This window comes from Brevundimonas sp. ZS04, assembly GCF_001956865.1.
GTDB classification, from domain to species: Bacteria; Pseudomonadota; Alphaproteobacteria; order Caulobacterales; family Caulobacteraceae; genus Brevundimonas; species Brevundimonas diminuta.
Map to the genome: position 1 here is coordinate 275789 of NZ_MTHE01000002.1, position 54864 is coordinate 330652.

Sequence of the window (54864 nt, forward strand, 5' to 3'; positions counted from 1 at the left end):
GGCGTAGAGAGCGACCATGACGGCGCCGGTCTCGGCCCCCGTCTCGAAGGTGAAGGTCAGGCGGCTGTCGGCGGATTGGGCGGCGGCTGGAACGGCCACGGGCAGAGGGGCGGCGGCGAGGGCGGCGGCGATAACGACAAGGCGGATCATGGGGGACGTCCTTATGGGCGGGGCGAAAAGTCATCGCCTTCCTTCCTCGCCCCGCCGAACCCCGCCAGCGGCCTTGCGTCCGCGACCGCCGCGTCTTCGCCAACGACCACCGCCCGCCGTTCACGAAGCGCCAATGAACAGCTTGTCGTCGCCAGGATGCGGCCTGCGGCAGCGGCCCGGCTTGCTCCCCGCGCCGAGGGGCCCTAAGTCGCAGAACCATGACCCAGACGCCCGCGACCGCCGCCCCGCTGATCTGCCCCTCCATCCTGGCCAGCGACTTCTCCAAGCTGGGCGAGGAGATTCGCGTCCTGGAGGCCGCCGGAGCCGACTGGATCCATGTCGACGTCATGGACGGCCACTTCGTGCCCAATCTGACCATCGGCCCGGACGTGGTGAAGGCCCTGCGCCCGCACACCAGCCTGCCGTTCGACGTGCACCTGATGGTCGCCCCGGTCGACAACTGGCTGGAGGCCTTCCGCGCGGCGGGCGCCGACGTCATGAGCGTCCACCCTGAAAGCGGTCCGCACGTCCACCGCACGCTCGGCCAGATCCGCCAGCTGGGCGCCAAGGCCGGCTTGGTGTTCAACCCGGCCACGCCGCTGAGCGTGCTGGAGGAAGCCGTCGAACTGGTCGACCTGGTGCTGATCATGTCGGTGAACCCCGGCTTCGGCGGTCAGAAATTCATCGAGACCTCGCTGAAGAAGATCGAGCGCGCCCGCGCCATCCTCGACCGCGCCGGGTCCAAGGCCCACCTGCAGGTCGACGGCGGCGTCGTGGCCGCCAACGCCGGGGCCTGCGTCGCCGCCGGGGCCGACGCCCTGGTCGCCGGCTCCTTCGTCTTCAAGGGCGGACCGGACGCCTACGCCGCCAACATCCAAGCCCTGAAGGCCGCCGCCGCGTGAGCCCTCTCGGCCCCTTCGCTCCGCGCGACAGCGACGTCCCCCTGGCCGAGGGGCACATCCCCGGCCTGAAGGGCGCGCCCATGCGCACCCCCGTGCGCGCCGCTTCCGGCGCCCGGCCCGACCCGCGCCTGTGGGCCTCGGTCGCCAAGGGGCTGGCCGCGCGCCAGCTGTGGGTCGAGCTGTACGGCCTGCCCGGCTACGGCCTGACGCTGGGCGGACCGACCGCCGAGGGCTTCGCCGTCAGTCCGCGCGATTTCCGCCCCCTGCCCGAAGAGGCCCCGCGCCCCCTGCTGTCGGGCAAGCTGACGCTGGCGGGCCTGAGCCTGGACGCCGACAGCCCGGTGGCGCTGTGGAACAGCCCCACCCCCAGCCGCGCCTTCGCGGTCGAGCTGCACAGCTTCAACTGGATGCCCGCCATGATGGCCCAGGGCGATCGCGGCGCGCGCGAGGCCCTGGCCATGACCTTGGCCTGGCGCGAGGTGTTCAGCCGCTGGTCGCCCTTTTCCTGGGATCCCGACATCCTGGCCCGCCGCGTCTATCACCTGGCCTGCGCCGGACGGCGGCTGGCGGGCGCAGCGACCGAGGTCGAGCGGCTGCAGCTGACCGACATCCTGGCCCATCAGGCGCGCCAGCTGCTGCGGCCGCCTGGCGGGATCATGGGCCGGGCCGAGCGTCTGACGGCCGCCGCTGTCGCCGGCTGCGCCCTGACCGGCAAGGCCGGCGCCGCCATCCGCAATAAGGCGCTGAAACGCCTGCCCGGCGCCCTGGCCGCCACGGTCGCCGCCGACGGCGCCCACGCTTCGCGCGCGCCGGAGATGGGGCTGGAGCTGCTGCTCGACCTGCTGACGCTGGACGACGCCCTGGCCCAGCTGTCGGAGGTGACGCCCGAGCCGGTGGCCGAGGCCATCTCGCGCCTGACCCTGGCCCTGCGCGTCCAAACCCTGCCCGATCGACGCCTGGCCGTGTTCCAGGGCGGCGGCCCCTCGACGCCTGAACGCATCGCCGCCGCCCGCGCCCATGACGATGCGCCCGCCGCGCCGGCCAGCGGCGCCGTCGGCGGCCTGCTGCGCGTCTCCAGCCCGCTGCTGACCGTCATGATCGATGTCGAGGCCCCGGCCCGCAACGCCTGGTCGGCCGCCGCCTGCGGCCAGCCCGCCGCGCTGGAGGTCGTCTGCGGCCGCGACCGCCTGTTCACCTCGGCCGGATGGACGCCGCGCGCGCTGGACCGCCAGGCCCTGCGCCTGACGCCCGGCGCCTCGACCCTGACGCTGGGCGAACAACCGCTGGGCGAACCCCTGTCCGGCTGGAAGAGCGAACTGCTGGGCCCGCGCCTGGTCGGCCCCGCCCTGCACGTCACGCGCCAGCATCAGGAAGGCGACGGCGCCGTCTGGCTGGAGGTCGAGCACGACGGCTGGATGCCGCTCTATGGTCTGATGCACCAGCGCCGCCTCTACATCGATCAGCGGCTGGACGAACTGCGCGCCGAAGAGCGGCTGCATCCGCCCGAAGGCCGCCCAGAAGCGACACGCGCCATCGCCGCCCCCTACGCCCTGCGCTTCCAGCTTGAGCCCGGCGTCCAGGCCTCCCTGGCTCGCGACCGTCGCTCCATCCTGCTGCGCGGCCCGTCTGGGCGCGGCTGGTGGTTCCGCAGCGACGGCCCCGACGTGGCCATCGAGCCCGCCGTCCACATCGACGAGGGCCTGACCCGTCGTTCCTTGCAGATCGTCGTGCGCGGCTCGGCCCGCACCGACGCCGAGACCAAGGTGCGCTGGAAGCTGAGCCCGGCGGGCGCGAGCGGCGACCCGACATGACCGACGCCGGTCGTCTGGCGATGGTGCGAGCTGTTCATACGCTCATCTATGTCGTCATGTCGGCCGCTTGCTTCGCCGTTCTGTATACTGGCCTGACCGGCGCCCGCGGGCCCTGGCTGTGGATCGCGCTGACGCTAGTGGTGCTGGAGACGATCATCTTCGTCGGTTGCGGCATGAAATGTCCGCTGACCGCCGTCGCTGTCCGCTACGGCGCCAGGATCGACGGGCCCTACGACACCTATTTCCCGGAACGCTGCACCCGGCACACGCTGACGGTGTTCGGGCCGCTGATCCTGACGGGGCTGGCGCTGAACCTGCTGCGCGCGTTCGGCCTGATCTGAAGACGCCAGGTCGTGACCCCGCGCCCCGTTGGTGCTAGAGGCCCCGCCATCTCCCCGCCCCAGCCGTAAACGGACGCCGCCTATGCCCGCCGCTCCCGACTTTCCGCCCGCCCCGGACGCGATCAAACCCGTCCGCGCCCTGATCTCCCTGTCGGACAAGGCGGGGCTGGAAGACGCCGCGCGCACCCTGGCCGGCCTGGGCGTCGAACTGGTCTCGACCGGCGGCACCAAGGCGGCGATCGCGGGCTTCGGCCTGCCGGTCAAGGACGTGGCCGATCTGACCGGCTTCCCGGAAATGATGGACGGCCGGGTCAAGACGCTGCATCCCGTGGTGCACGGCGGCCTGCTGGGCGTTCGCAACGCCCCGGCCCACGCCGCCGCCATGACCGAGCACGGCATCGGCCCGATCGACATCGTCTGGATCGACCTCTACCCCTTCGAGAAGACTGTCGAGAGCGGCGGCGGCTTTGAAGCGGCCATCGAGAACATCGACATCGGCGGCCCGGCCATGATCCGCTCAGGCTCGAAGAACCACGGCCACGTCGCCGTCGCCGTGGACGCCGAGAGCATCGGCCTGATCGTCGAGGCGCTGAAGGCTGACGGTTCGACCACCCTGGCCCTGCGCAAGCAGTTGGCCGCCCGCGCCTTCGCCCGCACCGCCGCCTATGACGCCGCCGTCTCGTGCTGGTTCGCCGGCCAGTTGAACGACGCCGCCCCGGCCCGCAAGTCGATCGCCGGAACCCTGGCCCAGACGCTGCGCTATGGCGAGAACCCGCACCAGACCGGCGCCTTCTACCGCACCGGCGAGAAACGCCCGGGCGTGGCCTACGCCACCCAGATCCAGGGCAAGGAGCTGGGCTACAACAACATCGCTGACGCCGACGCCGCCTATGAGCTGGTGGCCGAGTTCGAGGCCCCGGCCTGCGTCATCGTCAAGCACGCCAACCCCTGCGGCGTGGCCGTCGGAAACACCCTGTCGGAAGCCTACGCCCGCGCGCTGGAATGCGACGCGGTGTCGGCCTTCGGCGGCGTCATCGCCGTCAACCGCCCGCTGAACGGCGACGACGCGCGCGCCATCACCGACATCTTCACCGAGGTGGTCATCGCGCCGGGCGCCGACGACGAAGCCAAGGCCGTCTTCGCCGCCAAGAAGAACCTGCGCCTGCTGATCACCGACGGCCTGCCCGACCCGCACGGCGCCGGCGAGGTGTTCCGCTCGGTGGCCGGCGGCTTCCTGGTCCAGTCGCGCGATCGCTCGCTGATCAAGCCTTCCGATCTGAAGATCGTCACGCGCCGCCAGCCGACGCCGACCGAGATCCAGGACATGCTGTTCGCCTTCACCGTGGCCAAGCACGTCAAGTCCAACGCCATCGTCTACGCCAAGGACGGCCAGACGGCGGGCATCGGCGCCGGCCAGATGAACCGTCGCGACAGCGCCCGCATCGCCGCCATCCGCGCCAAGGAAGCAGGTGAAGCCAAGGGTCTGGCTCACTCGCTGGCCGAGGGTTCGGCCTGTGCGTCGGAAGCCTTCTTCCCCTTCGCCGACGGCCTGCTGGAAGCCGTCGCCGCCGGGGCCACGGCGGTGATCCAGCCGGGCGGTTCGATCCGCGACGAGGAGGTCATCGCCGCCGCCGACGAACGCGGCATCGCCATGGCCTTCACCGGCGTGCGCGTCTTCCGGCACTAAGCTGGAAGGGCGCTAACGTGAGCCGCGCGGCGGCTCGCTACATGAGCGCAAGAAGAAGGGCGCTGCCGTCGTCGGCAGCGCCCTTTTCTTTGGCCAAGGCCCGGTCGGGCCTCAGTCCTCGATCACCTCGTGCGAGCCGGTGCGGCCCAGGCGCCAGTAGCCGGCGACCTTCATCCATTTCTGGTTGAACGGCCGAGCCGCCAGCAACGCCGCCCGCATTGAGCGGGCGGCCGAGGACTCGCAGGCGACCCAGACATAGGCGTCGGCCGGGTCGATCCGTTTCGCCGCCGCGACCGCCGCCGCCATCAGCGCCTCAGGGCGACCGCGCGGGCCGCCGTTGCGATGCACCCAGACGATCTCGACGTTCGCAGGACTGGGCAGGTCCAGCTCTCCGCCGGCGTCGTTCACCTCGATGCAGGCGATGGCGCGCGCGGTCGCGGGCAGCTCCTCCAGCCGACGGGCTATGGCGGGGATGGCCGCCTCGTCGCCGACGAGCAGGTGCTCGGCGAAGCTGGTCGGGATCAGGAAGGAGCCGCGCGGCCCGCCCAAACCCAGTTCGTCCCCCGGCCGCGCATCCTCGGCCCAGGCCGTCGCCGGACCGCCATGACCGACGGCGAAGTCGATGGTCAGCCGCCGGTTCGCGGCGTCGAATGCGCGCGGCGTATAGTCCCGCGCCACCGGCCGGGGCTCGGGAAACACAGGCCCGTCCGGCCCGAGCGTCGGCAACACCAGAGGCTCGCCGCGCGGCGTGGGGAAGATCTTCACATGGTCGTCGAAGCCGGGGCTGAAGAAGCCCTCCAGCTCATCACCGGTCAGAACAATCCGTTTCAAAACGGGGGTCAACTGCTCCACCGCCTCCACGCGGGCGCGGCGGAACTTGAGCTCATGTCTCACGCGGCGCGGCTGTCTCAACAGGGCGTCGGTCATGCCTGTCTCACCTTTTCAGCTGCGGCTTCGATCAGATCAGCGATGGCCTCGACCTGGGCTTCGCTCAGCGGCGGCTCCTGCGTCAGGCGCTCATGGGCCGCCGCGCGGAAGGTCTCTATGGCCTGGGCGATGCGGGTCGGACGGTCAGCCCGGCCGCGCAGAACCTTCATCTTGCGCTCGGCATGGGCCAGGGCCTCGGCGTTCTCGACCAGCAGGCGGCGCCCCTCGTCGGTGATCGCATAGCGTTTCTTTCCGCCCTCGGCGACGACGCTGACGGCGCCCATGTCCTCCAGCAGGGTCAGGCTGGGGTAGATGACGCCGGGACTGGGCGTATAGGCGCCGCCCATGCGCGCCTCGATGGCCTTGATCAGCTCATAGCCGTGGCTGGGCTTGTCCGCGATCAGCGACAGCAGCACCCAGCGCAGGGCGCCGTGTTCGAACATGCGGCCGCCGCCGCGTCGGCCGTGGCCCTCGCCGCGCATCCGGCCCTCGCCCAGGCGACGCCCTTCCGGCCGCATCGACCGAAACGGGCCGCCGTGGCCGCGCATGACGCCATGCTTCATGCCGCAGCCGCGCTTTCCGATCCCCTTGGATCCTCTCATTTCATCTCTCACTTCGATATATCTAACTTGCAAACAGATATATCGATATATCGAAAGCGCAAGACCCCTTTCTTCGGCGACGGGACGGACTAAGCTGCGCCGATGGACACCGTCGTCGCCCGCTGGGCCCAACTAGAGCCCCATGTTCACGTCGTCGGACCGGATGACGACAGGCGCCGCCCGGCGGTTCTGCTGTTCCACGGCTGCGGCGGGCTGCGGGCCCACTTGCCGCGCTACGCCGAGGCGGCGAAGGCGGCGGGCTGGCGCGCCGTCATCGTCGATTCCTACGGACCGCGCGGCTGGGGGCGGCCCTTCACCCTGACCACCGTCTGCACCGGTCTGCTGTTCCGGGGCTATGAGCGGGCGGGCGACGTGCTGGCGGCCATCCACGGGATTTCGCAGCGGCCCGACGTGGACTCCGCACAACTGGCGCTGGGCGGCTGGAGCCACGGCGGCTGGGCCGTCATGGAGATGATGAGCGAGACGCCCGAGCCCGGTCGCATGGGGGTCGCCGACCCGGCCAGCGTCGACCTGTCCGGCGTCAAGGCCGTCTGGCTGGCCTATTCCTATATCGGCCCCTGGGCCTTCAACCGGATGAAGCCCTGGCGGCACTGCCCGCGCGTCCTGGCTTTGACGGCCAAACGCGACCACCTGACCACCGTGCGCAACGCCGAACGGGTCAACGCCATGATCCGCGATTGCGGCTCGGAGGTCGAAAGCTGGGTCGCCGACGGCACCCACGCCTTTGACGAACCGACCAACAACGGCCCCATGCGCCACCACCCCGAACTGACCGAAGAGGCGCTGCGCCGCTTCACCGCCTTCCTCAAGGACAGCGCGCCTCACGCCTGAAAATAATCACGCGGCCGCGCCTTGACGCACGCCCCGTCACGTAACAATTGAAGTTACATGAAACGAGACTCCCGCCTCTCCAACATTCTTCACGCCCTGCTGCACATGGCCGAGCACGAACAGCGCTGCGGCCGGCCGATGACCTCGGACATGCTGGCGGCCTGCCTGTCGACCAATCCGGTCGTGGTCCGCCGGACCATGGCGGGCCTGCGCGAACAGGGACTGGTCGTGTCCGAGAAAGGCCACGGCGGCGGCTGGCGGCTGGCGCGCCCGCTGGAGGCCGTCACCCTGGGCCAGGTCCACGCCGCCCTGGGCGAGCCCGGCCTGCTGCCGGAGGCGCCGCCGATCGAGGCCGAAGGCTGCCTGATCGAGGCGGCCGTCAACGACGCCCTGTCCGACACCTACGCCGCCGCGCGCGCCCTTCTGGCGGCGCGGCTGGACTCCATCACCCTGGCCGATCTGGCGGCGGACTTCTCGCGCCGGCTGGCCGCCCATCCCAAGCGAGACCTGCTCCATGCACACGCGCGAAAATCCGATGCCCCATGACGCCGTCGTCATCGGCGGCTCCTACGCGGGCCTGTCCGCCGCCCTGCAGTTGGTAAGGGCGCGCCGCCGCGTCCTGGTCATCGACGACGGCCGCCCCCGGAACCGCTTCGCCGCTCGCGCGCACGGCGTGCTGAGCAACGACGGCCGCCCGGGGTTTGAGATCGCCGCCGCCGCCCGCGCCCAGGTCGCGGCCTATCCCACCGCCGCCTTCCGCATGGCCGAGGCGGTGGACGCGACGCGCATCGACGACGGCTTCTCGGTCGCCTTCGCCGACGGCAGCCGCACCATGGGCCGCCGCCTGATCCTGGCCCACGGGGTCGAGGACGTCCTGCCGGACCTGCCCGGCGTGAAGGAGCGCTGGGGTCGAACCGCCCTGCACTGTCCGTGGTGCCACGGCTATGAGGTCGGCGGCGGGCCGATCGGCGTCCTGGGGCGCGGCGACCATGCGGTCCAATATGCCAGCGTCGTCGCCGAATGGGGCCAAGCCGTGCTGTTCATCGACCCGGCGCGCCTGAGCGAAGACGAGGCGCGCATGCTGGCCCGACGCCGCGTGACCATCGAACCGACGCCCGTCGAGCGGCTGGAAGGCGAGGCGCCGACCCTGACCGGCGCGCGGCTGGTCGACGGCGCCCATGTGCGGCAGTCCGGCGGCTTCGCCGAGCGCCTGGGCTGCGAGATGACCGACACCCCCATGGGCCGCATCGTCAAGGTCGACGCCCAGCAGCAGACCAGTCAGCCGGGCGTCTTCGCCGCCGGCGACCTGGCGCGGCCAGCGGGCAACATCACCCTGGCGACGACGGACGGCATGACCGCCGCCCACGCCGCCTTCCGCTCCCTGATCGAAGAGGAAACAGCCTAGGGTTTCAGCGCGGTTCGACCTTCACCTCGGCGCGGACCGAGTTGGCGATGTAGCAGACGTCATGGGCGCGGTGATGCAGGTCGGCGATGGCCGCCGCATCCGGCAGCTTGTCGCCTGACCAGGTCACGGCCGGGCGCAGAACGATCTCGGTGATCGACATCTTGCCGCGCTCATCCTTGCCCAGCGTCCCTTCCGCATCGTCGCGATAGGAATCGACCACGAAACCGTCCTTGCGGGCGTAGGCCAGGAAGAACAGCATGTGGCAGCTGGACAGGGCGGCGACCAGGGCCTCCTCCGGGTCCACCGCCGCCTCTTCCGACAGGGGCGGCGGGATCATGGGCGAGGGCGCCGACGAACCGCGCACCACCGCGCCGCCGTCGAAGCGCCAGTCATGGCCGCGTCCATATTTATTGTCGCTGAAGGGCTGATCGCCCCGGTTCCATTCGACGACGGCGACGTGCTGGCTCATGACAGGCTCCGAAACAAAGGGTCGAAGCTTTAGCTAGGCGCCCGGTTCGGCTTTCGCCAGATCACCCTGGGCCAGCATCCGCATCTGCATCTGCGCGCGGATGGTGAAGCCCAACGCATGATACAGGGCGATGGCCCCGGCGTTGTCGGCGTAGGAATGCAGGAAGGCCGTCTCGCCGCGCGCCAGGATGCGCGCGATCACCGCCCGCATCAGCGCCCCGGCGTAGCCCCGCCCGCGCGCATCAGGATGGGCGCAGACGCCCGAAACCTCGGTGAAGCCGTCGGGCTTCAGCCGCTCGCCCGCCATGGCCAGCAGCCGCCCGTCCTGCTTGACCCCGAAGAAGTCGCCCAGCCGGTGCGTCTTGTCGAAGAACGGCCCCGGCTCGGTCAGGGTCGCCAGGGCCAGCATGGCGGGCGCGTCGGCCTCAGTCAGGGGCTCGATGGCGATGTCGCGCGCCTTGGCCGGGGTCAGATCGACCAGCACCATCTGCGTCAGCACCGCCTCCTTCAGCACCGTCAGGCCAGGCGGAACGGGCGTGCGCTCCGCCTCGACCGTGGCCAGCAGGCCCTCGGGCTGCTCCAGCGCCGAAATGGCCGCCAGGCTATCCGGCGACTGATCGACGCTGGCGACGAAGACGCCGTAACCCGGCGCCAGCCGCAGCGCCCCGTCCGCGCCCACGGCCAGGGACGCCTGACGCGCCGACGTCAGGGCGTTCCAGACCGGACGGTCGAGCGGGTGCGCCATTCGGCTCAGCCCTGCCAGAAGCCGACGATCTTCTTGACCTCGGCGATGGTCGGCTCGGCGATTTCGCGCGCCTTTTCGGCGCCGGCGGCCAGGGCGCGGTCGATCTCGGCCGGGTCGTTCATCAGGCGGCGCATCTCGGCGGTGACGTTCGCCATCGAGGACACGGCCAGTTCGGCCAGCTTGGGCTTGAAGGCGCCGAAGCCCTGGCCCGCGAACTCGGCCAGCACGGCCTCGCGCGTCGTTCCGGCCAGGGCGGCGTAGATGGCGACCAGGTTCTTGGCCTCTGCCCGACCTTCCAGACCCTCGAGCGTTTCCGGCAGCGGCTCCATGTCGGTCTTGGCCTTGCGGATCTTGTTGGCGATGGCGTCGGCGTCGTCGGTCAGGTTGATGCGCGACAGGTCCGACGGATCGGACTTGGACATCTTGGCCGCGCCGTCGCGCAGGGACATGACCCGCGTCGCCGGACCCTGGATCAGCGGCTCGGGCAGGGGGAAGTAGCCCGGCGCGCCGAAGTCGTTGTTGAACTTCTGGGCGATGTCGCGGGTCAGCTCCAGGTGCTGCTTCTGGTCCTCGCCGACCGGCACCTCGGTCGCCTTGTAGAGCAGGATGTCCGCCGCCTGCAGCACCGGATAGGTGTAGAGGCCGACGCTGGAGCGTTCCTTGTGCTTGCCCGACTTTTCCTTGAACTGGGTCATCCGGTCCAGCCAGCCCAAGCGGCCGACGCAGTTGAAGATCCAGGCCAGTTCGGCGTGGGCGGGCACGGCCGACTGCGGGAAGATGACCGCCTTGGCCGGATCGAGGCCCGAGGCCAGATAGGCCGCCGCGATCTCGCGCGTCTGGGCGGCCAGCTTCTCGGGCTCCTGCCAGACGGTGATGGCGTGCATGTCGGCGACGAAGACGAACAGGGGCGCGCCCGTCTCCTGCAGTTCGGTGAAGCGCTTCAGCGCGCCCAGGTAGTTGCCCAGGTGCAGGGCGCCGGAGGCCTGGATGCCGGACAGGATGCGGCGCGGACCGGTGTATTGGGCCGGAGTCTGGTCAGTCATGATAGCGGATCTCGAAAATCGAAAGGCGAACGTCGGCGCACGTTTTCGCGTGCGAAAGAGGGACGTGCGGAAGCACGGTGCGGCGGATCAGCCGCGCCATCGTCCATGAGCGAAAATTCGTCCCGAAAGCGCCATGTCCTCGCGCTTATCGGTTCGAGGCGCGAAGGGCAACACTCCTGCGGCGGTTCGCGCGTCGCCGCGATCACGGAACGATGTTAGCCTCCTCTTCCATCGGCATGGAGGGAAGGACATGGACGAGTTCGAAGTCGCCCCGCCCGAGAGTTTCGACTCTCGTCAGGCGCTGACGCGGATGCTGGCGCTGCTGCGCCACCTGATCAACATGATCGCCGAGTTCAGGGAGACGCTGATCCTGACCAGCGGCGGCGACCCCGCCGATCCGGTTCTGGACGACGCCTTCCTAACCGCCCGCAGTTTGGCGCTGGAAGACGTCGACGCCCTGATCGCCTTGGTCGATGCGGCCGACTTCACCGCCCCGGCCATGGTCGAGCACCGCCTTCAAGGCGAGGCGCTGCGCTTCAAGATGCTGGCGATCCTGGCGGCCTATCGCCTGGTCGTCGCCGCCCAACCCAGCCGGAATCCGGGCATGAGCCGAGGCTGGTCCCTGTACCGCCGCGCCCTGCGCGGAACGCTGGCGGCCATCGACGGGCCGCTGGAATCCCTGACGGCGGCCCTCGGCGCCAAACAAGGGCTGGTGGAGTTCAAAAAGGCGCTGGAGGTTCTGCTGGACCTATGACCTGGCCGAGCGCCGGACCAGGCCCTTGACCTCGGCCACCGTCACGGCGCGCGTCAGGAAGGCCAGGACGACATAGGCCAGACCGCCCGCCGCCACGACCAGCAGCAGGGTGATCTCCTTGGCGCCGTGGGTCGAACCCAGCATGGCCAGCAGGTCCGCGACCGGCGCCTGCAGCATCGGCCGCGCCCAGGAGGCGACGCCGACCACCGCCGCCAGACCTGCGCTGGCCAGGGCGATGCGCCCCAGACGCCAGACCGCGCGCGGACTGGGTCGGTAATGACCGCGCCGCCACAGGGTCGCCGCCAGCAGGATGACGTTGGTCCAGGCCGAGGCGCTGACCGCCGCGGCGATCCCCGACACCCCCATGCCCAGATAGAACAGGCCGATCGCCAGCGCCGCGTTCACCGCCACCGACACCAGGGCGAACACCATGGGCCTGCGCGTATCGCCGCGCGCGAAGAAGGCCGGCGCCAGGATGCGGATCAGGACGAAGGCGGGCACGCCCCAGCCGAAATGCAGCAGGGCGTGAGCCGTGTTGACGGCGTCGATCTGAAGGAAGGCGCCGCGCGTGAACAGGGCGTCGATCAGGAAATAGGGCATGGCCATCAGGGCCGCCGCCGCCGGCAGGGTCAGGGCCATGGACAGGATCAGCGCCTCGTCCATCGAGGCCTGCTGCTGGCCGTGATCCTGCGACGCCACCGCCGCCGACAGCTTGGGCAGCAGGGCGATGCCGATGGCCACTCCGACCAGCCCCAACGGCAGCTGATACAGTCGGTCCGCCGTCGCCAGCCAGGTGCGGCCGCCGTCGACGAAGCTGGACAGGTTGCCGGAGATGAAGACGTTGATCTGGGTCGCGCTGTTGCCGATGGCGGCGGGAACGGCGGTGATGATGATGGCCTTCACCGCCGGGGTCATCTTCGGCAGGCTGAGACGGATGTTCGCCCCCGCCTTGCGCGCCGCCCACCAGCACAGGCCCGCCTGGGCCACGCCCGCGACCAGCACGGCCCATGAGGCGGCGTAGGCGGCCTCGATCTGGTCGCCCTTCACCGGAATGACGGCGGCCAGCATGATCAGGTTCAGCAGGATCGGATAGGCGCCCGAGACAATGAAGCGCCCCCGCGCGTTCAGCACCCCGCTGAGCAGGGAGGCGATCGCCATACAGGGCAGGTAGGGCATGGTGATCTGGGTCAGGATCACCGCCAGCTTGAACCGCGCCGGATCGTCCAGAAAGCCGATGTTGATGACGGTCATCAGCCACGGCATGGCCAGCTGGGCGACGAGGGTCAGGGCCACGGTGACGGCGGCCACGGCGGCCAGGGCGTCGGTCGCCACCTTATCGGCCGCCGCCTCGCCTTCGCTCTTCAGCGTCTTAGCGTAGGCGGGCACGAAGGCGGCGGCGAAGGCGCCCTCGGCGAAGATGCGCCGGAACAGATTGGGGAAGTTCAGCGCGGTGTAATAGGCGTCCGCCGCCGGTCCCGCCGAGGCGCCTAGCGCCGCCGTGATGACCAGATCGCGTGCGAACCCGGCCAGACGGCTGAGCAGGGTCATGGCGCTGAAGATGGCCGAGGACCGCGCCACGCCGCCCGTCTTGGCTGTTGCAGCAGACGCAGGCGGTTGGACGACTGGTTCGACCGTGGCGTTTGCCGCAGAAATCGGCGCGGCCGGTTCGATGGGATCGGTCTTGTCGTTCACGGCTGTTCCTGCGCTCGGTCCCGAAACGCCTTAGCGCGCCTGCGGGCCGCTGGATACGGGCGAACGGCCCAGCGCGCCTTCCAGATCCGACACATCGCGCACGCTGGCGCGCACGGGAACGATGCGCCGTCCCGCCGGGCCTTGGAGCGTGCGGTCCAGCACCTCCAGCAGGTCGACCTTCAGCGCCTCCAGCCTCGCCTTGCTCTTCGGCTTCCGGCCGTCCGCGTCGGTGATGTAGAAGCCGTCCACCGCCCGCTCGCCGAAGCTGGCGACATGGGCCGAGCGGGTCGAATAGCCATGCGCCGAGATCGTCCGCGCCAGGTCCGCCAGCAGGCCGGGACGGTCGGCGCCCGAGACCTCGATCACCACGGCGCTGGTCCCTGTATCGGCGTCGATCCGCACCACCGGCCGCACATCGAAGACGGCGCGGCGGGCGCTGACGCGCGGCGGCTCCATAGTCGAGGTCCGCGCGCCTTTCAGCACCGCCCGCTCCATCGCCTTGACCAGAATGGCCAGACGTCGCGGCTCGCGCCCGCCATAGGGTTCGCCCGCCCCGTCCTGAATCTCGAACACGTCCAACGCCATGCCGTCGTCGGCCGTGGCCAGCCGCGCGCCCACCACGTCGGCCCCCGCCATCGACAGCGTCGCCGCCAGATCGGCGAACAGGCCGGGCCGGTCGCGCGCCGCCACAGCCACGCGGGCGGTGGATTCCAGCGGCCCTTCGGCGGGCAGGGCCTCGACCGCCGCCCCCTCGCGCCGCGCTCGTTCGACCAGGGCGGGGTGATCGGCCAGAGGGTCTTCGCGCGTCACGGCGTCGCCCCGGAACAGGGCCTCGGTCGCCTCGAACAGGGCGCGCATAAGCTGCCCCTTCCAACCGTTCCACACCCCCGGCCCGACGGCGCGGATGTCTGCCACGGTCAGCACCATCAGCATCCGCAACCGCTCCGGGTCGCCCACCGCCTCGGCGAAGGCGCGCACGGTCGAGGGGTCGGACACGTCGCGCTTCTGGGCGTAGTCGCTCATCAAGAGGTGATGGCGCACCAGCCAGACGACCAGCTCGATCCGGCGCGGATCGACGCCCAGCCGCTCGCACGCCCGGCGCGCGGCGATGGCGCCGTCCTCCAGCTGGCCCCGGTCGCCGCCCTTGCCCACGTCATGCAGCAGCATGGCCAGCATCAGCGCCTCGATATCGGCGATGCGCGGCACGATGGCGGTCGAGGCCGGGTGGTCCCCCTCCAGCTTGCCGCGCGCGATGTCGTTGATGATCCCGACCGCCTGCAGGGTGTGCTCGTCCACCGTATAGGCGTGGTACATGTTGAACTGGGTCTGGCCGACGATCCGCCCCCACTCGGGCAGGAAGCGCCCCAGGAAACCCGTCTCATTCATGATCGACAGGACGCGATAGGGCCGCTGGCCGTGCGCCAGCACCGTCAGGAAAGCCTCGGCCGCGCGCGGATCGCGGCGCAGGGCGGGCGTCACCAGCGTCAGCGAACGGATCACGGCGGCGAAGGCGTCGGGGTGCAGGTCCAGATCCAGCCGGTCCGCCTCGACGAACAGCAGCAGCAGACGCGCCGGGTCGCGAGCGAAGACGTTCGGCCCGGTGACGGTCAGCCGCCCCTCCTCCACCGCCAGACCGTCGAAGGCCAGCTTGACCCGGCGGCGCCGGATCAGCCGCGACAGGCCGCGCGCCAGCCCTTCCGCCTTCTTCTGCTGGCGCGCCTCCAGCTGGGCCGAGACGGCGCGGGTCAGGGCGCCGACCTCGCGTGCGACCTGGAAATAGCGGCGCATGAAGCGCTCGACCGCCAGTTCGTCGCCGCGCCCGCGCCAGCCCATGCGCCGGGCGATCTCGGGCTGGAAATCGAAGGTCAGCTTCTCCTCGGCTCGCCCGGCGACCAGATGCAGCAGGATGCGCACCCGCCACAGGAAGCCGATGGCCTCGCGGAAACTGCGCAGCTCGCGCGCGGTCAACAGACCCTCCAGCGCCGCCTGCCCTCGCTCGCTGTCCGGCGCCAGGGAGCGGGCGATCCAGAACAGGGTGTTCAGGTCGCGAAGCCCGCCCTTGCCGTCCTTGACGTTCGGCTCGACGCGATAGCGGACGGCGCCGGTCTTTTGCAGGCGCACGTCGCGCTCGGCCATCTTGGCGGCGATGAAGGGGCGCGGATCGGCGCGGGCCACCGAGGTGCGGAACCGCTTCAGCAGGCTTTCGCCCAGGGCCGCATCCCCGGCCAGCACCCGCGCTTCCAGAAGCGTGGTTCGCACCGTCATGTCGTCGCGCGCCAGCGTCAGCGTTTCGCCGATGGAGCGGAAGGCCGAACCGACCTTCAACCCCAGATCCCACAGGACGTAGTGGACGAACTCGACCACCGCCTGGGCGCGCGGGCTGATCGCCTGCCCCGGCCGAAGGAACAGCAGATCAAGGTCCGAGAAGGGCGCCAGCACCCCGCGCCCGTAGCCGCCGACCGCCAGCAAGGTCAGCCGCTCGTCCGGAGCCGGATGGACCTGTTCGGTCGCGAACCGCCACAGGGTCGCCAGCAGGGCGTCGGCGGCCCCGGCGTAGAGACGGGCGGCCTCAGCCCCGTCGGTGGCGCTCTCGGCCCGGCGGGCGGCGCGGGCGCGGTCGGCGTCGAAGTTCTCGCGCAAGAGCGCGGTGACGGCCGCGCGCGGGTCCGGGGCCGAGGCGGCGTCGAGAACGGCGGGCGGGAGCGGAGGCTGTGCGGTCACGGTGACAACCATAGCACGCCCTTTTTTCCCGCTCATCCCAGCGGACACCGGGATGAGCGGGGGGTTAGTTTTTCGCCAAGCCCTTCAACCGATAAAGCGCCTCCAGCGCCTCGCGCGGGGTCAGCTCGTCCGGGTCGATGGCGGCGACGGCTTCGTCGAGCATGGACTTCATCGGCGGCGGGGGCGGCTCGGCGGCGGCGAACAGGGGCAGATCGTCCAGACGGGCGGTCGCCGTCTTCTCATTTTCCAGCCGCTCCAGCACCTCGCGGGCGCGGCCGACGACGGCGGTCGGCACCCCGGCCAGACGCGCCACCTGCACGCCGTAGGAGCGATCCGCCGCACCCGGCGCCGCCTCGTGCAGGAAGACCAGTTCGCCGTTCCACTCGCGCGCCTTCATCGACAGGTTGCAGACGTGGTCGAGGCGTTCCTCCAGCTGGGCCAGCTCATGATAGTGGGTGGCGAACAAGGTGCGGGCGCGGTTGGTCTCGTGCAGGGCCTCGGCCGTGGCCCAGGCGATGGCCAGGCCGTCATAGGTGGCGGTGCCGCGCCCGATCTCGTCCAGCACGACGAAGCTGCGGCCGGTCGCCTGGGTCAGAATGGCGGCGGTTTCGACCATCTCCATCATGAAGGTGGAGCGGCCGCGCGCCAGATCGTCGCCCGCGCCGACGCGGCTGAACAGACGGTCGACCACGCCCAGCTTCATCGACCGCGCCGGAACGAAGGCCCCGGCCTGCGCCAACACCACCAGAAGCGCGTTCTGGCGCAGGAAGGTCGACTTGCCGGCCATGTTCGGGCCGGTGACGATGGACAGGCGCGAGGCCCCGACGCCGTCGCCCGCCAGCTGGCAGTTGTTGGGCGTGTAGGGCAGCCCCTGCGCCTTCACCGCCGCCTCGACCACCGGATGGCGGCCCGCCTCCACGGCGAAACAGAGGCTGTCGTCCACGCTGGGGCGCACGGCTCCGACCTCTTCGGCCCATTCGGACAGGGCGGCGTGGGCGTCCAGTTCGGCCAGAGCCTCGGCCACGCCCTGCAGCTGCCCGGCCAGACGCGCCACCTCGCGGCGCCAGCCCTCGAAGGTCTCCGCCTCGATGGCCAGGGCGCGGTGCCCGGCCTGGCTGATCTTGGCGTCCAGCTCCGACAGTTCGACGGTGGTGAACCGCACCTGATTGGCCAGGGTCTGGCGGTGAATGAAGGGGCTGTCCGGTCCCGCGCGCAGCAGGGGTTCAGCGGCCTTGGCGCTCGTTTCAAGGAAGTAGCCGAGGACGGCGTTGTGGCGCACCTTGAAGGCGACGCCGCTGTCGGCGACGGCCTTGGCCTCCAGTTCGGCGATGACCTTGCGGCTGTCGTCGCGCAGGGTGCGGGCGGCGTCCAGTTCGGGCCGATGGCCGGGGTTCACATAGCCGCCGTCGCGCGCCAGGTGCGGCGGCTCGTCCATCAGACCGTCGGTCAGTTCGGCCAGCAGATGCGACAGGTCGCCCTCAAGCGCCAGCCGGTCCAGACAGGCCGTCACCCGCGCAGGCGGCCCGGCCAGCGGATCATTGGCCGCAGCGGCGAACAGGGCGCTGAGGCCCTGAGCCGTCTTCAACCCCGAGCGGATCGCCGCCAAGTCGCGCGGCCCGCCGCGCCCCAGCGCCAGCCGCGAGGTCGCCCGCGCCACATCGGCCGAGGCGCGCAAAGCGTCGCGCAGGTCGCGTCGCAGGTCGCGCCGCTCCAGCAGCCACTCGACGGCATCCAGTCCCGCGTTGATCGCCGCCGGATCACGCAGGGGGCGCGAGATGCGCTCGGCCAGCGCCCGCGCCCCGCCCGAGGTCACGGTGCGGTCGATGGCGTGCAGCAGGGAGCCGTCGCGCTCGCCCCGTTGTGTGCGGTCGATCTCGAGGCTGAGGCGGGTCGCCGGGTCGATGGCGAGGAAGCCGCTCTCGCCCGAACGGCGCGGCGGGGTCAGGGCGGGAATCTTGCCCGCCTGCGTCGTCTCCAGATAGGCGGCGATCAGGCCAAGCGCCGAAATCTCGGCCTCTTCAAAGGCGCCGAAACCGTCCAGCGCCGAGACGCCGTAAAGCCGCTGCACCCGATCCTTGGCCCCGACCGGCTCGGCCAGGGCCTGGGGCATGGCCTGAACCACGCCGCCCGAGCCGTCCAGCGCCCCCTTCATCGTCTCGTCCGAGAACAGACGGTCGGGGACCAGCACCTCCGACGGCCGGAACGCCGCCAGCGCCGCGCCCAGATCGTTGAGGTCGCAGGCGACCGAATCCACCACGCCCGCCGACAGTTCGACCACCGCCACCGCCGCCCTTCCTTTACGGATCGCCACGGCCGCCAGCCGGTTGGCGCCGCGCGCGTCCAGCAGCGTGTCCTCGGTCAGGGTGCCAGGCGTCACCACCCGCACGATGTCGCGGTGGACCACGGCCTTGGAGCCGCGCTTCTTGGCCTCGGCCGGGTCTTCCAGCTGTTCACAGACGGCGACCTTGAAGCCCTGACGGATCAGTCGCGCCAGATAGCCGTCCATGGCGTGGACCGGCACCCCGGCCATGGGGATGTCCTCGCCCTGATGCTTGCCGCGTTTGGTCAGGGCGATGCCGAGCGCGGCGGCCGCCTTCTGCGCGTCCTCGAAGAACAGCTCGTAGAAGTCGCCCATGCGGAAGAACAGCATGGCTTCAGGCTGACCGGCCTTGACCGACAGATACTGCGCCATAACCGGCGTGGTGCCGGCGTCGGGCTTGAGGTCGGTTTTGGGCGGGTGGGAAAGGGGCGCGTTCATCTGGCCCGCAGGGTGGCGGATCGGGGCGGCGGCCTCAAGCGCGGGCGGCGCCGCTCATGCACAGGCGAAAGGCGACCTGTGGACAGCTCTGTGGATCAGGCCGCGCTGACGAGGCGCAGACGCGGACGCGAGGCCAGGGCGGCGGGCGTCTCGTCCAGCGCCAGGGCGTCCCAGTCGATGTCGGGGCGCGGGGCGTGGGAGGCGGCGATGATGGCGCGCAGTTCGGCCGAGGAGGCCACGCTGGCGATGACCGAGGCCACGCCCGGCAGGGTCAGGGCGTAGGCCAGGGCCGCCTGCATCGGATCGACCCGCGCCTCGGCCAGACGGCGGCGCGTGCGCGACAGGGCCATGCCGTGGGCGGCCAGTTCGGGCGGCAGGCTGTCGCGGTTGGCGAACAGCAGGCCCTGGGCGAAGACCGAAGCCAGATGCACCTCGATCCCCTGGCTCGCCATGTCGGCGATGACCCCGGTGCGCGCCGCGCGCTGGTCCAGGATGTTGCAGGTCAGTTGCACCACGTCCGGCTGGAAGCGGCGGGCCAGCAAGCCGGGGCCGTCCTCGACCGTGGCGATGAAGCCGACCTTGCGGAAGACGCCGCGCGCCTTCAGCGCCTGCAGCCGGTCCCACAGGGCGCGCCCCTCGGCGCCCGCCAGATCGGCGGCGTTCTGCACCAGGACGGCGTCGCCGCGCGGCAGGCCCATGCGCTCCAGCGAGCGGCGGGCGCGAGCCTCGACCCGGTCGAGGCCGTCGGCCAGCGGCACGGTGCGCACGGTGACGCGGAAAGGCGAAGGGAAGGGCCAGGCCTGACCCAGCATCCGTTCGACGTCGCCTTCAGGCCGGGTGGCGACCAGGCCGATTCCGGCGTCGCCTGCGGTCTGAAGCAGGTGGCGCGTCGCCTCCTCCCGCTGGCCGGGCGGCAGCGGGCGGGACCGATCAGGCTCAACCACCAGGGCGATGGCGAGCTTGTCGGCCGGAGAGGGCGGAACGGCGAATCTCACACCGCCACTTTCGCCGTCAAAGCTTAAGGGAGATTGACCGAAATCAAGGTCGTTGGTGAATGAAGAGGCTTAATCCGCGTCCCGCTGGTTTTCCGGCAGGGCGGCGATGAAGGCCGGGTGCGCCTCGGCCCTCGCCTCGATCTCCAGCAGGCGCGGGAAGGCCGCCAGATCGACGTTGAACCGCCGCGCCGAATAGAGCTGGGGCATCAGGTAGCAGTCGGCCAGCGTCGGCGTCCCGCCGAAACACCACCCCTCGCCATAGCGGACGATCAAGGCCTCCAGCGCCGTAAAGCCGTCGATGATCCATTGACCGGCCCAGGCGTCGACCCCGGTCTGATCGGCGCCCAGACCGCGCACCGCCTTCAGCACCCGCAGATTGTTGAGCGGATGGATGTCGCAGCCGATCACCGCCGCCATGGCCCGCACCTGGGCGCGGCCCGCCGCGTCGCGCGGCAGCAGGGGCGGCTCAGGATGGGTCTCCTCCAGCCATTCCAGAATGGCCGGGCTCTGGGTCAGCACCAGGCCGTCGTCGGTCTCCAACGCCGGAACCAGCCCCTGCGGATTGAGCCTGAGGTAGGCTTCGGACTTCTGCGCGCCCGTGCGCAGATCCAGCGCCGCCTGCCGATACTCGACCCCTTTGAGATTGAGGGCGATGCGGGTGCGATAGCTGGTGCCCGAGCGCCAGTAGCCGTGCAGGATCATGATTGCACCGTGAAGTTGAGCGGGGGCAGACCCGCGATGACGGCCTCGACCCGATCGCCGGGGCTCAGGGGACCAACGCCTTCGGGCGTGCCGGTGAAGATCAGGTCGCCGGGCTGAAGCGCCCACAGCTCGGCCGCCTTGGACAGGACGCCGTCCACGTCCCAGATCATGTCGGACAGGCGGCTGGACTGACGGACGGCGCCGTTGACCTTCAGCTCAATGAGCGCGTCGGGCGCGGGCGGCGTCCGGCTCAACGCGCCGCAGGGCGCCGACTGGTCGAAGGCCTTGCCCGCCTCCCACGGCCGCCCCTTGGCCTTGGCCTCGGCCTGAAGATCGCGCCGCGTCAGATCGACGCCGACGGCCCAGCCGACCGGCCGCGCGTCTTCGCCCAGGGCCACGACCAGTTCGACCTCATAATGCAGGTTCTGCGTCGCCGACGGATAGGCCGGATCGGCCCCGTCCACGACCAAAGCGTCGCTCGGCTTGGCGAAGAAGAAGGGCGCAGGCTTGTCCGGGTCGGCCCCCATTTCGCGAGCGTGGGCGGCGTAGTTCTGGCCCACGCACAGGATGCGCCGCACGGGCAGGCGGCGCGCATCGCCTTCGATCGGCAGGGACGGCGTCGGGGCGGTCGGGAACAGCCATTGGGTCATGACGCCTGTTCTAGAAGCGCCGCGCGCGTCGCGCCAGATGGGCGCCTCTGCGACCTTCGCCCATGCTGCATTGCAGGAACCTTGATCGTCGGTGTGGCGTTCCGGGCAGGGCTTCTCTATTTAATCGTCAAGCTTACACAAGGAGCGGAGCGCGCATCATGGCCACGTCCAAGGCTCGTGAAGACATCAAGAACGACCTCAAGACCCTGAAGGAGGACCTCAAGGCCGGCGCCCGCGAGGAAACCCAGCGTCTGAAGGAAAAGGCCTCCGAGGCCGAGGCGCGCCTGCGCGAGCAGGGCGAGGAGCTGCGCGAGAAGGCGCGCGGCTACTACGACGACGCCAAGGTGCGCGGCCGCGAATATTACGACGAGGCCGCCGAGAAGTTCGACGAGGCCCAGCGCTACGTCGTCGAACGCGTGCAGGAGCGTCCCATCCAGTCGACCGCCATCGCGCTCGGCGTCGGCGTCGTCCTGGGCCTGCTGCTGGCCGGGCGTCGGCGCTGATGATCGGGCGGGGGCTCATCAACCGCGCGGTGGCGACCTTCGTCGCCGCCGGCGCGGCCTTCGTGGCCATGGTCGCCCTGGGCGCCACGGTCTACTACCTGCTGCTGCTGGCCGTGCCGCCGCTCATCGGCGCCGCCCTGACCGCCCTGCTGTTCGCCCTGATCGCGGCCGTCGTCGCCCTGGTGTTCGTGCGGCGGGCGCATGGTGATGACGAGGACGAGGAATACGACGAGCCCGAAGGCCTGGGCATGCGGGCCCTGCGGCTGTTCCAGCAGCGCCCGATCCTGGGCGCCGCGGCGGCTCTGGCCGGCGGCTTCATCTTCCTGCGCAACCCCGCGCTGGCCACCATGGTGGCGGCCGCCTTTACCGAGAAAAGCAGAGTCCGAAACCGGCGTTAAAGGAACGGCCAAGTCTCCGAGGCGTTGTTTCAAGCAAGCGACGCTATCGACGGGAGAGGTCGAAAGCCCGCTCCCGTCAACATCTTTCGGAGGGTTCGCCTATGCTTCGTTGGGCTATTATTTTCTTCATCATCGCCTTGGTCGCAGCTGTGCTCGGCTTCGGCGGCATCTCGGGCATGTCGTTCGAGATCGCCAAATTCATCGCCATCATCGCCGTTATCCTGTTCGTCGTCTCCCTGCTGGTGGGCGGCCTGAGGGGACGCGGCGGGCCGCGCATCTAGCCGAACGGCCAGACATTGAAATCAGGGCCGCGACCATGCCGTCGCGGCCCTTTTCCATGGTTGAAATTCAAAGCCGTCAGGCGCGACGGCGCGGCAGACGCCAGGTCTGGTGATCGGCGAAGCGACGCCCGTCCCAGGCCACGGCCGAGACCGTCACCGTCTCGGCGTCCCATTCGATCCGGTTGAAGCTGGGCGGCGCCCCTCGCTCGCGATGCGACAGCGTCCCGCATCCGACCGCATAGGAGCATTGATCCCCCACTCCGATCGGCAGGGCGAAGGGCACATGGACATGGCCGGTGACGATCAGGTCGACGCCCGCCTCGGCGAAGATGCGGGCCGCCCGCTCGCCGCGCTTGACCTCGCCGGTCATGGGCGCGCCGATCATCTCGACCAGCGGGTGGTGGCAGGCCAGAACGCGCAAGGCTCCGACCGGCGCCTGACGCAGGGCCTCGGCCGCCCGACGCGTCTGGTCCAGATCGATGACCCCCTTGGACCAGTTGGGCCGGGCCTGCCAGCCGCGCGCCGTCGTCACGCCGCGCACCATCAACCGATCCGAGCGGAACTCATGGTCATGCGCCGGATGGCCGGTCGCGCGTTCGAACGCCCGCCACGGCCAGAACAGCCGCGCCATCACGTCCCAATAGGGCACGTCGTGATTGCCCACGGTGACGAAGACCGGCTCGGGCAGGGCGCGTATCCATTCACCCGCCGCCGCGAACTCGCGCGGATAGCCTCTCTGGGTGATGTCGCCGGTGATCAGGATCAGATCGGCGCCGGCCGCGCGGGCGTAGTCGGACGCCGCCGCCACCGCGTGTTCGTGCTCGCACCCGAAATGAACGTCTGAAAACTGGAGGACCAGACCCACTAGACGCTGTCCCCGCCCGTCGGAGGCTTGGGCGCAAGAGCCGTAAAGGCGCGCGGGACGAACTTCACCGCCGTCGCGCGGCCCAGCAACATGGGTTCGCCGTCGATCACCGCCGGAATGCGGGAGCGGGCCTCCACTTCGATCTTGCGCGCGCCGCGGGTCGTGACGGTCGGATCCTGACGCCAGTCGTCGAACAAGGCGTGGGCGGCCAGACGGAAGGCCTGGGCCGCGTCAGCGGTGTTCATGGCCGCCGCCTCCAGCCCGTCGCACTTGTCCATCGCCTTGGAGATCAGCGGGCTGATCAGCACCAGGGCCTCGGCCTTCTCGCGCACGCCGCCGTCCAGTGCGTAGCGCACCCGACCCGAGAAGGCCTTCTTCAGCGCCCGGCGGCCATAGGTCCAGGCCATCTTCAGCTTGCCCTCGCGGATGGCTTCGCGCGCCGGGGCCCACAGGGCGGGCGAGCCCAGGATGGCGGCGCAGTAGAAGGCCTCGCCCTCGACCTCCCCGCCTGAGACGTACTGCGGCGCGCCCTCTTCCAGCGCCAGCCGGAGGGCCGCCTTCCAGTCGCCCGTGCCGTACAGGGCCTTGGGCAGCATATTCATGGTGCCGCCGGGCAAGGGGGCGATCAGAGGACCGTCCGACCCGGCGCGGGCAGCGACCGACCGCGCCGTGCCGTCGCCCGCCAGGATGAACAGGGCGTCCGGCCGCGCCGCCAGGGCCTCGCCGATCTGGTCTGGGATGCGCGCGCCCTCCAGCACCACCACCTCGGCCTGCAGGGGATAGACCGCCAACAGGGCGGCGGCCTCATCGGCCGCCTGCGGTCCGACGCCGCCCGACAGGGGATTGACCAGGATGATGATCCGCTCCAGCCGGACCTCGCCTGTCAGGGGACGCGGCTCCTCGACCGTGTCGTGCCCCGAAGGGGCGGCGGCCAGGGCGCTCAGAAAATTCGGGGCGTCGATCATGGGCGGCGAACGCCTGCGCGCGCGGCCAGTTCCCCACCTGCGACAGCGGGTGAAAAATTAAAGTGAAGCTTGCGTCGCTTTGCCTCGGAACCGCCCTCTTCGGACTGCGTTATCGAAGCTTCAGGGGTGCCCCCTAAGGGATGAAGGACAGAACCATGAACAAGGCGATTCTCGCCATCGCCGGCGCCGGTCTTCTGGTGACCGCCTGCGCCAGCGACCCGTACTACGGCGGCGGCTACGGCTCGAACGAAACCGTGCGTCAGGGCGCTGTCGGCGCTGGTCTGGGCGCCGTGGCCGGCGCCATCATCGGCAACAACGTCGGCGGCGGCAACGCAGCCACGGGCGCGGCCATCGGCGCGCTGGCCGGCGGCGCGGCCGGGGCCATCCGCGGCTCGAACCAGGACCGCAACAACCAGCAGCGTTACCGCGACAACCAGGGCCGCTACTACTACTGCTACGACAACCGCCAGACCGAGTGCTACTGGGAGAACGGCCAACGCCGTTATTGATCCAGGCTTCTAGCCTCTGGCGCCCGAAGCGTTTTCGGGACAATCTGAAAGGGCGATCCGCATGGCGCGGGTCGCCCTTTTTGCTGGAGGGCGCGCACGCCGCACGGCGCGCGCGAGGGGCCTGACATGAAGCTTGTTTCCGCAGTCGTTCTGCTGACCGCCGGCCTGGCCGCAGCCGGGTGCGCCGCCACCAGCGGATATAAGGAGCGCAGCGATCTGGTGAGCGACCCGTCCGCCTGCGCCGACAAGCGGTTCGAGGTCTATTTCGTCCCCGACCGCGCCACCCTGACCGACGCCGCCCGCCAGGCCATCGGCATGACCGCGACCCAGCTTCAGGGCTGCCAGATCAAGCACGTCAAGGTGACGGGCCTGGCCGACGCCCGCAGCGGCACGGCCGCCGCCAACCAGACCATTTCCGAACAGCGCGCCCGCGCCGTAGCCGAAGCCCTGGCCGGCGCCGGCCTGCCCGCCCCGGCCTTCGACATCGAGGCTTCCGGCGCCCAGGGCGCCGTGGTCGGCGGCGTCAACGATCCCCTGCGGCGCCGCACCGAGGTGCTGATCGAGGTCGTCGCCCCGCGCTGACGCCCCCAGACGGCCGACTGCGGCTCGCCGTCGCGGGCCGTGGATAGGCAAGGCTTGAGGGTCTAAGGTCGCGCCTTTCCCTGGTCCTGTTCCCGGCGTCGTCCTTGCGCATCCTGCTTCTTCTGCTGACCTGGTTCGCCTTCGCCCTTCCGGCGGCGGCGTCCCCATCCGCGCCCGCGTCCGAGGCGGCCCTGCGCGACGCCCTGGCCGCCGGGGCCGCCCCCGCCCCCAAGGCCGCCGTCGCGCCCGGCCCCCAACGCACCGAACGCATCGAGGCCGAACTGGTCGCCATGGGCGCCTGGGCCACGCCCGGCTCGACCGCCGTCGTCGCCGTCCGCCAGAAGATCAAGCCCGGCTGGCACACCTATTGGCGCAACCAGGGCGATTCCGGCGGGCCGACGACCCTGACCTGGGCCTTGCCGAGCGGCCTGACGCCCGGCGACATCCTGTGGCCCCTGCCCGAGCGCCAGCGCCTGCAGAGCCTGATGAACTACGGCTATTCGGACACGGTCTTCCTGCCCGTGCCGATTGAGATTCCAGCGAACACCCCGCCGGGACGCAGCCTGCCGCTGCGCGTCACCGCCCATTTCTACGTCTGCAGCGACGAGATGTGCGTGCCCGAAGACCTCGACCTCGCGCTGGACCTGGCGGTGCGCGAGGGCGCAGCGCCGCTGGACGCTCGCTTCGGCCAGGCGGTTCAGGACGTGGTCGCCGGCGCCCCACGTCCCGCCGGCATCGACGCCCGCGCCGCTCTGGTCGACGGAAAGCTGACCCTGACGGCCGGCGGCGGCCCGCTGGCGGGCGCGGCGCCGAAGTGGGCCTATTTCTATCCGTTCGAGGGCGGGGTGATCGACCACGCCGCCGCCCAGTCGGGCGAACGCGGACCGCAGGGGCTGACCCTGACCGTCGCCGCCGGGCGCGGCCTGGCGACCAACGGTCTGAACGGACCGATCGGCGGCGTCCTGTCCACCGATCTGGGCGCCTGGGAGATCACGGCCGAACCGGGCGCGGCCCTGACGGGCGTCGCGGGCGAGGGCGATATCGGCGACGGCGAGGGCGCGCAGGCGGACGCTTCGGCCACCGACCTGTCCGACTTCGCCAAGGCGGCGCTGTTCGCCCTGCTGGGCGGCCTGATCCTGAATCTGATGCCCTGCGTCTTCCCTATCCTGGCGATGAAGGCGGCCTCGCTCAGCCGCGCCGCCCATGAACCAGCCGAGGCGCGCCGTGACGGTCTGGCCTTCCTGGCCGGAGTGCTGGCGACCTTCCTGCTTCTGGCGGGCGCGCTGCTGGCCCTGCGCGCGGGCGGTCAGGTTCTGGGCTGGGGCTTCCAGTTGCAATCGCCGGGCGTGGTGGCGGCTCTGGCCCTGCTGATGCTGGCGGTGGCGCTGAACCTGTCGGGCGTCTTCCATGTAGGCGCAGGCCTGCAAGGCGCCGGACACGGCCCGCTGTCGCGCCTGCCCGGCGCGGCGGGCGCCTTCTTCACCGGGGTGCTGGCGGTGATCGTCGCTGCGCCCTGCACCGCCCCCTTCATGGCCTTTGCGCTCGGCGCCGCCCTGTTCATGCCCTGGCCGATGGCCCTGGCGGTCTTCCTGATGCTGGGGCTGGGCCTGGCCCTGCCCTATGTGCTGATCAGCCTCAATCCGCGTCTGCTGGCCCGTCTGCCGAAACCCGGCCCGTGGATGGAGAGCTTACGCAATCTGCTGGCCTTCCCCATGTACGGCGCCGCCCTGTGGCTGGCCTGGGTCTATGGCCGCCAGACCTCTGACGCCCTAGCCCTGCTGTTCGCGGCCGGGCTGATGCTGGCCCTGGCGCTATGGCTCTATGGCCGAAGCCAGGCCGCCGCATCCGGCAAGGGCCGGGCCGCGGGCGCCGCCGCCCTGATGGCCCTGATCGCGGCGCTGGGCTTCGGCGTCCTGGCGGGGCGCGCCGCGCCCGCCGCCCCGGACAGCGCAGGCGCTTCGACCCATTTGCCGTCCCAGCCCTGGTCCGAACAGGCGGTGAAGGCCGCCCTGGCCGAGGGGCGGCCGGTCCTGGTCAACTTCACCGCCGACTGGTGCGTGACCTGCAAGGTCAATGAGAGCACGGCCCTGTCCTCCGCCCGCACGGCGCAGGCGCTGGAACAGGCGAACGCCGCCTATCTGGTCGGCGACTGGACGCGGCGCGACGACGGCATCACCGCCGAACTGCAACGCCACGGCCGCTCGGGCGTGCCCCTCTACCTTGTCTATGCGCCGGGCCGGCCCGAGCCGCGCATCCTGCCTCAACTCTTGACCGAAGGCGTCGTCATCGACGCCCTGAAGGACGCCGCCGCCCGCTGACCTATCACCCCGAGGAGACCGCCATGTTCCGCCTGCTGACCGCCGCCTCCGCCTCTCTGTTGCTGCTCGCCGCCTGCCAGCAGCCGCCCGCCGCATCGCCTGAACGGTCCGAAACCGCCGTCGTCGCGCCCGAAGCGACCGAGGCGCCCGCGCCCGGCGAAACGGCCCCGGCCTTCACCCTGGTCGACGCCGAGGGCCAGCAGCGCTCCCTGGCCGATTTCCGCGGCAAGACGGTGGTGCTGGAGTGGACCAACGAAGGCTGTCCCTTCGTGAAGAAGCACTACACCGGCGCCATGCAGGCCCTGCAGCGCGAGGCGACCGCCGACGGCGTGGTCTGGCTGACCATCATCTCCTCGGCGCCGGGAACCCAGGGCTTCGTCGAGGGCGAGGAGGCGCAGGCCTGGAAGGCCAAGCACCAGGCCGCTTTCACCCACCTGCTGCTCGACCCAACCGGCGAGGTCGGCAAACGCTACGACGCCAAGACCACGCCCGACATGCGCATCATCGATCCCGAGGGACGGCTGATCTACGTCGGCGGCATCGACGACCGGCCGACCAATAAGGTCGAGGATCTGGACGGAGCCAACAACTTCGTCCGCGCCGCTCTGGCCGACGCCAAGGCCGGTCGCGCGGTCCAGACCGCCTACGCTGCGCCTTACGGCTGCGCCATCAAATACCCTGAGACGATCGAGGGCTGAGCGTCCCTTCCAAGCAGAGCCTCAAGTCGCGCGAAGCGCGATGGGCCAAGCAACCAAACCTCAAGCCGAAGCTAGGCCTCGGGTTGAGACGGCGAGGTGATGACCTCGACGTTGTCGTTCAGCAGATAGGACAGCTCGTCGAGGGCCAGCTTGCGCGCGGCTGCGTCAGAGGCGCTCTCCAGCGCCGCGACCTTGACCGGAATGTCTTCCGAGATGCCGCGCAGGATGCACTTCAGGTCATTGTCCGTGCCGCGCTCCTTGAGGATCAGATGACCCTGCATGTCGCGCTGGGCCAGGTCCGTCGCCTGGGTCTTGAACGCGCCATAGGCCGCGCCGGCGAAGAAGCCGGCCTTGTCCGCCTCGCCCGAGGCCAGCCAGCCGTCGACGATCGTCTTCAGGGCGCCCGAACGGGCCGCCAGATCGGCGAACAGAGGCTCCTGGGCCACCGAGACCGGTGCGGCCGGGGCGGCGGCTTCAGCGACCGCGGGATCGGCCAGCATGAGGGCGACAGCGAGAGCTATTCCGCAGGACATGGCGTGCCTTTCACAAGAGACCGAGACGGCGGACTTCCGCCAGGAAATCCTTGTTGACCCAGTCTTGGATTGAACTCTTCACGGCCTGAGCCGTAAACCAGAGCTTGCAAGGGCCGGGCCAAAAGCCGGGACCGCCATGGGGAGACGACAATGCCGCACGCCGCCTGGGCCGAACTCGAGGCCGCCGCCCGACGGGACGCGGATGCGCGAATCCAGGATCAATTCACCGCCGACCCCGACCGGCTGGCGCGGCTGACGCTGGACGTGGCCGGCTTGCACATCGACCTGTCCAAACAGAGCTGGACCTACGCGGGCCTGAAAGCCGCGCTGGACCTGGCCCGCGCCTGCGGCGTCGAAGGCCGCCGAGCCGCCCTGTTCAACGGCGAGGCGGTCAATCTGACCGAAGGCCGCGCCGTGCTGCACCCGGCCCTGCGCGCGCCGGACGGCGCCGACTTCCGCGCCCTAGAAGAACCTGTCTCAGCCGAAGTCGAGGCCGTGCGCGCCGAGATGAAAGCCTACGCCGAAGCGTTGCGGTCCGGGAATGAAACAGGCGCGAGCGGACGCCCCTTCAAGACGGTGCTCCATATCGGCATCGGCGGTTCCGATCTGGGACCGCGCCTGATCTGGGACGCCCTGCGGCCTCTGGACCCGGCCATCGACCTGCGCTTCGTCGCCAACATCGACCCGCGCGACATGGCCGAGGCCCTGATCGGGCTGGATCCTGAAACCACCCTGGTGATCGTCGTCTCCAAGAGCTTCACCACTCAGGAGACCCTGCTGAACGCCCAGGCCGCCAAGGCCTGGCTGGCCGCCGCCCTGCCCGCCGAGGGGATGGCGAAACACTTCATCGGCGTCACCGCGGCGCCGGAAAAGGCGACGGCGTTCGGCTGCGGCCGCACCTTTGCGTTCCGAGACTGGGTCGGCGGGCGCTATTCCCTGTGGTCGGCGGTCAGCCTGTCCTGCGTCATCGGCCTGGGCTGGGACGCGTTCCAGGGCTTCCTTGACGGCGCCGCCGCCCTGGACCGTCACTTCCTCGAGGCCCCGCTGGAGAGGAATGCGCCGGTGATGCTGGCCCTGGCCGAGATCTACAACGTCGACGGCCTGCACCGCCCAGCCCGCACCGTCGCCCCCTACGCCCACGACCTGCGCCGCCTGCCGGCCTTCCTGCAACAGCTCGAGATGGAATCGAACGGCAAGCAGGTGCGCCGCGACGGCGCGCCCGTCGGCCGCCAGACCTGCCCCGTCATCTTCGGCGAGCCGGGCGCCAACGGCCAGCACGCCTTCTTCCAGCAATTGCATCAGGGGCCGCAGGTCGTGCCGGTCGAGTTCATCATCGTGGGCCGCACCTGCGAGGAGACGCCCTCGACCTATCTGTGGGCCAACGCCCTGGCCCAGGCCCAGGCCCTGATGCAGGGCAAGACCGAAACCCAGGCCCGCGCCGAACTGATCGCATCCGGCGCCTCTGCGGACGAAGCCGACCGCCTGGCGCCGCACAAGACCTTTCCCGGCAATCGACCGTCGACCGCCATTCTGATGGAGCGGCTGACGCCCCAGACCCTCGGCGCCCTGATCGCCCTCTATGAACACAAGACCTTCGTCGAAGGCGTCCTGTGGGACATCAACAGCTTCGACCAATGGGGCGTGGAACTGGGCAAGGTTCTGGCCAAGGCCCTGCTGAAGGACGCCGCCACAGGCACGCCCTCGGCGGACCTCGACCCCTCCACGGCGGACCTGCTGCGGCGGCTGACGGCGTGACCGTCGTCGCCCCGACCTGGCAGCGGCTGGAGGGGCTGGCCCTGCTCGTCCTCGCCGCCCTGGCCTATAGCCGCTTCGGCCAGGGCTGGGCGCTGTTCGCCGTTCTCTTCCTGGCTCCTGACCTCTCCTTCGCCGGCTATCTGGCCGGTCCGCGCGCAGGCGCACGGGCCTATGATTTGGCGCACAGCCTGATCGGACCCTTGGCGCTGGCGAGCGCGGGCCTGCTGGGCGCCGCGCCCTTGGCGACCGCCCTCAGCCTGATCTGGCTGGCGCACATCGGCTTCGACCGCGCGCTCGGCTATGGGCTCAAGTCGCCTGAAGCCTTCGGCCTCACCCACCTGGGTCTGATCGGTCCCGCCAGGCGCGCGGCGCAGGTCGATCAGTAGAGACCGCTAATGCGCGCGGCCGCTCTCTCCAGATAGGCCGCCGTCGGAAGCCCGGTTCCGTGACACAAGCCGCCGATGCTAAGGTGTGATCGCGCAACACACGGCGAAACGACCATGGACATGATGCTGGAGTTGACGGTCGCCACCGCCATGGTGCTGCTGACCGTGGGAACGCACGCGATCGGACTGCTCTGCCTGGGTCGCGTGCTGGCCGCCCTGGAAGCGCGCGAAAGTCCGGCTCCGGCAGCGGTCCGCCTCAACCCCCTGTCCACGCGCGGCGCCCTCTATACGGTGACTTTGGTGCTGGGCCTTTTCGTCATCCACGGGCTGGAGATCTGGAGCTACGCCGCCCTCTTCTACCTGCTGGAAGCCGTGCCCGATCTACGCGAAGCCGTCTATTTCTCGTCCATCAGCTACGGCTCCATCGGCTACGGCGACGCCTCCATCGATCCGGAATGGAAGCTGCTAGGCGCGATCGAAGGCATCAACGGCGCCATTCTTCTGGGCTGGACCGTGGCCTTCTTCGTCACGGTCATGGGACGACTGCTGCCGAGCGCCGAACGCGGCAGCGGCTTCGAATAGGCCCGCCCATGAAAAAAGGCCCAGCCGTGCGGCCGAGCCTTTCTTCATCTCATCCCCGCTTACCAGCGGCGGTCGTAGCGGTAGTCGCGATCACGATCGCGGTCGCGGCGGTTCTGATAGCTGCGCCATTCGCCGTGGTTCCGCCAATAGCGGCCGTCGCGGTAATAGCGTCCGTCGTTGCGCTCATAACGGCCGTTGTAATAGCCGTCGCGGCTGTTGATGCCGTGCTCGCGCTCCCAGTGGCCCTGGTTTCGATAGCAGCGGCCGCCGCGGTAGTAGCCGCAGTCGTCGTTGTTCGAGGACGAGGCCGCGCCCAGCGCCGCGCCCGCCAAGGCGCCGCCCGCGACATAGCGTCCGTCGCCTTGACCGATCAGGGCGCCGGCGACGCCGCCGACCACGGCGCCCAGGACGGCGTCACGGCCGGTGTTGTCGCGATCGCGGTCGCGATAATGCTGGGCCGCAGCCGGGGTCGAAGCCAGCATCGTCACAACCAGAGCAGGGGCGATAGCGCCGGCGCCGATCTTGAACAGGGTCTTCATGGCGGGCTCCTTTCGAAAGCCGGTTGATCCGTTGTCCCCCTTCTAGCGGCGCCTGTCTGAACGACCTCGGCGGCGGTCGTTCATTTTCGCTTCATCTGGGCGCCGATTTCAGGCCGCATCGCCCTTGACGCCCCCCCTCCCCCTGCCTAACTCCCCGGTCGTTAGCACTCGGGGAGGGCGACTGCCAAAGTCGTGGGCTCCGAGGGCTGGAACCAACATCCTAACGGGAGTTACTCAGATGGCGTTTCGTCCGCTCGGCGACCGCGTGCTGGTCAAGCGCGTTGAAGAAGAATCCAAGACCAAGGGCGGGATCATCATCCCCGATACGGCCAAGGAAAAGCCCCAGGAAGGCGAAGTCGTCGCCGTGGGTCCCGGCGTCCGTGACGAAGACGGCAAGTTCGTCGCCCTGGAGCTGAAGGCCGGCGACCGCGTCCTGTTCGGCAAGTGGTCGGGCAGCGAAGTGAAGATCGACGGCGAAGACCTGATCATCATGAAGGAATCCGACGTCCTGGGCGTGCTGTCGTAAGACGCGCCTCGGTTTCCGGTTTCTGATTTAAAATCTTATAGATAGGAGCAGCCCGCATGGCCGCTAAAATCGTAAAGTTCAACACCGACGCCCGCGACAAGATGCTGAAGGGCGTCAACGTCCTGGCTGACGCCGTCAAGGTGACCCTGGGTCCGAAGGGCCGCAACGTCGTGATCCAGAAGTCGTTCGGCGCCCCGCGCTCGACCAAGGACGGCGTCTCGGTCGCCAAAGAGATCGAGCTGGAAGACGCCTTCGAGAACATGGGCGCCCAGATGATCCGCGAAGTCGCCTCCAAGGCGAACGACAACGCGGGCGACGGCACCACCACCGCCACCGTCCTGGCTCAGGCCATCGTGCAAGAGGGCCTCAAGGCCGTCGCCGCCGGCATGAACCCGATGGACCTGAAGCGCGGCATCGACCAGGCCGTCGCCGTGGCCCTGGACGAAGTGAAGACCATCTCCAAGCCGGTCTCCAACAACTCGGAAATCGCCCAGGTCGGCACCATCTCGGCCAACGGCGACGCTGAAATCGGCGAGCTGATCGCCCTGGCCATGGCCAAGGTCGGCAACGAAGGCGTCATCACCGTCGAAGAAGCCAAGACGGCCGAAACCACCGTCGACATCGTCGAAGGCATGCAGTTCGACCGCGGCTACCTGTCGCCCTACTTCATCACCAACCCGGACAAGATGGAGGTCGCCCTCGAAGAGCCCCTCATCCTGCTCCACGAGAAGAAGCTGACCTCGCTGCAGCCCATGCTGCCGGTGCTGGAAGCCGTGGTTCAGTCGGGCCGCCCCCTGCTGATCATCGCCGAGGACATCGAAGGCGAAGCCCTGGCCACCCTGGTGGTCAACAAGCTGCGCGGCGGCCTGCGCGTCGCCGCCGTCAAGGCTCCGGGCTTCGGCGACCGCCGCAAGGCCATGCTGGAAGACATCGCTATCCTGACGGGCGGCCAGGTCATCTCTGAAGACCTGGGCATCAAGCTGGAAACCGTCACCCTGGACATGCTGGGCAAGGCCAAGAAGGTCTCCATCACCAAGGACGACACCACCATCGTCGAAGGTTCGGGCGAGAAGGACGGCATCGAGGCTCGCGTCGGCCAGATCAAGCGTCAGATCGAGGACACCACCTCGGACTACGACCGTGAGAAGCTGCAAGAGCGTCTGGCCAAGCTGGCCGGCGGCGTCGCCGTCCTGCGCGTCGGCGGCTCGACCGAAGTCGAAGTGAAGGAAAAGAAGGACCGCGTCGACGACGCCCTGAACGCGACCCGCGCCGCTGCCGATGAAGGCATCGTCCCGGGCGGCGGCGTGGCCCTGCTGCAAGCCTCCAAGAAGCTGATCGATCTGAAGGGCGTCAACGCCGATCAGAACGCCGGCATCAACATCGTGCGCCGCGCCCTGCAGGCTCCGATCCGTCAGATCTCCGAGAACTCGGGCGTCGAAGGTTCGATCGTGGTCGGCAAGGTCATGGACTCGACCGACGCCTCGTTCGGCTTCAACGCCCAGACCGAAGAGTACGGCGACCTCGTCCAGATGGGCGTGATCGATCCGGCCAAGGTCGTCCGTTCGGCTCTGAAATCGGCCGCCTCGGTCGCCGGCATCATGATCACCACGGAAGCCGCCATCGCTGACGCGCCGAAGAAGGCCTCGGCCGGCGGCGCCCCCGACATGGGCGGCATGGGCGGTATGGGCGGCATGGACTTCTAAGGAAGTCCGGCTTCTCAAAGCTCAAACGACGGAAGGGCGGGATCGAAGGATCCCGCCCTTTTCTTTTCCTTCTTCATCGAGGCGATGAAGGACTATTCACCCGCCTCTCCGACTTCACGCCCCGCCAGCCGCGCGCCCTCGACCACCGCCGGGTCGGTCCGCGCCGTGTCCAGCACCCAGTCGCGGAAACGGGCGATCTTGGGGGTCAGGCGGCGGCCGGGCGGGTAGCAGAGCCAATAGCCCTCAGCCAGGGCGACGGTCTCCTTGAACGGCCGGACCAGAAGTCCCCGTTCGATCTCGCGGCCGTAGAGGATGGGCGAACCCAGGGCCACGCCCTGATCGCCCAGCGCCGCCGCCACCTCCATCGCCTGGTTGTCGGCCGTCAGACGCGGCGACGGGGCGGCGTCGGCGGGCGCCACCCCGGCGGCGGCGAACCAGGCCGCCCACTCCTCCGGCTCTCCGACCAGATGGGCGCGTTTCAGATCAGCAGGCGTCTTCAGATCCAGCCGGTCGCGCATGGCGGGGGTGCAGACGGGCGTGAGGACGGCGGGCATCAGGAACCGGCTCTCCAGTCCGGGCCAGCGGCCCGAACCGAAGCGCAGCGCCACGTCCAACCCGTCCGCGCTGAGGCTGGACAGGACCGGGCTGGTGTCTACCCGCACCGCCAGGTCGGGGTTGGCCAGTTGGAAAGACCCCAGCCGCGTCGCCAGCCACTGGGTCGCCAGAGTCTGCAGCGTAGTGACGGCCAGCACGCCCTGGTCGGTCTCGATCACCTCGGCCACGGCGCGACGCAGCAGGGTCATCGCCTCGGTCGCCGCCGTGGCCAGGCGCTCGCCTTCGGGCGTCAGGGCCACCTGCCGCGTGCCGCGCGTGAACAGGGGCCGCTCCAGCCGTTGCTCTAGGTCGCGGATGCGCCAGCTGACCGCCGCCTGGCTCATGCCCAGAACCTCGGCCGCGCGGGTGAAGCTGAGCAGACGCGCCGCCGCCTCGAACACGCGAAGCGCGTCCACCGGGATGCGGGAAAGAGGATCAGACATAAGCCAACCTTATGGATGAACGCCGTCGTCTCGTTTGTAACAGCCGCCACCATGCGCCATTCTGCTGATCTCAGAAAGGAGGACGAACAATGGAAGACATTCACCGCACTCATAAGGAACCCGCGTGGGGCTGGATCGGAGCCTTGCTTGACGCCCACCGCCTTTCACGCCGCGAAACCGGCGATGTCCGTCTCAGGGCCCGACCCTGCCCGACGCCCCCGCGTCGGGCGGCCTGCTGACGGCCGCCGCTGCGCCGGGCGTGATCCCAAGCGCGCGACAAGCGCGACAAGGCGTCGCGCCCGGCGTCCTTCCGTCAGCGGAGCGGTTGCCCCCGCGCGGCGCCCCCGCCCATAAAGGCGCCTTCATCGTCACAGAGGGGGCCCTGATCGATGCGCCGCACCACCCGTATTCCGTCCTTCGCCGCAGCCGCGCTGATCGCCGCCGCCGGTCTAAGCGTCGCCGTTCCGGCCGAGGCCCAGTCGCGCCGCGCCGCGCCCGCCGCCGAGCGTTCGGACTGGCCCGCCCGCGCCGCTCCGGCCCAGACGCGCGCCGTCACCTTCGCCGCATCGGCCGCCCCGTCGGGCGCCCTGGTTCTGCCGCTGTCGTCGGAGGCCGAGCTGGCCGCGCGCGGCGCCGCCCTGGACGTCGCGACGCGTCAGGCGATCGCCTCGGCCCTGACCGCCGCCCGCTTCGACTACAAGGCGCGCCAGACGCTGAGCCTGCACGGCGTCGGCGGCTGGGATCGCATCCTGGTCGTCGGTCTGGGCGACGCGCCCAAGGCCGCAGACATTCAGACCGCTGGGATCGTCGCCGGCCGCGCCCTGAACAGCCAGCCCGGCGCCCTGACGGCCCTGACATCCGGCCTGTCGGCGGATCTGGCCTCGGAACTGGCGACCGGCCTGGGCATCGGCCACTATCGCTCGGATATCTATGTCACCACCGGCCGCGACCGCCCGGCGCCCGGCGCTCTGACCGTCGTCGCCGATGACGCATCGAGCGCCCAGGCGCATCACCGTCGCGGCGCCGCCCTGATCGAGGCCATGGCCTGGACCCGCGACGTATCCAACGAACCGGCCAACGTCATCTATCCGGAAAGCTTCGTCGAACGCGCCCGCGTCGCCTTCGCCGGCGTGCCAGGGGTCGAGATCACCGAACTGGACGTGCCCGCCATGCAGCGCCTGGGCATGGGCGCCCTGCTGGGCGTCGGCCAGGGCTCGAGCCGACCGCCGCGCCTGCTAGCCGTGCGCTATCGCGGCCAGGGCGCGTCCAGCGACGGCCCGATCGCCCTGCTGGGCAAGGGCATCACCTTCGATTCCGGCGGCATCTCCATCAAGCCCGGCGCCAATATGGGCAATATGAAGATGGACATGTCCGGCGCCGCCAGCGTGGTCGGCGCGGTCCTGGCCCTGGCCAAGGGCGGCGCGCCGGTGGACGTGGTCGCCGTCGCCGCCCTGGCCGAGAACATGCCCGACGGCGGCGCCATCCGCCCCGCCGACGTGCTGACCGCCATGAACGGCAAGACCATCGAGATCATCTCGACCGACGCCGAAGGCCGCCTGGTCCTGGCCGACGCCGTGGTCTGGGCCGACACCACGCTGAACCCCGCCGCCATCGTCGACGTGGCCACCCTGACCGGCTCGGTCGGCGGCGCCCTGGGTAATGACTATGCGGGCCTGTTCAGCCGCCACGACGCCCTGGCCGACCAGCTGAAGACGGCGGGCGACGCCACCGGAGAGACGCTGTGGCGCCTGCCGCTGCACCCCTCCTATGTGCGGGCCACCTCTTCGACCATCGCCGATATCAAGAACTCGGGCGACGGCGGGGCGGGCGCGGGCACGGGCGCTCACTTCATCGGCTATTTCGCCCGGCCTGAGACGCCCTGGGCGCATCTGGACATCGCCAACATGGCCTTCGGCGCAGCCAACGACGTGAAACCGGCGGGATCGGCGGGCTACAGCGTCCGCTTGCTGGAACGCTTCGTGCGCGATTTCCAGCCGGTGACGAAGGAGAAGGGAACGGGCGGCTACTGAGGCCGCCCCTTCTCAACCTTCCTTGATGGCGACGATCTCGACCGACTGGCCCGCGACCGTCGCCTCATCCCCCTCGCGCTTGCCCAGCAGGGCGCGGGCCAGGGGCGAGACGTGGCTGACGCTGCCCTTGGACGGGTCGGCCTCGTCCTCGCCGACGATGCGCCAGGACTGGGTGCGGCCGTCCTCGCGCTCGATCGTCACCGTGTCGCCGAAGCGCACCTTGCCGTCCGGCGGCGCCTCGACCAGCTGGGCCGTGCCCCGGCGCGCCGACCAGTAGCGCAGGTCGCGCGTCGCCCGCGCCATGGCGGTGCGGTCGGCCTCGATCGAGCCCGCCGCCTGAGCCGCCGTATAGGCCGCGCGCGCGGCCGCCAGCTCGGCCTCGATCTGGGCCAGCCCCTGCGGCGTGACGAGGTTGGGATGGGGCGAGATCGGCCGGTCCAGCAGGTCCGCCGCCGTGGCTTCCAGATCTTCTTCCCGTGTAAAGGCGACGCTCATGTTGGCCAGCATAGGCGGCGGCGGACATTCCCGCTAGGAAGGCGTCGATGACCTCCGCCCCCGCAACAGTCGCCGTGATCGGCGCCGGTCCCGCCGGACTGATGGCCGCCGAACGTCTGGCTCAGGCGGGCCTGCGCGTCGTCGTCCATGAGCGGATGCCCTCGATCGCGCGCAAGCTGCTGATGGCCGGGCGCGGCGGGCTGAACCTGACCCATTCGGAGCCGCTGGAGCCGTTCCTGAACCGCTATGACGCCGCCGCACAGGCGCGCATCAAGGGCTGGCTGGACGCCTTTTCGCCCGCCGATCTGATCGAATGGGTCGAGGGGCTGGGCCAGCCGACCTTCGTCGGTTCATCCGGACGGGTGTTCCCGAAAGCGATGAAAGCCTCGCCCCTGCTGCGCGCCTGGTTGGCGCGGCTGGAGGGTCTGGGCGTCGAGGTCCGCACCCGCTCGCGCTGGACCGGCTGGCAGGGCGAGGCTCCGACCTTTGACACGCCCGATGGCGAGCGGATCGAACGCGCGGACGCCGTCGTTCTGGCCCTCGGCGGCGCCAGTTGGGCGAAGCTGGGGTCCGACGCCGCATGGGTTCCGACGCTGGAGAAGGCGGGCGCCGAGGTGGCCGTCTTCCGTCCCGCCAACGTCGGCTTCGACGTCGCCTGGTCGCCGAACTTCCGCGACCGCTTCGCCGGAACGCCGCTGAAAGGCGTCGCCCTGATGCACGGCGACCGCACCGTGCGCGGCGAGGCCATGATCGCCGCCTATGGGATCGAGGGCGGCGGCGTCTACGCCTTGTCCGCCGGTCTGCGCGAAGCGGTGGAGCGCGACGGATCGACCGTGCTGACGCTCGACCTGCGGCCCGATCTGAGCGTCGAAGCCCTCGCTCAGCGTCTGTCGAAACCGCGCGGCAAGGACAGCCTGTCGAACTGGCTGCGCAAGGCCGCGCGGCTGGACGCCGCCTCTGTCGCCCTGCTGCGTGAAGGCGGTCCGCTGCCCGCAGACCCGGCCGAACTGGCCGCACGGATCAAGGGCGTCGCCCTGACCTTGACCGGGGTGCAGGGTCTAAGCCGCGCCATCTCCTCGGCCGGAGGCGTGGCGCTGAACTCTGTGGACGACCGGCTGATGCTGAAGACGCGGCCCGGCGTCTTTGCCGCGGGCGAGATGCTGGACTGGGAGGCGCCGACCGGCGGCTATCTGCTCCAAGCCTCCTTCGCCTCAGGCGTCGTCGCGGCGGACGGCGTGCGCGCCTGGCTGAACGGGCGCTGAGGCCTTTCAGGGTCGACAGCGGCGCCCTCAGGGGGCAGCGTGGCGCAAATCGTTCAAGAGCTGAGCCCGCCCATGACCCTCGCCCGTTCCGCCGCCGTCGGCCTGATCGCCGTCCTGATGTGTTCGACCTCCGCGCTCGCCCAGACCGGCCGCGTCGACCCGGCCCGACTGAACGAGGCCACGCGCGTCCTGGCGTCTGATGAATTCGAAGGCCGCGCCCCGGTCACGCCCGGCGAAGACCGCACCGTCGAATGGCTGTCGCAGCAGTTTCAGGCGCTGGGCTTAGAGCCCGGCGGCCCCAACGGATCGTGGGTGCAGGTGGCCCAGGTCAGCCGCACCAGCCAGGACGGTCCCGCCGCCATCAGCGTTTCCGCCAACGGCCGCACGACCGAACTGCAGCGCGCCAAGGACGTCATCGTCTCATCCGACCGTCCGGTGGAGCGCATCAGTCTGACCGACGCGCCTCTGGTCTTCGTCGGCTATGGCGTCGACGCGCCCGAGCGTGGGTGGGACGACTACAAGGGCGTCGATCTGACCGGCAAGATCATGCTGGTGCTGGTCAACGACCCCGACTTCGGCGCGCCCGAAGGCCACCCGGTCAACGGCAAGTTCGACGGTCAGGCCATGACCTTCTATGGCCGCTGGACCTATAAGTTCCAGGTGGCGGCGGCGCATGGCGCGGCGGGCGTTCTGGTCATCCACGACACGCCGGGCGCGGGCTATCCTTGGTCGACGCTGGAGAATTCCTCGACCGCGCCCAAGTTCGACATCGTCCGCGCCGATCCGAACAAGGAGCGCGTGGCGGCGCAGGGCTGGATTCAGGGCGCGATCGCCGAACAGCTGTTCAGGGGCGCCGGCCTCGACTTCGCCGCCCTGAAGGACCAGGCGCGCACGCCCGATTTCCGCCCCGTAGCGCTGGACGGCGTGACCATGTCCATCGACTTCGGCCAAAAAGCCGACCGGGTCGAGACGCGCAACGTCATCGGCCGCCTGCCCGGAACCAAATACCCGAACGAGACCGTCATGTTCGGCGCCCACTGGGACGCCTATGGCCGCGCCACGCCGAAGAACGGCGACGACATCTATAACGGCGCCGTGGACAATGCGACGGGCGTCGCCGGCGTCATGGAGATCGCCCGCCTGTTCGCCGAAGGGCCGCGGCCCGAACGCTCGACTGTCTTCATCAGTTGGGCGGCCGAGGAGACCGGCCTGCTGGGCGCCGAATACTATGCCGCCAATCCGGTCTGGCCGCTGGAGACGACTGTCGCCAACATCAATATGGACAGCCTGCTGCCGGGGACCGAGATCGACCCGAACATCGTCGTCATCGGCGCGGGCAAGAACGATCTGGACGACCGGCTGGCGGTGCTGGCCGCGCGCGAGGGTCGTCGTCTGATCCCCGACCCGGCGCCGCACGCAGGGGCCTTCTATCGCTCGGACCACTTCCCGCTGGCGCGCAAGGGCGTGCCCGCCCTGTTCGCCGCCGCAGGCTTCACCGGTCACAACGAAGCCAGCCGGGACTATGTCGCCAACCGCTATCATCAGCCGACGGACGAATGGACGCCGCAGTGGAAGATGGACGCCGCCGCCGCCGATGTGCAGCTGCTGTATGAGGTCGGCCGCGACCTGGCCAACTCGCGCGACTGGCCCGCGTGGAAGCCGGGCGACGAGTTCGAGGGCGCGCGCAACGCCTCGGCGTCGGCGCGCCAGTAATCGGCCGCAAGTGACGTGAAGCCGCCAAGGCGCTAGACCGCATCCATGACCAGCCTCCCCGCCCTCCACGGCGTCTGCCCGCCGCGTTTCAATGCGGTGAAGGACGCCTTCGCCGCCAACTTCACCGACGCCCCCGAAGGGCTGAACGAACTGGCCGCGCGCTTCAGCGTGACCCTCGACGGCGAGACGACGGTGGACCTGTGGGCCGGCTCGGCCGATCTGGCGGGGACCAAGCCTTTCGCCGAGGACACCCTGGTCCCGGTCTTCTCGACCGGCAAGGCGGTGATGGCCCTGATGATCGCGCGCTGCGTGGACAAGGGGCTGCTGTCCTATGAGGACCGGGTCGCCGATCACTGGCCCGCCTTCGGCGCGGCGGGCAAGGACCAGCTGACCGTCGGCCAGCTGATGAGCCACCAGTCCGGCCTGCCGGGCTTTTCCGACGGCGTGGAGCCGGCCATCTGGTTCGATCGTCAGGCGGTGCTGGACAAGCTGGCGGCCCAGACGCCGCTGTGGGCGCCGGGGACGGCGTCCGGCTATCACCCCATCACCATCGGCTATCTGGCGGGCGAGCTGTTCCGCATCGTCGACGGGCGGACCATGGGCGCGGCCCTGCGCGAAGACTTCGCCCAGCCGTTCGATCTGGACCTGTGGATCGGCCTGCCGGAAAGCGAACACGGCCGCGTGGCCCAGTTGCGCAAACCCGCCGCCGCGCCGGACCTCGGCCCCATCGACGCGATCAAGAAGGCGGCCTTCCTGGATCGCGGCTCGGCGCCCGGCGGACGCGGCTCGACGGAGTGGCGCATGGCGGAGATCCCCTCGGCCAATCTACACGCCACAGCCAAGGATCTGGCGCGGATGATGTCCCTCGTCGCCACGGGCGGCGCGCTGGATCATCTGCCGGTGCTGTCGGAGGAAACCCTGACCCAGGCGACGCGCGAACGCATCCACGGACTGGATAAGGTCGTGCCGTTCCACATGAATTGGGCGGCCGGGTTCATGCGCAATGAAGGGCTGAACATTTTCGGCCCCAACCCGACAACGGTCGGCCACACAGGCTGGGGCGGGTCGATGGCGTTCGCCGATCAGGCGGCGGGCGTCTCGGCCGCCTATGTCATGACGCGCCAGTCGCCCCACCTGCTCGGCGATCCGCGCGCCCTGCGGTTGGTCGAAGCGCTCTACACGGCCTTGTAGGGCGACGCCTTAGGCTTCCGGCCCCCAGGCCAGCTGGTCGTGGACGATCAGCCAGCCGTCGACCGTGCGGCGCAGAATCCGGGTGAACAGGCCGCGATGGGTCTTGCCGTCGCGCGTCATCACCGCCCGGCCTGAGACCACCGCCGTATTGACGTCGAACTGCATGGTCTCGAACCACTCATAAGACAGCGTCCCCAGGCCGCCCGGCGCCGCCGCGCGGGCGTCCAGGGCGGAGCGCACGCTGTCGGGCCCCTTCAGCGGAGTGTCGCCCAGGAAGACCAGTAGCGGCTCGTCATGGACATAGGTGGCCATGACCGCATCCACCTGACCCGAGGTCCAGGCGGCGGCGGCGGCGTCCAGGGCGTCGCTGACGGCGTCGAAGGTCTCGGCCGTGGTCGGCGGGGCGGCGACGGCGACAGGCGCGCCCGGCGCGGCGGTCGGCGCGGCCTCGCGGCTCACCCCGACGCGAGCGGTGCGGATCACTTCATCGCCGCCGGTCTGAACCGCGCCATGGGCGCAGGCCGTGGTCCCCCCGACGAGCAGAACGGTTGCGGCGGCGGCGGCGAGGAAGCGGGAACAGATCATCATCGCCTTCTTCTTTAGGACGGGACGGCGCCCGACCTCAACGCACAGGCGGCGGATTCTCGCCGAGGGCGTCCATGCGGTCCTCGGCCGGGTCGTCCAGAAGACCGGGTTCGGGCGCCACGATGGTCTCGGCGGTGTCCGACGCACGACGCACCTTGAGCACCGCGCCCAGGGCGAAGACGGCGGCTCCGACCCAGATGAAGGCGAAGGAGGCGATGCGCAGGCTGCCCAGGGCCTCGCCCTGCAAGGCGCCGATGACGAAGACGATGGTCGGCGCCAGGAACTGCAGAAAGCCCATGCTGGACAAGGGCATCCGCCGCGCCGCCCAGGCGAACAGGGCCAGCGGGATGACCGTCGCCGGTCCCGCGAACAGCAGCCAGGCGGTGGCGGCGGGGGAGGCGGTGAAATGGCCCTGACCCGTCGCCTCGATGAAGACGACCCAGGCCAGGCCGGGCAGGGCCAGCAGCAGGCATTCCATGAACAGGCCGGTCTGGGCGTCGACCGAGACCCGTTTGCGGATGATGCCGTAGCCGGCGAAGCTGAAGGCCAGCAGCAGCGACACCCAGGGCATATGGCCCAGGGCGACCGCCTGAAGCACCACGCCGATCGCCGCCAGGACGATGGCGATGACGCCGAAACGATCGATCCGCTCACGGAACAACCAGGCCCCAGCGGCCATGTTCAGCAGCGGATTGAGATAATAGCCGAGCGAGGCGTCCAGCGTCCGGCCGTTGTTCACCGCCATGACGTAGGTGGTCCAGTTGGCGGCGATCAGCACCGCCGACAGGGCCAGCCAGCCCAGCACCCTGGGCTGTCGGAAGACGGCGACCACCTGGGCCCACTGGCGCGACAGCATGACCAGGATCAGGGCCCAGACCAGGCCCCAGACGGCGCGGTGGCCCATGATCTCCCAGGCGTCCGCGCCCTGATGCGCCATCTGCTGGAACACCAGGGGAATGAAGCCCCACAGCAGGTAGCAGAGCACCCCCGCCGCCAGGGCGGCGCGGGCTTCGGACGCAGGAGCAGCAGGGGAGGCGCTCACACTGGAACCTTTCGATCCCCGCCGCATCGCCGACGCGGCGGGGGGACAACACGACTGACGCCCCTCAAGCAGCCTCGCACCGCGTGCGAGGCGTTAGGGGCCTCTTCTTAGACAGTCAAAGTGCGGTAGCCGCTCTTGGGCGAGATGACGCCGGTCTCGTCCAGAAGCTGGGCGATCTGCACGGCGTTCAGGGCCGCGCCCTTGCGCAGGTTGTCCGACACCACCCAGAACGACAGGCCGTGCTCGACGGTCGGATCCTTGCGGATGCGCGACACATAGACGGCGTGCTCGCCCGCGGCGTCGACCGGGGTGATGTAGCCGTCATGCTCCTGCTTATCGACGACCAGGATCCCCGGCGCCTCGCGCAGGATTTCGCGCGCCTCGTCCGGTTCGATCGGGCGGTCGAACTCGACCGTCACGGCCTCCGAATGGCCGACGAAGACCGGCACGCGGACGCAGGTGACGGTCAGCTTGATCGACGGGTCGAGCATCTTGTGCGTCTCGTCCCACATCTTGGCTTCCTCGTCGGTGTAGCCGTCGTCGCGGAACGAGCCGATGCAGGGGATGACGTTGAAGGCGATCTGCTTGGGGAACTTCTTGGGCGTGGCGTCGCCCAGGCCGTAGATGGCCTTGGTCTGGTTCCACAGCTCGTCCATGCCTTCCTTCCCGGCGCCCGAGACGGACTGATAGGTCGAGACGACGACGCGCTTGATCTTGGCCGCGTCATGCAGCGGCTTCAGCGCCACCACCAGCTGGGCGGTCGAGCAGTTGGGGTTGGCGACGATGTTCTTCTTGGTCGCCAGCTTGGCGTCGTCCGGATTCACCTCCGGCACGATCAGCGGCACGTCCGGATCCTGGCGGAAGGCCGAGGAGTTATCGATGACGATGGGGCCGGCCTTGCCGATCTTCTCGGACCATTCGCGCGACACCCCGCCGCCGGCGCTCATCAGCACCAGGTCGACGCTCGAGAAGTCAAACTGCTCGATGTCCTCGCACTTTATCGTGCTGTCGCCGAAGGAGACCTCGACGCCTTTGGATTTTCGGGAGGCGATCGCGTGCATTTTCTCGACGGGGAAGTTCACTTCCTCGAGGATGGCCAGGATTTCCCGGCCGACATTGCCTGTGGCGCCTACGACGGCGACGCGATAGCCCATGATGAAATCATCCTTTGTTCGGGGGCGTTTGGGAGAAACGCTTCTGCATTTGGGTCTTTCGCAGTCGCGAAGCAACCAGAATCCTCCAATTCGTCGCCCGAATCGGCGACCGCCTTCCCCCGGCCCCATCCGAGGGCTATCTGCTGGCCATGACCTCCCGTATCCGCAACGCTTACGACATCCGCGTGGAAGAGGGCGTGATCACGCCCGAACCGGCCCAGGCCGCCCTGATCGGCGCGCTGGAGCGGCTGGAGACCGACCTGTCGAAAAAGGGGCTGTTCGGCGCCCTGCCCGAGGTCAAGGGCATCTACATCTGGGGCCCGCCGGGACGCGGCAAGTCCATGCTGATGGACCTCTTCTATTCCTCGACGCCCGAGCAGAAGAAGGTCCGCGCCCATTTCCACGCCTTCATGGCGCGCATCCACGACCTGGTGAAGCAGTGGCGCGACGGCACGCCGCGCAGCCGCAAGGACGTGTTCGGAACCAGCAAGGGCGACGACCCCATTCCACCGATCGCGGCCCTGATCGCCTCGGAGGCGCGCCTGCTGTGCTTCGATGAGCTTCAGGTGACGGACATCGCCGACGCCATGATCCTGGGCCGGCTGTTCGAGGCCCTGTTCGAGAAGAAGGTGGTGCTGGCCGTCACCTCGAACCGCGCGCCCGAAGACCTCTACAAGAACGGCATCAACCGCCAGCTCTTCCTGCCCTTCATCGACATCATCCGCCAGCGTTGCGACGTGGTCGAGACGGCGGGCGCCCGCGACTTCCGCCTGGACCGCATGGCCGGGGCCAAGGTGTGGTTCTCACCTCTGGCCGCGGAGGCGCGGCAAGGCTTCGAGACCCTGTGGTCGGACCTCAAGGGCGGCGAGCCGGAGGAGCCCATCGCCCTGCCGGTGCTGGGCCGCGAGGTGAAGCTAAAGCGCACGGTCGGCGGCATGGCGCGCGCGACCTTCAACGAGCTGTGCGGCCGCCCTTTGGGGCCGCAGGACTATCTCGCCATCGCCCGGCGCTTCCACACCCTGTTCCTGGCCGACGTCCCCCTGCTCAGCCCGGCCAACCACCACGAGGCGCGCCGCTTGGTGACGCTGGTCGACGCCCTCTACGAGGCCAAGACCCGTCTGGTCGTCCTGGCCGAGGCCGCGCCCGAGGCCCTCTACACCGAAGGCGTCGGCGCCTTCGAGTTCGAACGGACGGTCTCGCGCTTCAACGAGATGCAGAGCGAAGATTGGCTGGAACAGCGCGAAGAGGCCGAGGCGGCTTGAGCTTTTCCTTGCCCGCTCATCCCGGCGGACGCCGGGATCCAGTCCGAACCTCGCGCACCGCATTTCAAAGCGCCTAAGCGTGCGCTGGCGGCCAAAGCACTGGTTCCCGGCGTCCGCCGGGATGAGCGGTTGCTAGGAATGGCGCATGAAAAAGGGCCACATCTGAAGATGCGGCCCTTATCCAATTTAAACACCTAAGCGCTCAAGCAGCGAGCCGCCGCGCGGCTCGCGTTAGCGCCCGCTGGCCTTAGGCCAGCGAGGAGTCGATATCCTTACAGGCCTGGATCAGGCCCTGGACCGAGGCGACCGACTTGGCGAACATCGCCTTTTCATCGTCGTTGGTGGTGAACTCAATGACCTTTTCAACGCCGTTCGCGCCGATCAGGGCCGGGACGCCGACGTAGAGGTCCGACAGGCCGTATTCGCCCGACAGCCACACGGCGCACGGCAGGACGCGCTTCTGGTCCAGCAGGTAGGACTTGGCCATGGCGATGGCGCTCTCGGCCGGGGCGTAAAAGGCCGAGCCGGTCTTCAGCAGGGCGACGATCTCGCCGCCGCCCTTGCGGGTGCGCTCGACGATGGCGTCCAGGTCGGCTTGCGACAGGAAGCCTGCGGCGACCGCGTCCGGCAGCGGCAGGCCGCCGACCGTCGAGTGGCGCACCATCGGCACCATGTCGTCGCCGTGACCGCCCAGGGTCCAGGCGTGGATGTCCTGCACCGAGACGCCGGTCTTTTCAGCCAGGAAGTAGGCGAAGCGGGCCGAGTCCAGCACGCCGGCCATGCCGATGACCTTCTCCTTGGGCAGGCCCGAGAACTTCTGCAGGGCCCAGACCATGGCGTCGAGCGGGTTGGTGATGCAGATGACGAAGGCGTTGGGGGCGTGCTGCTTGATGCCCTCGCCGACGGCCTTCATGACTTTCAGATTGATGCCGATCAGGTCGTCGCGGCTCATGCCCGGCTTGCGCGGCACGCCGGCGGTGACGATGCAGACGTCGGCGCCCGCGATGTCGGCGTAGTCGTTGGCGCCCTTCAGGGCCACGTCCTGACCGAAGACGGCCGAGGCTTCGGCGATGTCCAGAGCCTTGCCCTGGGGGGTGCCTTCGGCGATGTCGAACAGGATGACGTCGCCCAGCGCTTCGCGCGCGGCCACGTGGGCCAGGGTTCCGCCGATCATTCCGGCGCCGATAAGGGCGATCTTCGCGCGAGCCATTCAGGTCTCTCCAGTCGATGTTGCGTGTGCGAAACGGTACTCGATGGGACGGCGGTCTAGACCTGTCGGCGGGTCGCGGCAAGCGTTCCGCGTTGCGCCTTTCGTCGGGGCCTGCGAGGCTGCGGCCATGGCCAAACCCACGGATGCTCCCCCGATGACGGACGCCGCCTATGAGGCGCGCGCCCTGGCCGAGGCCCTGGCCTGGCGCGACCGCCAGCTGAAACGGCCCGGCCTGTGGGACAAGACCACCCGCGCGACCCAGGACCACATCAACCGCGTCATCCCCGAGCGCGTGCACGAGATCGTGACCGGCGCCGTGCAGCAGATGACGCGCGGCCTGCTGGCCGGGTCGGAGTGGACCACCGCCCGCCCCTTGACCGAAGGCGCCCTGCAGGAGCGTGAAACCAGGGTCCGCGCCCGCGTCGAGCTGTATCGCACCACCGCCAGCGTCGAGGGCGGGGTGGCGGGGGCCGGGGGCTTCCTGATGGCGGCGGCGGACTTTCCGGCCCTGATGGCCATCAAGGTCAAGATGCTGTTCGAGATCGCCGCCCTGTACGGCTATTCCGGCCGCGACCTGAAGGAGCGGATGATCGTCCTGCGCATCTTCCAGCTGGCCTTCTCCAGCGCCCGGCATCGCCCCGAGGCCCTGGCCGCGCTGGAGGCCGCCATGCGCGCCCCGCACGATCCCGACGCCCTGAAGGCCTTCGACTGGCGCAAGTTCCAGCTGGAGTACCGCGACTACATCGACGTGGCCAAGCTGGCCCAGCTGCTGCCGCTGGTCGGCGCGCCGATTGGGGCCGTAGTCAACTGGCGCCTGACCCAGCGCCTGGCCGAAACGGCGATGAACGCCTATCGCCTGCGCCTTCTCGCCGATCAGGACGCCGAATGAGCTTCACCGCCGATCCCGCCTTCGAGGCCGCCTCCGTCTTCGCCGCCGACTGGCCCCTGTGCCAGGTGCGGCTTCAGGACGACGGCCGCTTTCCCTGGCTGATCCTGCTGCCGCGCGTCCCCGGCGCGGTCGAGCTGGAAGACCTGACGCCCGAGCAGCGCGCCCTTCTGAGCGAGGAGATCGTCCGCGCCGGCGCCCTGGTGCGTGAACTGGGCGCCCTGCGCGATGCGCCCGTCGACAAGCTGAACGTCGCCGCACTGGGCAATGTCACGGCCCAGCTTCACGTCCATGTCGTCGGCCGTCGCCGCGACGACCCCCTGTGGCCCGATCCGGTCTGGGGGCGCCCCGGGGCGGTTCCTTGCACAACCGAAACGCGCGATGCGGCCCTGACGCACGTCGCTTCCTTCTGATCCGGCGCTTGGGGGCCGACTTTCGTTCGGAATCGCCCCCCTTCGTTGACACCGGCCCGTCTGCGTCACTAAAGCCTGTTGCACTGCAATCCGGCCCTGAATTTCCTCGGGTTTTTTGAGAATCATTCGCATGTCGAACACTCCCCCGGCTGCGGGCGAAACTGGCGACCGGACGGGCCGCTACGTCCGTCACCCCAACGGGCACGTCGCACCGATGTCGCCCTTCACCGATATCTGGCGCTGGCACATGACCATGGTCGCGTCGATCCTGTTCCGCGTCACCATCGGCGCGGCCAGCGTGGGCGCCGTCCTGCTGCTGGGCTGGGTCGCGATCGTCGCCTGCGGCCCGGACGCCTTTGCCTCGCTCGCCGCCTTCTCGGGCTCGCCGTTCGGCCTGTTCATCTGGTTCGGCCTGACGTGGGTGCTGTTCTCCTTCCTGCTGAACGGCGCGCGCCACCTGATCAACGACGCGGGCAAGGGGCTGGACCTGAAGTCCGCCAACCTGATGGCCCAGATCGCCGTCTGGGGTCCGATCGTCCTGGCCGTCCTGTTCTGGGTCGTGCTGTTCGCTGCTGGAAAGGTTTCGCTGTGAGCGCCGCGCCCAAGTTCAAGAACAATGTGAAAATCTCCGAGCGCCACGGCGCCGGGGAATGGAAGCTCGAAAAGTTGGCCCTGCTGGCCCTGATGCCGCTGGGCCTGTGGGTTCTGTCGACCGGCTTCACCCTGGCCGGCGCCGACTACGGCGCGGTCGTCGCCTGGTTCGGCAGCACCCTGAACGCCGGCCTGCTGGCCGTGACGGCGGTGGTCTTCTGCCTGTTCGCCAGCCTGGCCTGGAAGGTGATCCTCGAGGACTACGTCCCCGGCTCCTCCCGCCCGGCCTTGATCATGGTCTCCAACCTGATCTTCCTCGTGCTGGCCGCCGCCAGCGTCTTCTTCATCGTGCGTCTGGCGCTGGGCTCGGCCCCGCTGCCGGCCGGAGTCTGATCCCGCCATGGCTGCATACGAGCTTATCGATCACGAATACGACGTCGTCGTCGTCGGCGCCGGGGGCTCCGGCCTGCGCGCCGCCCTCGGCGCCGCCCAGCAGGGCCTGAAGGTCGCCTGCGTCACCAAGGTCTTCCCGACCCGCTCCCACACCGTGGCGGCCCAGGGCGGCATCTCCGCCTCGCTCGGCAACATGGGCGAGGACAGCTGGCAGTGGCACATGTACGACACCGTCAAGGGGTCGGACTGGCTGGGCGACCAGGACGCCATCGAATACCTGGTCCGTAACGCGCCGCAGGCCGTCTATGAGCTGGAGCACTGGGGCGTGCCCTTCAGCCGCACCGACGAAGGCAAGATCTATCAGCGCGCCTTCGGCGGCATGACCCGCAACTTCGGCGAAGGCCCGGTGCAGCGCACCTGCGCCGCCGCCGACCGCACCGGCCATGCCATCCTGCACACCCTGTACGGCCAGTCGGTCCGTCGCGAGGTGAAGTTCTTCATCGAGTATTTCGCGCTGGACCTGATCATGCAGGACGGCGCCTGCACCGGCGTCACCGCGCTTCAGCTCGACACCGGCCAGTTGCACCAGTTCCGCGCCAAGATGGTGGTGCTGGCGACCGGCGGCTACGGCCGCGCCTATTTCTCGGCCACCTCGGCCCACACCTGCACCGGCGACGGCAACGCCATGGTGCTGCGCGCCGGCCTGCCCCTGCAGGACATGGAGTTCGTGCAGTTCCACCCGACCGGCATCTACGGCGCCGGCTGCCTCATCACCGAGGGCGCCCGCGGCGAGGGCGGCTATCTGACCAACTCGGAAGGCGAGCGCTTCATGGAACGCTATGCGCCGACCGTGAAGGATCTGGCTCCGCGCGACATGGTCAGCCGCTCCATGACCATCGAGATCCGCGAAGGCCGCGGCGTGGGCCCGAACAAGGATCACATCTTCCTGCATCTGGATCACCTGGATCCCAAGATCCTGCACGCGCGCCTGCCGGGCATCTCGGAAAGCGCCAAAATCTTCGCCGGCGTCGATGTGACCAAGGAGCCGATCCCGGTCCTGCCGACCGTCCACTACAACATGGGCGGCATCCCGACGAACTATCACGGCGAGGTGCTGACGCTGCGCGACGGCAACCCCGACAGCGTGGTTCCAGGCCTGATGGCCGTGGGCGAAGCCGCCTGCGTCTCGGTGCACGGCGCCAACCGTCTGGGCTCCAACTCCCTGACCGACCTGGTGGTGTTCGGCCGCGCCGTCGGCCTGCGCTGCGGCGAAGTCGTCGACAAGGCCTCGGCCGTGCCGTCGGCCTCCAAGGCCCAGACGGACGAGCACCTGGCGCGCCTGGACCGCTTCCGCAACGCCTCGGGCTCGACCCCCACGGCGCACCTGCGTCTGGAGATGCAGCGCGCCATGCAGGCCGACGCCGCCGTGTTCCGCACCGGCAAGACCCTGGACGAAGGCGTCCAGAAGCTGCGCTCGATCGACGCCGCCGGCTCGGACATCAAGACCACGGACCGCGGCCTGATCTGGAACACGGACCTGGTGGAGACGCTGGAGTACGACAACCTGATCGCCCAGGCCCTGGTCACCATCGAAGGCGCGGCCAACCGCACGGAATCGCGCGGCGCCCACGCCCGCGAGGACTATCCGGACCGCGACGACGTCAACTGGATGAAGCACACCCTGGCGTGGAAGCGTCCGGGCGAAGGCGTCCAGATCGACTACCGTCCGGTGCACAAATACACGATGACCGACGAGGTCTCGTACATCGAGCCCAAGGCTCGGGTTTACTAAGGGGGATCGCAGATGGTTCAGCTCAACCTCCCGCGCGGCTCCAAGCCCACGACCGGCAAGGTCCACAAGGCTCCGGCCGGCGCCAAGAACGTCAAGACCTACAAGGTCTATCGCTACGACCCGGAGACGGACGCCGATCCGCGCTGGGACTCGTACGAGGTCTCGACCGACGATCACGGCCCCATGCTTCTGGACGCCCTGATCCACATCAAGAACGAGATCGACCCCACCCTGTCGTTCCGTCGCTCGTGCCGTGAAGGCATCTGCGGCTCGTGCTCGATGAACATCGACGGCCGCAACACCCTGGCCTGCACCAAGGGCTGGGACGAGTGCTCGTCGCACAACATCACCATCGCCCCCCTGCCCCACCAGCCGGTGGTCAAGGATCTGGTGACGGACCTGTCGCTGTTCTACGCCCAGTACGACTCGATCCAGCCCTACCTCCAGTCCGACCTGCCGGACCCGGAAAAGGAGCGCCTGCAGTCGCCCGCCGACCGCGAGAAGCTGGACGGCCTGTACGAGTGCATCCTGTGCGCCTGCTGCTCGACCTCGTGCCCGAGCTACTGGTGGAACCAGGAGGAATACCTCGGCCCGGCGGCCCTGCTGCAGTCCTACCGCTGGATCTCGGACAGCCGCGACGACGCCACCCAGAAGCGTCTCGACGACCTGGAAGACCCGTTCAAGCTGTATCGCTGCCACACGATCATGAACTGCGCCCAGGTCTGCCCCAAGGGGCTGAACCCGGCCAAGGCGATCGCCGAGACCAAGAAGCTGATGGTTTCGCCGTCCCGCAAAAAGACGGCCGCCTGATCCAGCCGGTCCGAACGAAAAGAAAAGCCCCCGGCGCCGCCTGGTTCCGGGGGTTTTCCTTGGCCGGCGCGTAGCAAGGCTTGCCAACCCCGCATCCAGAGTTAAGACCGCTTCCATGCCCAAGATCACCTACATCGAGCACGACGGAACCGAGCACACGGTCGAGGTCAAGAAAGGCCTGTCCGTGATGGAGGGCGCGATCCGCAACAATGTGCCGGGCATCGACGCCGATTGCGGCGGCGCCTGCGCCTGCGCCACCTGCCATGTCTATGTCGACGAGAATTTCGCCGCCGAGACGGGCCGCCCCTCGGCCATGGAAGAGTCCATGCTGGACTTCGCCGAGAACGTCGAGCCGAACAGCCGCCTGTCCTGCCAGATCCGCGTCACCGATGATCTGGACGGCCTGATCGTGCGCCTGCCGGAAAGCCAGCACTGAGATGATCGACGCCCGACTGCTGGACGCGGTCGGGTCTCTGGCCGCCCTCCATGCCCGGCCGGACCACATTCCTCTGATCGGGATCGCCGGCGCGCAAGGCTCGGGCAAGACCACCCTGGCCCGCGCGGCGGCCGAACGGCTGGGGACCGCGTATCTGTCGCTAGACGACGTCTATCTGACCGGGGCCGAGCGCCAGGCCCTGGCCCGCGAGGTCCATCCCCTGTTCGCCGTACGCGGCCCGCCGGGGACGCATGATCTGGGCCTGCTGGAGCGAACCCTGGCCGCCCTGCGCGCCGCCGGCGCCGACAGCCGCACGCCGCTTCCCGCCTTCGACAAGCTGGCCGATGATCGCGCGCCCAAAACGGACTGGCCTGTGTTTGCGGGCCGCCCGTCGGCGGTGCTGGTCGACGGCTGGTGCCTGGGCGCGACGCCGCAGGCCGAGGCTGACCTCGCCGCGCCCGTCAACGCCCTGGAGGCCGAACGAGACGGGCAGGGGACATGGCGACGCGCCGCCAACGCCGCCCTGGCCGGCCCTTATGCTGAAGCCTTCTCCCGCTTCGACGCGGTGCTGTTCCTCAAGGCGCCGTCCTTCGACGCCGTACTGGACTGGCGCTGTGAACAGGAGGCGAGGCTGATGGGCCTGCCGCCCGCCGACTTGCCGTCCGCGCGGCGCGCCGAACTGGCCGTCTTCATCCAGCATTTCGAGCGGATCACCCGCCATATGCTGGCGGGCGGGGTTCGCGCCGACCTCGTGTTTCAGCTGGACGCCGACCGGCGCCTCAGTCCGCCGGCATCCGGCCGTAGTTGACGGCGATGCGGCCGATCAGGCCCTTGACGATCAGATCGACCGGCGAGCCTTCGCGATAGTCGCCCGCCGCGACGAAGTTGACCCGGTCCTCCGAGATCAGGCGATGAATCTTGTCGTGGTCGCGCGGGGTGCTGTCAGGGTCGTAGACGGCGATGGAGAAGCCGCCCTTGGTGTGCATCATCTTCATGGTCGGCACATCGGTGTCGCCGTCGCCCAGGAAGATCATCCGGTCGAAGGGGATGGGGCGCTCCTCGTCCGGGATGAAGCGGTTGATGCGTTCATCCTCCCAGTGGTTGTGCACCCCCTTGTTGATGCGGAACAGATACTGGGTCTTGGTCGTGTAGTTGACCCCCACGGCGGGCCAGACCGCCACGTCGTCCTCGTCATAGGCGTATTTCGAGGCGAAGACGTGGGTGAAGGCCTCGGCGATGGGGCAGCCCTCGATCATCTCGGTCAGGCCCGCCGAGATGATGTAGTGCTCGATCTCCAACCCGAACTGGGCGCCGAAGGCGTTCATCCGGTCGAACCAGGAGCGATCGCGCAGGCCCTCGAACAGAGCCACGTCGCGCCCGTGGTCGCGCAGCGTCTGCCGCGTCACCGGCGCGCCCTGTTCGCGCGCGGCCAGCAGCATCATCTGCATGTACATCAGGATGCCGTCGCCGTCCGAAGCGATGGTCCGTGGGCGGACGGTCTCGTTCCAGAACTGGGCCGGCGTCATCCCGATCGAGGGGATGAAGCTGACCTCCTGCATGTTTCCCCGGGCGAGGGTGCCGTCGAAATCATAGATGACGGCGGTCTTGAGCAGGGGGCGGGTCGTGTCGGCCATGAGGACGTCCTGGAGGGCTTGGACACGCCCTCTAGCACGACTGGGCGGTTCAGATCAGCCCAGCAGCAATTCCGGCGCGGCGGTCGGCGCCGTCGCCTCGACCGGCAGGTGCAGGATGAAGGCCGCCCCCTTGCCCGGTTCCGACTGAACCTCGGCCCAGCCGCCGTGCAGTTCGACCAGGGCCTTAACCAGAGCCAGGGCCACGCCCGGCCCGCCGCGCTCGCGCCGCACGAAGCGATCGAAGACGTGGGCCTGCAGGTGATAGGGGATGCCTCGGCCGGTGTCCTCGACGCGGATGCGGACCTCGCCCGGCCCCGCCTCGGCGGTCAGGCTGACCGCGCCGCCTTCGGACACCGCGCGGCAGGCGTTCTCCAGCAGGTGATCGACCGCCTGGGCGATGCGGCGGGCGTCGGCGCGGATCGGCTTCAGCCCCGTCGGACAGGCCAGGTGCAGCGTCGCGCCGCGGCCCTCGACCTTGGCCCTGATCTTTTCCGCCGCCTCGTCCAGCAGGTCGCAGACCCGCACGTCGCCCAGGGTCAGCTCCATCTCGCCGGCGTCGATCTGCGCCATGTCCAGCACG

General features: G+C 69.5%; 57 protein-coding genes (2 of these 57 only partly in view). 33 read left to right on the top strand and 24 right to left on the bottom strand.

Going from position 1 to position 54864, the window contains the following annotated elements; translation table 11 throughout:
- Positions 1-150, bottom strand: partial view of a DUF2141 domain-containing protein gene (locus BJP32_RS04425; protein ID WP_046652599.1) — the 5' portion only. The gene continues 285 nt to the left of window position 1, outside the view; 150 of the gene's 435 nt are visible here — the first part of the coding sequence; it begins with the start codon at positions 148-150; its stop codon lies beyond the left edge, outside the window.
- A 218-nt stretch (positions 151-368) separates the two neighbouring features.
- Between BJP32_RS04425 and rpe the strand changes: the two genes are divergently transcribed.
- The 4 genes from rpe (at position 369) to purH (ending at position 4891) form a co-directional block, all read left to right on the top strand.
- A complete protein-coding gene (gene rpe / locus BJP32_RS04430) occupies positions 369-1052 on the top strand; it encodes a ribulose-phosphate 3-epimerase (protein ID WP_076223076.1) in 684 nt (227 codons plus the stop codon).
- Positions 1049-2863, top strand: a complete 1815-nt coding sequence (locus BJP32_RS04435) for a heparinase II/III family protein (protein WP_052747994.1) — start codon at positions 1049-1051, stop codon at positions 2861-2863. The genes rpe and BJP32_RS04435 overlap by 4 nt, the downstream gene beginning before the upstream one ends.
- On the top strand, positions 2860-3204 hold the full coding sequence (locus tag BJP32_RS04440; protein ID WP_046652603.1) for a hypothetical protein: 345 nt from the start codon (positions 2860-2862) through the stop codon (positions 3202-3204). The genes BJP32_RS04435 and BJP32_RS04440 overlap by 4 nt, the downstream gene beginning before the upstream one ends.
- Positions 3205-3286: 82 nt before the next feature.
- Entirely contained in the window at positions 3287-4891 is a 1605-nt protein-coding gene (gene purH / locus BJP32_RS04445) for a bifunctional phosphoribosylaminoimidazolecarboxamide formyltransferase/IMP cyclohydrolase (RefSeq protein ID WP_046652604.1), read from the top strand.
- 111 nt (positions 4892-5002) lie between these two features.
- Here purH and BJP32_RS04450 read toward each other — a convergent pair whose 3' ends face one another.
- Together BJP32_RS04450 and BJP32_RS04455 are read right to left on the bottom strand one after the other, a co-directional pair.
- Positions 5003-5818, bottom strand: a complete 816-nt coding sequence (locus tag BJP32_RS04450) for a siderophore-interacting protein (protein WP_046652605.1) — start codon at positions 5816-5818, stop codon at positions 5003-5005.
- Complete coding sequence (locus tag BJP32_RS04455) at positions 5815-6420, bottom strand: PadR family transcriptional regulator (RefSeq protein WP_052747995.1); 606 nt, start codon at positions 6418-6420, stop codon at positions 5815-5817. Before BJP32_RS04455 ends, BJP32_RS04450 begins: the two co-directional genes overlap by 4 nt.
- Before the next feature lie 102 nt (positions 6421-6522).
- Between BJP32_RS04455 and BJP32_RS04460 the strand changes: the two genes are divergently transcribed.
- The 3 genes from BJP32_RS04460 to BJP32_RS04470 are packed head-to-tail and all read left to right on the top strand — an operon-like array spanning position 6523 to position 8677.
- Positions 6523-7272 (top strand): dienelactone hydrolase family protein, encoded by a 750-nt coding sequence (locus BJP32_RS04460; protein WP_046652606.1) that lies wholly within the window; start codon positions 6523-6525, stop codon positions 7270-7272.
- A 57-nt stretch (positions 7273-7329) separates the two neighbouring features.
- Positions 7330-7818, top strand: coding sequence for an Rrf2 family transcriptional regulator (locus BJP32_RS04465; RefSeq protein ID WP_076223078.1), 489 nt, complete (start codon positions 7330-7332; stop codon positions 7816-7818).
- Entirely contained in the window at positions 7787-8677 is an 891-nt protein-coding gene (locus BJP32_RS04470; RefSeq protein WP_233126709.1) for an NAD(P)/FAD-dependent oxidoreductase, read from the top strand. The genes BJP32_RS04465 and BJP32_RS04470 overlap by 32 nt, the downstream gene beginning before the upstream one ends.
- Before the next feature lie 4 nt (positions 8678-8681).
- On the opposite strand, the gene BJP32_RS04475 is transcribed toward BJP32_RS04470, so the two are convergent.
- Genes BJP32_RS04475 through trpS form a run of 3 tightly spaced genes read right to left on the bottom strand, consistent with a single transcriptional unit; the run spans position 8682 to position 10933 of the window.
- On the bottom strand, positions 8682-9146 hold the full coding sequence (locus BJP32_RS04475) for an OsmC family protein (RefSeq protein ID WP_076223081.1): 465 nt from the start codon (positions 9144-9146) through the stop codon (positions 8682-8684).
- A gap of 33 nt (positions 9147-9179) precedes the next feature.
- Complete coding sequence (locus BJP32_RS04480; protein ID WP_076223083.1) at positions 9180-9890, bottom strand: GNAT family N-acetyltransferase; 711 nt, start codon at positions 9888-9890, stop codon at positions 9180-9182.
- 5 nt (positions 9891-9895) lie between these two features.
- On the bottom strand, positions 9896-10933 hold the full coding sequence (gene trpS / locus BJP32_RS04485; protein WP_003166470.1) for a tryptophan--tRNA ligase: 1038 nt from the start codon (positions 10931-10933) through the stop codon (positions 9896-9898).
- Between the two features lie 250 nt (positions 10934-11183).
- Between trpS and BJP32_RS04490 the strand changes: the two genes are divergently transcribed.
- Entirely contained in the window at positions 11184-11687 is a 504-nt protein-coding gene (locus BJP32_RS04490; RefSeq protein WP_076223085.1) for a hypothetical protein, read from the top strand.
- On the opposite strand, the gene murJ is transcribed toward BJP32_RS04490, so the two are convergent.
- The 6 genes from murJ to BJP32_RS04520 form a co-directional block, all read right to left on the bottom strand.
- The gene (murJ, locus tag BJP32_RS04495) at positions 11682-13379 is read right to left on the bottom strand and encodes a murein biosynthesis integral membrane protein MurJ (RefSeq protein ID WP_076223086.1); all 1698 of its coding nucleotides are present in this window, start codon (positions 13377-13379) and stop codon (positions 11682-11684) included. The two genes, BJP32_RS04490 and murJ, sit on opposite strands and share 6 nt — an antisense overlap.
- Positions 13380-13409: 30 nt before the next feature.
- A complete protein-coding gene (gene glnD / locus BJP32_RS04500) occupies positions 13410-16100 on the bottom strand; it encodes a [protein-PII] uridylyltransferase (protein ID WP_076223137.1) in 2691 nt (896 codons plus the stop codon).
- 64 nt (positions 16101-16164) lie between these two features.
- The gene (mutS, locus tag BJP32_RS04505) at positions 16165-18858 is read right to left on the bottom strand and encodes a DNA mismatch repair protein MutS (RefSeq protein ID WP_046652614.1); all 2694 of its coding nucleotides are present in this window, start codon (positions 18856-18858) and stop codon (positions 16165-16167) included.
- Between the two features lie 95 nt (positions 18859-18953).
- On the bottom strand, positions 18954-19853 hold the full coding sequence (locus BJP32_RS04510) for an aldo/keto reductase (protein WP_052747996.1): 900 nt from the start codon (positions 19851-19853) through the stop codon (positions 18954-18956).
- Positions 19854-19922: 69 nt separating this feature from the next.
- On the bottom strand, positions 19923-20555 hold the full coding sequence (maiA, locus tag BJP32_RS04515; RefSeq protein ID WP_046652615.1) for a maleylacetoacetate isomerase: 633 nt from the start codon (positions 20553-20555) through the stop codon (positions 19923-19925).
- The gene (locus BJP32_RS04520) at positions 20552-21205 is read right to left on the bottom strand and encodes a fumarylacetoacetate hydrolase family protein (protein ID WP_076223088.1); all 654 of its coding nucleotides are present in this window, start codon (positions 21203-21205) and stop codon (positions 20552-20554) included. The genes maiA and BJP32_RS04520 overlap by 4 nt, the downstream gene beginning before the upstream one ends.
- A gap of 158 nt (positions 21206-21363) precedes the next feature.
- Between BJP32_RS04520 and BJP32_RS04525 the strand changes: the two genes are divergently transcribed.
- The 3 genes from BJP32_RS04525 (at position 21364) to BJP32_RS04535 (ending at position 22387) form a co-directional block, all read left to right on the top strand.
- Positions 21364-21708, top strand: coding sequence for a DUF883 family protein (locus tag BJP32_RS04525; protein ID WP_003166480.1), 345 nt, complete (start codon positions 21364-21366; stop codon positions 21706-21708).
- Positions 21708-22106 carry a hypothetical protein gene (locus BJP32_RS04530; RefSeq protein ID WP_046652617.1) on the top strand — a complete coding sequence of 133 codons (399 nt, stop codon included), beginning with the start codon at positions 21708-21710 and terminating at the stop codon, positions 22104-22106. Before BJP32_RS04525 ends, BJP32_RS04530 begins: the two co-directional genes overlap by 1 nt.
- A 101-nt stretch (positions 22107-22207) precedes the next feature.
- Positions 22208-22387: a DUF1328 domain-containing protein gene (locus tag BJP32_RS04535; RefSeq protein WP_003166483.1), complete on the top strand. Its 180-nt coding sequence runs from the start codon at positions 22208-22210 to the stop codon at positions 22385-22387.
- 76 nt (positions 22388-22463) lie between these two features.
- Here the strand turns inward: BJP32_RS04535 and BJP32_RS04540 are convergent, their stop codons facing one another.
- Positions 22464-23252 (bottom strand): metallophosphoesterase, encoded by a 789-nt coding sequence (locus BJP32_RS04540; protein ID WP_040346390.1) that lies wholly within the window; start codon positions 23250-23252, stop codon positions 22464-22466.
- Positions 23252-24217, bottom strand: coding sequence for a diacylglycerol kinase family protein (locus BJP32_RS04545; protein WP_052747997.1), 966 nt, complete (start codon positions 24215-24217; stop codon positions 23252-23254). The genes BJP32_RS04540 and BJP32_RS04545 overlap by 1 nt, the downstream gene beginning before the upstream one ends.
- Before the next feature lie 155 nt (positions 24218-24372).
- Between BJP32_RS04545 and BJP32_RS04550 the strand changes: the two genes are divergently transcribed.
- The 4 genes from BJP32_RS04550 to BJP32_RS04565 all read left to right on the top strand — a co-directional run bounded on the left by BJP32_RS04550 (position 24373) and on the right by BJP32_RS04565 (position 28324).
- Positions 24373-24726 (top strand): YMGG-like glycine zipper-containing protein, encoded by a 354-nt coding sequence (locus BJP32_RS04550; RefSeq protein WP_046652618.1) that lies wholly within the window; start codon positions 24373-24375, stop codon positions 24724-24726.
- Between the two features lie 126 nt (positions 24727-24852).
- Complete coding sequence (locus tag BJP32_RS04555; RefSeq protein ID WP_046652619.1) at positions 24853-25308, top strand: OmpA family protein; 456 nt, start codon at positions 24853-24855, stop codon at positions 25306-25308.
- A gap of 104 nt (positions 25309-25412) precedes the next feature.
- Complete coding sequence (locus BJP32_RS04560; RefSeq protein ID WP_052747998.1) at positions 25413-27626, top strand: protein-disulfide reductase DsbD; 2214 nt, start codon at positions 25413-25415, stop codon at positions 27624-27626.
- Positions 27627-27649: 23 nt separating this feature from the next.
- A complete protein-coding gene (locus BJP32_RS04565) occupies positions 27650-28324 on the top strand; it encodes a thioredoxin family protein (RefSeq protein WP_046652620.1) in 675 nt (224 codons plus the stop codon).
- A 71-nt stretch (positions 28325-28395) separates the two neighbouring features.
- Here the strand turns inward: BJP32_RS04565 and BJP32_RS04570 are convergent, their stop codons facing one another.
- Positions 28396-28824 carry a hypothetical protein gene (locus tag BJP32_RS04570; protein WP_326969456.1) on the bottom strand — a complete coding sequence of 143 codons (429 nt, stop codon included), beginning with the start codon at positions 28822-28824 and terminating at the stop codon, positions 28396-28398.
- 183 nt (positions 28825-29007) lie between these two features.
- On the opposite strand from BJP32_RS04570, the gene pgi reads away from it, so the two are divergent.
- The 3 genes from pgi to BJP32_RS04585 all read left to right on the top strand — a co-directional run bounded on the left by pgi (position 29008) and on the right by BJP32_RS04585 (position 31580).
- The gene (gene pgi, locus BJP32_RS04575) at positions 29008-30612 is read left to right on the top strand and encodes a glucose-6-phosphate isomerase (RefSeq protein ID WP_046652622.1); all 1605 of its coding nucleotides are present in this window, start codon (positions 29008-29010) and stop codon (positions 30610-30612) included.
- Entirely contained in the window at positions 30609-30998 is a 390-nt protein-coding gene (locus tag BJP32_RS04580) for a DUF4260 domain-containing protein (protein WP_076223089.1), read from the top strand. Before pgi ends, BJP32_RS04580 begins: the two co-directional genes overlap by 4 nt.
- 114 nt (positions 30999-31112) lie before the next feature.
- Entirely contained in the window at positions 31113-31580 is a 468-nt protein-coding gene (locus BJP32_RS04585) for an ion channel (protein ID WP_040346401.1), read from the top strand.
- Positions 31581-31639: 59 nt separating this feature from the next.
- Here BJP32_RS04585 and BJP32_RS04590 read toward each other — a convergent pair whose 3' ends face one another.
- On the bottom strand, positions 31640-32119 hold the full coding sequence (locus tag BJP32_RS04590) for a hypothetical protein (RefSeq protein WP_003166487.1): 480 nt from the start codon (positions 32117-32119) through the stop codon (positions 31640-31642).
- 238 nt (positions 32120-32357) lie between these two features.
- Between BJP32_RS04590 and groES the strand changes: the two genes are divergently transcribed.
- Together groES and groL are read left to right on the top strand one after the other, a co-directional pair.
- Positions 32358-32645 (top strand): co-chaperone GroES, encoded by a 288-nt coding sequence (groES, locus tag BJP32_RS04595; protein WP_003166488.1) that lies wholly within the window; start codon positions 32358-32360, stop codon positions 32643-32645.
- Positions 32646-32701: 56 nt separating this feature from the next.
- Entirely contained in the window at positions 32702-34348 is a 1647-nt protein-coding gene (gene groL / locus BJP32_RS04600; protein WP_003166489.1) for a chaperonin GroEL, read from the top strand.
- Between the two features lie 92 nt (positions 34349-34440).
- Here groL and BJP32_RS04605 read toward each other — a convergent pair whose 3' ends face one another.
- Positions 34441-35385 (bottom strand): LysR substrate-binding domain-containing protein, encoded by a 945-nt coding sequence (locus tag BJP32_RS04605; RefSeq protein ID WP_076223091.1) that lies wholly within the window; start codon positions 35383-35385, stop codon positions 34441-34443.
- Positions 35386-35774: 389 nt separating this feature from the next.
- On the opposite strand from BJP32_RS04605, the gene BJP32_RS04610 reads away from it, so the two are divergent.
- Positions 35775-37415, top strand: coding sequence for a leucyl aminopeptidase (locus tag BJP32_RS04610; RefSeq protein WP_076223092.1), 1641 nt, complete (start codon positions 35775-35777; stop codon positions 37413-37415).
- A gap of 12 nt (positions 37416-37427) precedes the next feature.
- Here BJP32_RS04610 and greA read toward each other — a convergent pair whose 3' ends face one another.
- Complete coding sequence (greA, locus tag BJP32_RS04615) at positions 37428-37910, bottom strand: transcription elongation factor GreA (RefSeq protein ID WP_076223138.1); 483 nt, start codon at positions 37908-37910, stop codon at positions 37428-37430.
- 47 nt (positions 37911-37957) lie between these two features.
- Here greA and BJP32_RS04620 point away from each other — a divergent pair, with 47 nt between their 5' ends.
- From BJP32_RS04620 to BJP32_RS04630, 3 genes are all read left to right on the top strand, one after another.
- Entirely contained in the window at positions 37958-39172 is a 1215-nt protein-coding gene (locus BJP32_RS04620; RefSeq protein ID WP_076223094.1) for a TIGR03862 family flavoprotein, read from the top strand.
- Positions 39173-39244: 72 nt separating this feature from the next.
- Complete coding sequence (locus BJP32_RS04625; RefSeq protein WP_076223095.1) at positions 39245-40885, top strand: M28 family metallopeptidase; 1641 nt, start codon at positions 39245-39247, stop codon at positions 40883-40885.
- A gap of 45 nt (positions 40886-40930) precedes the next feature.
- Complete coding sequence (locus BJP32_RS04630; protein ID WP_076223096.1) at positions 40931-42076, top strand: serine hydrolase domain-containing protein; 1146 nt, start codon at positions 40931-40933, stop codon at positions 42074-42076.
- A 9-nt stretch (positions 42077-42085) separates the two neighbouring features.
- On the opposite strand, the gene BJP32_RS04635 is transcribed toward BJP32_RS04630, so the two are convergent.
- From BJP32_RS04635 to BJP32_RS04645, 3 genes are all read right to left on the bottom strand, one after another.
- The gene (locus BJP32_RS04635) at positions 42086-42664 is read right to left on the bottom strand and encodes a DUF4440 domain-containing protein (RefSeq protein ID WP_076223097.1); all 579 of its coding nucleotides are present in this window, start codon (positions 42662-42664) and stop codon (positions 42086-42088) included.
- A gap of 34 nt (positions 42665-42698) precedes the next feature.
- On the bottom strand, positions 42699-43703 hold the full coding sequence (rarD, locus tag BJP32_RS04640) for an EamA family transporter RarD (RefSeq protein WP_076223098.1): 1005 nt from the start codon (positions 43701-43703) through the stop codon (positions 42699-42701).
- 107 nt (positions 43704-43810) lie between these two features.
- Entirely contained in the window at positions 43811-44857 is a 1047-nt protein-coding gene (locus BJP32_RS04645) for an aspartate-semialdehyde dehydrogenase (protein WP_076223099.1), read from the bottom strand.
- 149 nt (positions 44858-45006) lie between these two features.
- Between BJP32_RS04645 and zapE the strand changes: the two genes are divergently transcribed.
- Positions 45007-46119: a cell division protein ZapE gene (gene zapE, locus BJP32_RS04650; protein ID WP_076223140.1), complete on the top strand. Its 1113-nt coding sequence runs from the start codon at positions 45007-45009 to the stop codon at positions 46117-46119.
- A 247-nt stretch (positions 46120-46366) separates the two neighbouring features.
- On the opposite strand, the gene mdh is transcribed toward zapE, so the two are convergent.
- Positions 46367-47329, bottom strand: a complete 963-nt coding sequence (gene mdh, locus BJP32_RS04655) for a malate dehydrogenase (protein ID WP_046652637.1) — start codon at positions 47327-47329, stop codon at positions 46367-46369.
- 127 nt (positions 47330-47456) lie between these two features.
- On the opposite strand from mdh, the gene BJP32_RS04660 reads away from it, so the two are divergent.
- From BJP32_RS04660 to BJP32_RS04695, 8 genes are all read left to right on the top strand, one after another.
- Entirely contained in the window at positions 47457-48218 is a 762-nt protein-coding gene (locus tag BJP32_RS04660) for an EcsC family protein (RefSeq protein WP_233126711.1), read from the top strand.
- On the top strand, positions 48215-48628 hold the full coding sequence (locus BJP32_RS04665; protein WP_046652639.1) for an HIT domain-containing protein: 414 nt from the start codon (positions 48215-48217) through the stop codon (positions 48626-48628). Before BJP32_RS04660 ends, BJP32_RS04665 begins: the two co-directional genes overlap by 4 nt.
- 130 nt (positions 48629-48758) lie before the next feature.
- Positions 48759-49220 carry a succinate dehydrogenase, cytochrome b556 subunit gene (gene sdhC, locus BJP32_RS04670; RefSeq protein ID WP_232463864.1) on the top strand — a complete coding sequence of 154 codons (462 nt, stop codon included), beginning with the start codon at positions 48759-48761 and terminating at the stop codon, positions 49218-49220.
- Positions 49217-49612 (top strand): succinate dehydrogenase, hydrophobic membrane anchor protein, encoded by a 396-nt coding sequence (locus BJP32_RS04675; protein WP_046652643.1) that lies wholly within the window; start codon positions 49217-49219, stop codon positions 49610-49612. Before sdhC ends, BJP32_RS04675 begins: the two co-directional genes overlap by 4 nt.
- Positions 49613-49619: 7 nt before the next feature.
- On the top strand, positions 49620-51404 hold the full coding sequence (gene sdhA / locus BJP32_RS04680) for a succinate dehydrogenase flavoprotein subunit (protein WP_040346412.1): 1785 nt from the start codon (positions 49620-49622) through the stop codon (positions 51402-51404).
- 12 nt (positions 51405-51416) lie between these two features.
- Positions 51417-52214, top strand: coding sequence for a succinate dehydrogenase iron-sulfur subunit (locus BJP32_RS04685; protein WP_003166501.1), 798 nt, complete (start codon positions 51417-51419; stop codon positions 52212-52214).
- Between the two features lie 115 nt (positions 52215-52329).
- Complete coding sequence (locus BJP32_RS04690) at positions 52330-52650, top strand: 2Fe-2S iron-sulfur cluster-binding protein (RefSeq protein ID WP_003166502.1); 321 nt, start codon at positions 52330-52332, stop codon at positions 52648-52650.
- Position 52651: 1 nt separating this feature from the next.
- Entirely contained in the window at positions 52652-53458 is an 807-nt protein-coding gene (locus tag BJP32_RS04695; RefSeq protein ID WP_076223100.1) for a kinase, read from the top strand.
- Here BJP32_RS04695 and BJP32_RS04700 read toward each other — a convergent pair.
- Together BJP32_RS04700 and BJP32_RS04705 are read right to left on the bottom strand one after the other, a co-directional pair.
- Positions 53430-54284, bottom strand: coding sequence for an HAD family hydrolase (locus tag BJP32_RS04700; RefSeq protein WP_003166504.1), 855 nt, complete (start codon positions 54282-54284; stop codon positions 53430-53432). The two genes, BJP32_RS04695 and BJP32_RS04700, sit on opposite strands and share 29 nt — an antisense overlap.
- A 54-nt stretch (positions 54285-54338) precedes the next feature.
- Positions 54339-54864 carry the final stretch of an ATP-binding protein gene (locus tag BJP32_RS04705; RefSeq protein WP_369822378.1) on the bottom strand. The gene runs 1823 nt beyond the window's last position, so the window shows 526 of its 2349 coding nt (coding positions 1824-2349); the start codon falls outside the window, past its right edge; it ends in the stop codon at positions 54339-54341.

Coding starts and splice junctions, on each gene's coding strand:
- rpe (WP_076223076.1), top strand. CDS start 369: ATGACCCAGACGCCCGCGACCGCCGCCCCGCTGATCTGCCCCTCCATC.
- BJP32_RS04440 (WP_046652603.1), top strand. CDS start 2,860: ATGACCGACGCCGGTCGTCTGGCGATGGTGCGAGCTGTTCATACGCTC.
- purH (WP_046652604.1), top strand. CDS start 3,287: ATGCCCGCCGCTCCCGACTTTCCGCCCGCCCCGGACGCGATCAAACCC.
- BJP32_RS04450 (WP_046652605.1), bottom strand. CDS start 5,818: ATGACCGACGCCCTGTTGAGACAGCCGCGCCGCGTGAGACATGAGCTC.
- BJP32_RS04455 (WP_052747995.1), bottom strand. CDS start 6,420: ATGAGAGGATCCAAGGGGATCGGAAAGCGCGGCTGCGGCATGAAGCAT.
- BJP32_RS04460 (WP_046652606.1), top strand. CDS start 6,523: ATGGACACCGTCGTCGCCCGCTGGGCCCAACTAGAGCCCCATGTTCAC.
- BJP32_RS04465 (WP_076223078.1), top strand. CDS start 7,330: ATGAAACGAGACTCCCGCCTCTCCAACATTCTTCACGCCCTGCTGCAC.
- BJP32_RS04470 (WP_233126709.1), top strand. CDS start 7,787: ATGCACACGCGCGAAAATCCGATGCCCCATGACGCCGTCGTCATCGGC.
- BJP32_RS04475 (WP_076223081.1), bottom strand. CDS start 9,146: ATGAGCCAGCACGTCGCCGTCGTCGAATGGAACCGGGGCGATCAGCCC.
- BJP32_RS04480 (WP_076223083.1), bottom strand. CDS start 9,890: ATGGCGCACCCGCTCGACCGTCCGGTCTGGAACGCCCTGACGTCGGCG.
- trpS (WP_003166470.1), bottom strand. CDS start 10,933: ATGACTGACCAGACTCCGGCCCAATACACCGGTCCGCGCCGCATCCTG.
- BJP32_RS04490 (WP_076223085.1), top strand. CDS start 11,184: ATGGACGAGTTCGAAGTCGCCCCGCCCGAGAGTTTCGACTCTCGTCAG.
- mutS (WP_046652614.1), bottom strand. CDS start 18,858: ATGAACGCGCCCCTTTCCCACCCGCCCAAAACCGACCTCAAGCCCGAC.
- maiA (WP_046652615.1), bottom strand. CDS start 20,555: ATGATCCTGCACGGCTACTGGCGCTCGGGCACCAGCTATCGCACCCGC.
- BJP32_RS04520 (WP_076223088.1), bottom strand. CDS start 21,205: ATGACCCAATGGCTGTTCCCGACCGCCCCGACGCCGTCCCTGCCGATC.
- BJP32_RS04525 (WP_003166480.1), top strand. CDS start 21,364: ATGGCCACGTCCAAGGCTCGTGAAGACATCAAGAACGACCTCAAGACC.
- BJP32_RS04530 (WP_046652617.1), top strand. CDS start 21,708: ATGATCGGGCGGGGGCTCATCAACCGCGCGGTGGCGACCTTCGTCGCC.
- BJP32_RS04535 (WP_003166483.1), top strand. CDS start 22,208: ATGCTTCGTTGGGCTATTATTTTCTTCATCATCGCCTTGGTCGCAGCT.
- BJP32_RS04545 (WP_052747997.1), bottom strand. CDS start 24,217: ATGATCGACGCCCCGAATTTTCTGAGCGCCCTGGCCGCCGCCCCTTCG.
- BJP32_RS04550 (WP_046652618.1), top strand. CDS start 24,373: ATGAACAAGGCGATTCTCGCCATCGCCGGCGCCGGTCTTCTGGTGACC.
- BJP32_RS04555 (WP_046652619.1), top strand. CDS start 24,853: ATGAAGCTTGTTTCCGCAGTCGTTCTGCTGACCGCCGGCCTGGCCGCA.
- BJP32_RS04565 (WP_046652620.1), top strand. CDS start 27,650: ATGTTCCGCCTGCTGACCGCCGCCTCCGCCTCTCTGTTGCTGCTCGCC.
- BJP32_RS04570 (WP_326969456.1), bottom strand. CDS start 28,824: ATGCTGGCCGATCCCGCGGTCGCTGAAGCCGCCGCCCCGGCCGCACCG.
- pgi (WP_046652622.1), top strand. CDS start 29,008: ATGCCGCACGCCGCCTGGGCCGAACTCGAGGCCGCCGCCCGACGGGAC.
- BJP32_RS04585 (WP_040346401.1), top strand. CDS start 31,113: ATGGACATGATGCTGGAGTTGACGGTCGCCACCGCCATGGTGCTGCTG.
- BJP32_RS04590 (WP_003166487.1), bottom strand. CDS start 32,119: ATGAAGACCCTGTTCAAGATCGGCGCCGGCGCTATCGCCCCTGCTCTG.
- groES (WP_003166488.1), top strand. CDS start 32,358: ATGGCGTTTCGTCCGCTCGGCGACCGCGTGCTGGTCAAGCGCGTTGAA.
- groL (WP_003166489.1), top strand. CDS start 32,702: ATGGCCGCTAAAATCGTAAAGTTCAACACCGACGCCCGCGACAAGATG.
- BJP32_RS04605 (WP_076223091.1), bottom strand. CDS start 35,385: ATGTCTGATCCTCTTTCCCGCATCCCGGTGGACGCGCTTCGCGTGTTC.
- BJP32_RS04610 (WP_076223092.1), top strand. CDS start 35,775: ATGCGCCGCACCACCCGTATTCCGTCCTTCGCCGCAGCCGCGCTGATC.
- greA (WP_076223138.1), bottom strand. CDS start 37,910: ATGAGCGTCGCCTTTACACGGGAAGAAGATCTGGAAGCCACGGCGGCG.
- BJP32_RS04620 (WP_076223094.1), top strand. CDS start 37,958: ATGACCTCCGCCCCCGCAACAGTCGCCGTGATCGGCGCCGGTCCCGCC.
- BJP32_RS04625 (WP_076223095.1), top strand. CDS start 39,245: ATGACCCTCGCCCGTTCCGCCGCCGTCGGCCTGATCGCCGTCCTGATG.
- BJP32_RS04630 (WP_076223096.1), top strand. CDS start 40,931: ATGACCAGCCTCCCCGCCCTCCACGGCGTCTGCCCGCCGCGTTTCAAT.
- BJP32_RS04635 (WP_076223097.1), bottom strand. CDS start 42,664: ATGATGATCTGTTCCCGCTTCCTCGCCGCCGCCGCCGCAACCGTTCTG.
- BJP32_RS04645 (WP_076223099.1), bottom strand. CDS start 44,857: ATGGGCTATCGCGTCGCCGTCGTAGGCGCCACAGGCAATGTCGGCCGG.
- zapE (WP_076223140.1), top strand. CDS start 45,007: ATGACCTCCCGTATCCGCAACGCTTACGACATCCGCGTGGAAGAGGGC.
- mdh (WP_046652637.1), bottom strand. CDS start 47,329: ATGGCTCGCGCGAAGATCGCCCTTATCGGCGCCGGAATGATCGGCGGA.
- BJP32_RS04660 (WP_233126711.1), top strand. CDS start 47,457: ATGGCCAAACCCACGGATGCTCCCCCGATGACGGACGCCGCCTATGAG.
- BJP32_RS04665 (WP_046652639.1), top strand. CDS start 48,215: ATGAGCTTCACCGCCGATCCCGCCTTCGAGGCCGCCTCCGTCTTCGCC.
- sdhC (WP_232463864.1), top strand. CDS start 48,759: ATGTCGAACACTCCCCCGGCTGCGGGCGAAACTGGCGACCGGACGGGC.
- sdhA (WP_040346412.1), top strand. CDS start 49,620: ATGGCTGCATACGAGCTTATCGATCACGAATACGACGTCGTCGTCGTC.
- BJP32_RS04685 (WP_003166501.1), top strand. CDS start 51,417: ATGGTTCAGCTCAACCTCCCGCGCGGCTCCAAGCCCACGACCGGCAAG.
- BJP32_RS04690 (WP_003166502.1), top strand. CDS start 52,330: ATGCCCAAGATCACCTACATCGAGCACGACGGAACCGAGCACACGGTC.
- BJP32_RS04695 (WP_076223100.1), top strand. CDS start 52,652: ATGATCGACGCCCGACTGCTGGACGCGGTCGGGTCTCTGGCCGCCCTC.
- BJP32_RS04700 (WP_003166504.1), bottom strand. CDS start 54,284: ATGGCCGACACGACCCGCCCCCTGCTCAAGACCGCCGTCATCTATGAT.